The sequence below is a fragment of the Chitinophaga sp. 05T412 genome (assembly GCF_056396465.1).
The window spans coordinates 115,344-173,014 of record NZ_JBFTLN010000006.1 but is presented as its reverse complement, the minus strand read 5'-3'; the positions used below and the strand labels follow the sequence as shown (position 1 = coordinate 173,014).

Sequence of the window (57,671 nt, the reverse complement as noted above, 5' to 3'; positions counted from 1 at the left end):
GGGTACATTCGCCAGTCTGGCACTTCCTCCTGGTCCCAGCTCATATTGGGCTTGTGCAGAACCAGCAGGGAACTCCTGGTTACCGGTAATACCATAGCCAACTCTTACCGCAAGATTATTAAAGAGTGTTTGGTCTTTCATGAAATCTTCCTGGGAGATATTCCATTTACCAGCAAAAGAAGGGAAATAGCCGTAGCGGTTGTTTTCACCGAATTTGCTGGAACCATCTGCTCTCATGGTAGCGGTCAACAGGTATTTATCTTTCAGGTTAAGAGATACCCTGCCAAAGAATGATTGTAATGAGGAAGATGGATTACGGAATGAGCTAATGTTAGTATTGATCTGAGACGGCGCCTGCAGAATATCTGTATAAGGAATGGCAAAGGTGGGGAATCCGGAAGCGCCCACATTTACACCGGAATATTTGAACTCCTGTACTTCATAACCTATTAATGCGTTCAGGTTGAAGTTGGGATTCAGTTGTTTGTTGAAGTTCAGGGTAGAATTGAATAACTGGGTATTTAATTCCGCTGTATTGTAAAGCGCAAGTCCCTGACCATCACGAACTTCTTTTACGTTGATATAACTCAGTATTTGTGCGCGACGTTGTCCAACCTGGTGATTTACGCTGTAAGTAGTTCTCAGTTCCCAGTTATCGTTGAATTTAAAGAACGGAGAAATGCTTCCCAGAATATAACTGATAGTGGCTTTGTCATCGAAAGCAGAAGACATGGCCAAAGGATTTACCGCCTTTCCTACTGGTAATATATTGAAAGAGCCATCGCTGTTGTAGATGGGCTGTGTGGGATTCCATTGGAGTGCTTGTCCGATCAGGCTACCTGTGAAGCCGGCATCGTTGGTAATGGGGGCCAGTTGTTCAATGGTTTGCGCTGCCATGATGTTGTAGTCAACACCCAGTTGTTTGCTTTCCAGGAATTTCTGCTGACCACTGAGGGTGGCGGTATACTTTTTCATACCGGTTTTTTTCACAATGCCTTCCTGGTTTTGCAAACCGAAGGAAGCCCGGTAACGGCTGGTTTCAGATCCACCGCTCATGGCTAAACCGACGTTCTGGGTGATACCGGTTCTCAGGATGGAACCTAATCCATCGGAACTACCGCCATAGTCGCCKGTGGTGAGGTTATATTGTTTGAGCGCTGATCTGTATTGGTCGGCATTGAGTACATCCAGTTTCTTCATGATGTTGCTCATACCTACGGAGTAATTCACATCCAGTTGGCTGGGGCCGGGAGTACCTTTTTTAGTAGAGATAATGATAACACCGTTGGCACCACGTGAACCATAGATCGCGGTAGCGGAGGCGTCTTTCAACACATCCATAGAAGCGATGTCGTTAGAGTTGATGAAGTTCAATGGGTTGGCATCAGGTGTTTGGCCCAAACCTGTCAGGTTGATTAGTGGGCGCGCCACACGACCATCTAACGGGATACCATCTACGACATACAATGGCTGATTACCAGCACGAACAGAAGATACACCTCTTATTCTCACGGTGGCTGCCGCACCTGGGGCTCCACTATTGTTGAGGATCATCAGGCCGGATACTTTACCCTGGATCAGCTGGTCCGGAGCAGTGGTAATTCCTTTATTGAAATCGGCTGCCTTTACCTGAGCAATGGAGCCGGTTACGTCTTTTTTACGGGTGGTACCATATCCTACTACCACTACATCAGTAAGGGTAGTGTTTTCCGCGGTTAGTTGTACGTTGACAGTCGTTTTGTTGGCAATACTTATTTCCTGTGGCGCATAGCCGATGAAACTTACGATTAAGGCGCTGGCTCCGGGAGCTACAGACAGCTTAAAGGCCCCATCTACGTCTGTGGTGGTACCACTATGAGTGCCTTTTATTTGAACAGAGGCGCCGGGAATGGCTACACCGCTTTTGTCAGTGATCTTCCCGGTAATCGTCTTATTCTGGGCGATAGCCATACCGGGTAGGGCAAATAATAGCATGCACAGAAAAAGATTTTTGATGAATCTTGTTTTAAGCATAAAGTGGATTTTTTAAGCAGTCAACGGTACTGCTACGTGGATTAAATGTTTTTCATTATTTAAGTGAACGGAAATAAGGCGTTGCTTGCAGAGAATGCCTCGGCAGTTATCAACGTGGATTCATTTGTTTTTTTGAAACGACCGGTGCCGTTTGTCTTCTTTGAATGGTTTTTAGTACTAGTTAGATTTTTGGTTTTCTTTTACTGATGAATCAAAATAAAAACACTAATAGCAGGTCAACAACTATTACAATTAAAATATAGAAAATAAACCCGAAAATGCCAAATGTAAATGCTGATGTATGTTGTATATCAATTTGTTATATACATATATAAAATATTTACATATTGATGGAATGAAGGCATTTTATAATGCTTTAATGCTCATAATATGGTTTTCAAACTCCTCATTGGGGACTAAAGAGCGCTTTTTGATTTTGGTTTTATAAGCATAAATGGTGTTAACAGAATACTCCAGGATGCTGGCAATTTTTTCATTATCGCTGATACCTATCCGGATAAGGGCGAAGATCCGGATATCTGTGTTCAATAACTCATTCTCTTTCAATACTACCTGGTTGTCTTTATCAAAAAGGGCATTAAACTCTGTGACAAAATGGGGGAATATTTTGAGGAATACCCGGTCGAAGTTGGTGAATAACTCTTCCCTTTCCTGCCGGATGTTAATATTGTTGACCACAAACCTCAGTTCATTGGGTTTGTTATCCGCCAGTTTTTGTTCCAGGCTTTGCTTCAGCTTTTCAATTTTTCCGATATAGGTAGCGTTGATATTAAAGCAATAGCCAACATACTCTTCTTTTATTTTATTGGCTTCCAGTAGTTGGTTATTAATTTCCTGTTGTTTCAAGTGGGCGGCTGTAATGATGCGTTGGGCGGCCTTGAGCTTTTGTACCTGCCGGAATACCGTGATGGCCAACACGACAAGTGCAATCAGCAACAGGGTAACAATTGACGCATAAATCAGCAATGATTTGGTTCTTTCTTCTGCCGTATTTATTCTTTCATGCTCAATAATGGGTAAAATACTACTTACCATCACCTTTCGCTGGCGGGCGCCGTAAAATACGGCTTCCCCGATGGCACGCTCAATACAGTGCGAGGCATTTTTGATATCCCCTCTTTCAAATAATAGGGTAGCCAAACTGTAACTAGCCATGGTTTCTTTGGTAGACGACCGGATATCTGCAATAGCGGAGCGGGTCATCAGGGCAATGGCGGTATCGGTATTATGCAGGGCTTCATAAATGGCACCCAGTGTACAGGCAGATACAGCGAGCTTACGATCGCTGATGCCCGGCGTATCCAGGTTGGGATAAATGGCCAGAGCGCCGGCCACATCTCCCATTTTAAATAATTGCAGCCCTCTATTATACCGGTAGTCAAAAGAATTAACGGGTATCAACTTCAGGGCGGAGTCAATATAAGCGCTGGCTTGTTTAATGTAGGTGGGCGTGTAATATCTATCCTGGTTATAATCTGCCAGGTCGAAATACAGCCGGCTTTTCATCAGGTAAAATTCGGTCCGGATGCTGTCTGGTGCGCCGGTGGCATCAATTGTATTTACATAAGCCGCTGTTTCGGTAAACATCCCGGACGACAGCAATACATAACCAATCTTAATTTTGGAAGCGGTGATATATACCGGATCATGTAGTTGTATCGCCAGCTGCTCCAGCTGCCGGGCATATACAAAGGCGGAATCGAAGTTGAATACTTTATAAGCGTTATAGAGTTGCTCGTAGATGTGAAACCGCCCGGCGGGATCATTGATGACGGCCGGCAAGCCGCGCTTAATGCTGTCAATACCTTTTAATTTAATGGAATCATAGACGGCTGATTTTTCCATGGCCTTATTCAGCTCCCGGAGTAAACTGTCGGTAGACGTTTGACTATAGGTATGGGTAGCAGTTATCAGTAGTAAAATCAGATAGCCCAAAAATCGATTCATAGCATGATTGAGTGATAAAAGGTCACAAGGTCAACGCTAAATTTAAGCGACTTTTTTGATAAAATGTAAAGCGCCGGTTTATTTTAAACCGGCGCTTACTTATCATTCAATTTTGTTGTAAAAAAGCTATAAAACCTTTTTTAGGGTATAATTATGATTACTTTCTATGACCCGCTGCTCTATATCGAGCATTTTCAACTCATCACTATTCACCTGTTGAAAATAGCGTTGAAGGTTTTTGTCTTTGTCGGGGTTGAGTTGTATCACAGTGGCGCCAGGATCTGCAGGCGTGCCATGCAGCACTACATAGTTGCCTTCGCTGGGAAATGTCTGATTTTTGCCCAGGTAGGTTTCTTTCAAGGTAAAGTTAGTTTCCGGTTGCCGCTGCAGGGTGAGCTCTGTTACAATGCCTTCACAGTCGGCGCAGGGAAGTGTACCTGTATAAGTTACCTGGGTAGCAGTATCTGCATCTGTCGATTTGGTTGTTGTAGTATCTGTTCCTCCGGTATGTTTGCCCGCCTGTTGACAGGCGGCAAAGATGACACATGCTAACAATAGTGGCAAGCGTTTCATAAAGCAGGTTTTCAGATGATAACAACGCCGGAGCGCTATTGTTTTTAATGGATGATCCTTCTTCCATATATTACGTGGCAAGGCCGGCCCTAAAGAGCCAGCCTGTTCTCCATCTGACCAACTGATAGCGTACTAAGCTTTTATAAATAATTTGGCAATATTCAGTACATCTGCCATGGCTAATGGTTCATCAAAAGACTCGGATGCTCTGTCTGCACCGATGTTTCCTAATGCCGAAATGTTTATTCCTGCCTGCGTTGTTAATTCTTCTCCGGCATAAGTGGCATCTACATGAGTATCAGCAATGCCACTCTGATTGAGAGTGATCCAGGGTTTAAGTGCGGTTGTGGCGCCTAATTGGCCAATAGCGCGGCGCATGGATCTGATATGCGAAGCATGACGGGCCTCTACAGAATGAATACTTAATGCAGCCGTTAGTACGGTAGCATTGCTTTGGATATTCCCGGCCTGTCCTTTATAAGCCCGAACACCGGTATCTTCAAAAGCCTGTGCTATCGCGAGAAATACGTTGTAATCACTGAAAACCGTCGGGAATACACCACCTGCGGTGAAGTCAAACGTAGGACTGTCCAGCGAAGTACCCATGCTGCTCAATACACCTTTTAAGAAAATGACGTGTGCATTTTCATGCTTTTGTATGGTTTGTATGGCGGCTTGTGCAGCGGGCGCCATGATAAGGCCAGGGGTGTTTACACCTTTGGTATAATAGGCAGCCTCGAGGTATTCCAGTGTCAGCGCATACTTCAGTACATCTATCACGGACGTACCGGGTGTTTGTGCATATGCTTTGTTAAACATGCTACCCAGCGCAAAAGGAATGGCGGCCAACGCAATTTTACCACTGAGGTTGGTGAATTGCTTCATGGCGTTGCGGCGGGAATCCAGCCTGTCGTATACTTCGGGATCGATTTTCTCGATTTCTTTGAAAATATTAAGAAGGTCCATATGATCAGTATTTTAACAGGTGAAGCTTATTTAGGCAAAGTGTTGGTGTCGATCTTTGTTTTAACATAAGTGCCGGCAATGGCGAACACTTCGGCGGGAGTTCTTACTTTATCCAGACCATTAGCGTCTATCACATCTGTATCTGCGAAAGATCCGGGGGAAATGAGGTCGCGGATATAGGCCGCATGTCGTGCCTCTACAGACACAATTTTTCCTGCCAGCCCCAGATATACTAATCCGGTAGCTGTTTTAGAAATGTATTGAGCGGCGCCATTATAGGCGGAAACGCCGAGGTCTTCAAAAGCTTTTGCAGTACCCAGTACACTGTCCCGTTTAGAAAAATCTATGCTGCTGAAGTTTACTTCAAGTCCTGCGATGGCGCTGGTACTTAATGCTGCTTTAAAGAATTCGCGGTGACCAATTTCATGATCCCGGATGTTCTGAAAGAAATCCAGTTCGGTAGAGGTCATGCCTGCATAAGGAGAGTTAACTACCTGCGTATAAAAGGCTGCTTCCAATTGTTCCAACGCATAGGCATAATTGAGTACAGCTACATCGCCTGTACCTAAACTTACGCCATTACCACCCGGGGTATTGTTATTATCATCTTTATGGCAACTGGCTGCTACAGTAGCGGCGGTAACAATGGTAGCTCCCATACCCAGGTATTTCAAGAAGTTACGACGCTGCATATTGGGCATAACTTCTTTACCCTCATCCCGAAGGGAGGTTTTCATAATGTGCATAATGTGAAGTTTTACGTGATGAGATAATACAAGATCACATGCTCTGTTATACAACAGTAGCGGGTTTCATTGATGCCGGCAGGTACGCTCGCGCAGACACCTGATCGTCATATACGGGGACTTGGAAAAATCGGTTTTAAAAAAAGGAAAATATTTGAAAGAATATAAGAAGAGGTAGTAAGGGAGGAGATTTATTGGCCACAGTATGATGTAGCCAATAAATCAGGGTAGTTATTTTTCCAGAAATTGTTGTGCTGCCGTAATCCAATTTTGTGTGTGGGATAGTTTTATAGCGGGTTGTACGCCTATATTGTCAATCCCTTGTCCCATCTTAATTCTTCTGCTTTTGGTGGTAGCGTAATACAGGGTGTATGGTAGGCAGGGAAGCGCTGGTGCTTCTCTTACATTTGCATAATCCAGTACGCCTGCTGTGGCTTCTCCCAATAGGGTTACTTTCTTACTTTGTACTGCTTCCATCAGAAATTCTTCTGTGGTACTGGCACAGCCTCCGTTGATCAGAATGGCTACTTTTTTAGGATAGGTACTGATGCTGTCGTATGTGGCTGTCTCGTCTTTAGCTGCACTGACGAAAGATCCTTTGTGCTGTTCCATATTCTCAATGATTTCAGCAATTTGTTTTTTCAGTTTTGCGGGAAGATCATCCATGGCTAATAATGGTTTCCATCCGTTGATATTTTGTTCTGTAGCCAGTACGTCCACCCCGATTTTCCTAACGGGATTGGTATACAGGTACGGAGTGATATGGGCATAGGTGAAGTCGGCGCCGCCGCCATTATCCCGGACATCTATGATCAGGTTCGGGGTTTTATCCAGCAATGCTTTGTACGCATTCAGGAGCGAATCAATATTGGTAGCGTTCTCCTGGTCGAAAGAACGGATTTTGAGATAAAGCGTTTTTTCAGATAGTAATTTACCATCAACCAGTTCTCCGGAGTAGTCTTCTTTAGCAGGAGGTATCGTGCCTTCCCGCTGCCAGCTACCTATTGTATTAGGAGAGGTAACAAGAAACGTTTCGATGTAAGGGGTATGATCTCCATAATAGGAAATTCCAAGGAGTTCACTTTTCTTATCCGATTTTTTTAGCTCCAGTTTAACCTGTCCCGGTTTCCAGGTAGCTCTTTTGGAGTCGAGAATTACACCTGCATATTCCCTGGTTGGGCTTGTGCTTTTGATGATGGCGATACGGTAAGTTGAGTCCGGGTTCCTATAAATGCCTTCTATACTTTTGGATTGTTTTAGTGTCTTTAGTTGTTGTTGGGAAAGATGTATATTTTCTGTTGCTGACACTATTTCTTGTAAGGCGTTGGCTGGCAAATCATTTCCCTTAAAATGTATATGCCTGTCTTTAAAGAAATTTAACCAGTCGTGAATCAATAATGCACAATGTTGTGTGGAGGTCACTCCTTTTGTTGCGGTAAGAATTCGCTGGGTGTGTGCTATATATTCCTTATTGGTGGCGCTGGTTACTTTATCGGTGAATCCTGCATAATTGTGGGTAATCTGGTCTTTAACGTGGAGGAATTCATCTGTGCAGTTGCAGTGTTGTGCCATCACAGGAATCCCGGCAAACAGGAAGAAAAAAGGGATCAATAAATACTTCAGGTGCATCGACATGGGTTATTTAGGAACCCAAGATAATTGAATTTCTGGGGAATGTCGGGTGTCAATAGGCTTTTTTGCTGTTGGTCTGAAACAGGGTGGTATAGGATGAAAATCATCCTATACCGCTCTGCCTCTGATAATATTGATGAGGATCGCAATAATAGCCAGCACAAGCAAGGCATGTATTAATGATCCTGCGGAATAAACAAAGAATCCGAGTACCCATCCTATAATTAGAATTACGGCGATTAAATAAAGAAGGCTATTCATTGTTTCAAGGATTTGGTTCAGGAATATCTCTAAAAATTTATGCCAATCCGGTAATTGCTTTGTTTACAGTCATCTCAACATCGTTGACCCTGCTGTGTTGTGGAAGCTTCTCCACCATCCGGGACAAAAAAGGACGGGTACCGCAGGTATATTTCTCTGGAAGTACTTGTTGATAAAGGCTTTGGTAAAATGGAAACATTTTTGAAAATGAAAAGGTACCTATCTTTTTAACCTAAAATTTTTATTATGCTTCAGGAAGACAAATTGGCAACCCTTTTAAGTGATCTCATCAAAATCAATAACGACCGGATTGAAGGGTACAAGATAGCCAGGAACGCCAGTAATGATGCAGATGTGAAAGCATTGTTTCAACATATGATCAACGATAGTGTAAAATATGTGGAGGTGTTAAATCAGCAATTGGCGGCGCAGGGCGCAGATACTACTACAGAAGGCACTATCAGCGGAAAAATATATCGCACCTGGATGTCTGTAAAAACCATCTTTACGGGAACTGACCGGTATTCACTTTTTTCGTCCTGTGAATATGGGGAAGATGCCGTACAACGTGCCTATGCGGATGCACTGAGTAGTGCTGTATCCATGCCTTATAGTGTACGGGAGCTGATTTCCAGCCAGCGGGCCCGGCTGAAGGAAGCGCATGATACAATAAAAAGCTACCGGGATGTAGTCAGTCAATGAGCATTTTGTGCATTTAAATCGGATCTGTTCTTTTTGTTCATATCACTGCTTACTGTTGTTGTTCAGAATGACCATATTACTTTTGATATTATTAGATTCCAATCATACTTATCTTAATAAGTAATATGGCAACTACGGGATTTTCGGTACAGGGCTGCTTCAGCAATTGAAGCAGCCCTTTTTATGCCCTTTCGCACTCCTGATCAGGGCCTGTTCATTCTTAAAAAGCGAGGTGAAAAAGAGGGCGCTGTTCATTTGAATCCGGTCTGTTCATTTTGTTCAGTTTGATTTGTCCCTTTTTAAATTCTATTAGCAGTGCTACCTTTAGTATGATTGAGAGAAGTAATTTGAAGCTTGTAATACATTTTAACCTCCCCATGAAAAACAACAATAATAACGAGGTGGTCTAACCAACCACCTTTTTTTTATCCCGAAAAGGAAGTATCCCAATCTTTCCAAACCGGCTCATACCCCTGCCCTTTCAGCATCTCCGCAATAACAACCGCACTCCGATCGTCCGAAATTTCAAATTGTTCCAGAGATTGCGCATCTACCACATATCCACCCGGATTAGTTTTGGAAGCCGCACTCATGGCGGTAATGCCCAAATGCACGATATGATCCCGGAACTTTTCCTCCTCCCGGGTAGAAATACTGAGCTCTACTTCCTGATTCAGCAACCGGTAAGCACAAATCAATTGTACCAGTTCCCGGTCGGTCATCACCACTTTAGGCGTAAGTCCTCCGGAAAATGGCCGCAGACGCGGAAAGGAAATACTGTACTTCGTTTGCCAGTACTTTTTCTCCAGGTAGCTCAGGTGCAGGGCAGTAAAGAAACTGTCTGTGCGCCAGTCTTCCAGCCCTATCAGTACACCCAGCCCCATTTTGTGGATACCCGCACGGCCCAACCGGTCCGGAGTTTCCAGCCGGTACTCAAAGTTCGACTTCCGCCCTTTGGGATGATGCTTTTTATAGTCATCCTGGTGATAGGTTTCCTGGTATACCAGCACTGCATGCAGCCCTTCTGCTGTTAGCTCCCGGTAGTCTTGCTCGTCCATCGGTTGCACTTCCATAGAAATATTGGAGAAATGAGGCCGAAGCAATTGCAGTACTTTTTTGAAGTACTCTGTCCCCACCTGCTGATGCGCTTCTCCGGTTACCAGCAACACGTGATCAAACCCCATCTCCTTGATAGCGGCTGTTTCCATCAATATTTCCGCCGGACTGAGGGTTTTTCTTTTGATTTTATTATCCAAACTAAACCCGCAGTAGGTACAAATATTCTGACACTCATTGGAGAGATACATCGGAATGTACAGCTGCATGGTGTTGCCAAACCGTTGTCGGGTAAGGGTATTGCTGACAGCCGCCATTTGCGCCAGGTAAGGCGCCGCCGCCGGAGAAATGAGTGCGGCAAAGTCGTCCAGCGAGCGACGTTGATGGTGCAATGCCTGCTCTACATCCCTGGATGTTTTAGCATAGATACCGGCTTTTACCTCGTTCCACTCATACTGATCAAATATGCTTTTAAACATGATGAAGGATTAAATAGATGATAAAATTGAATTAGGCTTCATCCAGGAAAGCAATTAACGGACTGGAAGCAATGGCTTGCTGACTGCTACCCGGCAAACCAGCTTCATAGGCCATGCGCCCCGCTTCTACTCCGGCTTTAAAGGCCAGGGCCATCTGTACCGGGTTACAGGCCACGGCAATGGCTGTATTCACTAATACCGCGCTAGCGCCCATTTCCATGGCCTGCGCCGCATGAGAGGGGGCGCCAATGCCGGCATCTACAATCACGGGAATATTGCTTTGCGCGATAATGATCTCCAGAAAGTCGATGGTTTTTAATCCCTTATTGCTACCTATAGGAGAGCCTAAAGGCATAACAGCAGCGGTGCCCACTTCTTCCAGCCGCTTGCACAGCACGGGATCAGCATGCACATAAGGCAATACCACGAATCCCAGCTTTACCAGCTCTGTAGCCGCCAGCAGGGTTTCCACCGGATCTGGCATCAGGTAGCGGGGATCAGGATGTATTTCCAGTTTGATCCAGTTGGTTTCTAAGGCTTCCCTGGCCAGTTGTGCCGCATACACGGCTTCTTTGGCAGTACGTACACCGGAGGTATTAGGCAGGAGGTTGAGCCGCGGATGTTGCAGATGCTGCAGCATATCATCTGCCTTGTTATCCATCTCCACCCGCTTCAGCGCCACCGTTACCAGCTCGCTGCCGGAAGCCAGCAGCGCACTTTCCATGATATCGGGAGAAGAAAACTTGCCGGTACCGGTAAACAACCGGGACGAAAACTGCTTGCCGGCTATGATTAAAGGCTCCATGTAGGGGTATGGTTTAGCTGTTGATGAATATGATGAACGATGCTTTGCTTGTCCATGGCCTGTGTAACCAGTCCACTTACGGCAATGCCATGTACGCCGGCTTCCATCAGGGCGGAGATATCATCCAGCAAAATGCCGCCGATGGCGATAACAGGGATGGTTATGTTCCTTTCTTTTAACGCCTGTAAAATTTGCTGATAGCCGCCGAGGCCCAGAATAGGACTCAGGTTTTGTTTGGTAGTGGTGAACCGGTAAGGGCCTACACCTACATAGTTGGCGCCGTCGGCCACATGCTGGAGAATGTCGTCCAGGGTATTGGCGGTACCACCTACTATCAGGTTGTTACCGGTAATGGCCCTGGCGGCGGCTACGGTCATATCCAGGCGGCCTACGTGTACACCTGCAGCGCCCACTGCCACGGCAATGTGTGGGTAGTCGTTGATGATCAGAGACGCCTTATACTGGTCGCAGATTTTTTTTACAGCTTCGGCTACCGGCAAAACAGTAGCCGGTGTTTCGTTTTTGATACGTAACTGAATCCACTTACAGCCGGCATCCAGTGCCGCTGTGATGTTACCGATATGGTCCGGTTGTGATATGTAGTGTAGTTTGCTGATCATATGTGATGATATCCTGTTAATGATGAATGACTGGCCAACAACTTTTCCGTATAGGCTTTGCCGTTAGCACACGCGTCGTGTAATGATTCGCCGTTGGCGAGGCCGGCGGTAATAGCGGCAGATAATACGCAGCCGGAGCCGTGTTTGGGATATACCCGCTTTAATACCGGTTCAAAACTATGTATCACATCACCGGTGTATAAAGTATCGTACCCCGGTTTGTTTTTATGGTGTCCGCCTTTCAGCAGTACTGCGCACCAGTCAGATAATTTTCTGGCGGCGGCTTCTCCATCTGTAAGCCCTGTTAGCGCTAAGGCCTCATCGTAATTAGGCGTGAGGAGATATAGCTCAGATAACAGTTCCTTCCAGGCCTGTTGTTGTATATGACCGTGGAAAGTAAAGCCTGCAGATGCTTTCAGGACGGGGTCCAGGATAATACGGATACCGGGCGACAATAACTTGACCTGCCTGACTAATTCCAGCAGAGATTGAATGTCTGCCATGATACCAATTTTACAATACTGAAGCAAAGGATTGCCGAGCAATGGTTTTGCCTGTGCCAGTATATGCGTTACCGGTAGCCACTCTACGGATACAAATTGTTCAGGTGTTTGCACCGTAATGGCGGTGCATACACCCAGTCCGGTTACCCGGTGCTGCTCAAAGGTTTTAATGTCTGCCAGCAAACCGGCTCCCCCGCAGGGGTCCAGACCGGCAAAGCTCATCACGTAAGGTCGCTCTTGTTCCATAATTCCTGAATGCGATAATAGTTTTCAACGGCCTTCGCCGGTGTTTGCCAGATAGCGCCTAATAAAGCGGCCCCATCAAACTGCCATTTTTTTAGTAAGATGATATTGGTATGGTCTACACCACCTAATGCAAGCACAGGCCGATGGTCTTTGTTGGTCAGCATGCCTGCTGCCCTGCCGGTATAGCCAGGTTTGGAAATGCTGTTGAATACCGGGCTTAACAGCAATATTGAATAGCGTGTATTCGTAACCGTTATTTCGTCTGCTGAGTGAATGCCGATACTGTTTTCTGTATATATGGTTGTTGCATGAAAGGCGCTGACGCCTTTACTCCAATGCACACCGGCAAGTCCGTATTCGGCTGCTAACAGCGGTTCATCGCGGATTAGCAGCTGGTTGTAATAGTCCGGTGGGATGTTGTCCAGCAGTGCCCGGTATTGTGCGGTTGTCCATCCTGGCTTTCTGAGTACTACCCGCGAAGCACCGGCAGATAATAGTGCTGCTATTATCTGCTTTTCTTCGTGTATACGTTCAGGTGATGTGATGACCCAGATCAAAATTATTTTTTAAATGTGGTTAAAAATAAATTTCTCCGCCCTGTGCCGCGAAGGCTTCCGCCTTTTCTTTCAAACCTGCATTTACGGCCTGTTCAGCTTCCATACCCTGTTCGGCCGCAAAAGCTCTGACTTCCTGCGTAATTTTCATGGAACAGAAATTAGGTCCGCACATAGAGCAGAAGTGTGCAATTTTAGCGCCTTCAGCAGGCAATGTTTCATCGTGGTACGAGCGGGCGGTTTCCGGATCAAGTGCTAAGTTGAACTGGTCTTCCCAGCGGAATTCAAACCGGGCCTTGCTGAGGGCATTATCACGGTGTTGCGCGCCAGGATGGCCTTTGGCGAGGTCGGCGGCATGTGCGGCAATTTTATAAGTGATCACGCCTTGCCGTACATCTTCTTTATTGGGTAAGCCCAGGTGTTCTTTAGGCGTCACGTAGCAAAGCATCGCACAGCCAAACCAGCCTATCATGGCGGCGCCGATGCCGGAAGTGATGTGATCGTATCCCGGGGCGATATCAGTGGTTAGTGGTCCTAATGTATAGAAAGGTGCTTCGTGGCAGTGTTCGAGTTGTTTGTCCATGTTGGCTTTGATAAGGTGCATGGGCACGTGTCCCGGACCCTCAATCATCACCTGTACCTGGTGTTTCCAGGCTATTTTAGTCAGTTCGCCGAGGGTTTCTAATTCTGCAAACTGCGCGGCATCATTTGCATCAGCGATGCTACCAGGGCGTAATCCATCTCCCAAAGAAAATGCTACATCATAGGCTTTCATGATTTCACAAATTTCCTCAAAGTGGGTGTACAGGAAGTTTTCTTTATGATGCGCCAGACACCATTTGGCCATAATAGAGCCACCACGGGAAACAATACCGGTGACACGTTTGGCGGTAAGCGGTATATATCTTAATAAAACACCGGCGTGAATGGTAAAGTAATCTACGCCCTGTTCTGCTTGTTCGATGAGGGTGTCGCGGAAAATTTCCCAGGTAAGATCAGCCGCTTTTCCATTCACTTTTTCGAGTGCCTGGTAAATAGGAACGGTACCAATGGGAACGGGGGAGTTCCGGATAATCCATTCCCTTGTTTCATGGATATTTTTGCCGGTGCTCAGATCCATGATGGTGTCCGCGCCCCAGCGGCAGGCCCATACTGATTTTTCCACTTCTTCTTCAATACTGGAACTTACGGCGGAGTTGCCGATGTTGGCGTTAATTTTCACCAGGAAGTTGCGGCCAATGATCATGGGTTCACTTTCCGGGTGATTGATATTGGAAGGAATAATCGCTCTGCCGGCTGCAATTTCCTGTCTTACAAATTCAGGCGTAATGTACTTTACAGGTGTGTTGGCGCCGAAGCTATGGCCTTTGTGTTGATCCCACAGTGCATTATTTTCTTCATATAATTTATCAGCGCATTGGTTTTCGCGGATGGCGATGTATTCCATTTCGGGTGTAATAATACCCTGTTGCGCGTAGTAGAGTTGAGTAACGTTTTGCCCGGATTTAGCGCGAAGTGGCTTATGGGTAAGGCTCATCAGGGGCATCTTTCCGCCTTCCTGCATGAGGCTTCTCACAAAGGGGCTGGTATATTGTGGCAGCTGTTCTACGTCTTTTCTGGCAGTAATCCATTCTTCGCGAATGCGGGGAATGCCGGTGCTAACGTCTATGGGTATATTAGGATCTGAGAATGCACCGCTGGTATCGTATACCACTACTGGTGCATTAGGCGTGGACGCGCCATTTCTGCCGTCGATGCGTGTATCCGTGAGCGTTATTTTGCGCATGGCTACTTTTATAGGATGGATATGGCCGTCTACATAGATTTTTTCTGATGCAGGAAAGGGTGTGCGACTGATGGCCGCAGGCTGTTGTTGCATGATGTCTGGATTTTTACAGATAGAAATGTCCGTTCCGTAATATCATACTACGGAAAAGGGTATACGAAATTTAAATCAAGGGGGACTAACCGCCTTGTGTGGCCCGGATAATAGTAATATTATCTGCAGCCGATAGCGATTGGTTTTCCCAATGGATTTTGGGTATAACCTGGTTATTGACGGCTACTGCGATGCCTTTTTGAGCAGAGAGTTGAATAAACTGTAAGAGTGCAGCAATGGTTGTTCCTGGCTGCACCGCATAAAGTTTATTGTTTACATGCACTTCCATGATGAATTGGAATTAAAGTGAAACAATAAACTTTAAGGATGTGGAAGATGAGAAAGGTTCAGTTACTTTTCCCTACGGCAGTACGAACTGCTTCAGGTACTGAGGGTATCATCTCAGTTTATCCGCCTGTGTGGTGGATAAACACCCCTAAAGTGTAGACGTAAAAGTAAGGCAATTTTTTAGAAATTACGAATTACAAATTACGAATTACGGATTTGTAGGAAGCCCATTCGCTATTATCTTCTTACAAATCCGTAATTCGTAATTTGTAATTCGTAATTTTAAATCATGGTAAGATTCAATTTAGTGTGTTTATTGATATTGGCCGTTGCGTGTAATGGAGGGAAACATAAGGAAGAGAATAAGGAGGAGTTGTATGATGATAGCAGCCTGGTTAGTATCGCAGACAGCAGTAATGCCGGCATTACTGACAGCATCGCTGCTGTTGCGGATACGCTGCATGTGGATGCAGCTAAGCTCATAGGGATGTGGATTCAGCCTGTAGCAGGCCTGGATAAGGAAATGCAGGGTTTTCAACTAAGAAAGAACGGAACTGCCAGATCCATTAACATGTATACGCTGGTATACGAGAAATGGAGGTTGACACACGACACCTTGTTACTATGGAATCATTCCGAAGGTGTAAAAGACACGTCCACTATTGTGGATACGACTATTATTAAGGAACTGTCAGATACTTCGCTGGTATTATTTCCTGTAAAGGCCGCTGAGGGCTATGTGGAAAAATACCATAAACGAAACTAAATCAGTTATACAGCTGCCATAATCCTACCAGGCAAGCTACTACTGCCATGAATATGCCGGCAGCGGCGAGTTGCATATCGTCGATATTTTTTCTTCCGATAAATAAAGAGATAAGGCCTAATACGATTGCTACAGAACCAGCAGTAACGGCATAGTTAGGCGTTTTGGTGGTGAAGGCAAAGGCGGCCGACAATACACCAATGATAAGCGCTGATATACAGGCCGTTTTAGTCAGAGTTGTTGAGTGTTGTTGCATATGTATTCGAGTTTTTAAAAAACAGGTGAAGGAATAAAAATTTGCTTATAGGTTGTTATGTTGACTACTCACTTTTTCTTCTACCACTCCGGTAGCTTCCCAGGGCACTTTTAGCAGGGGACCTATTTCCTGATAACGTGGGTCCTGGTATTCATCTAATCCATAGCGAATAGAGAGGGTATCCCGCACTTTCACGAAGGTGCCGAACATACGGTCCCACATAGAGAATATATTGGCATAATTGGCATCTGTTTGCGGTTGGTAATGGCTGTGGTGCACCTTGTGCATGTCAGGCGAAACAATGATCCAGCTGACGGTATCATCCAGCCATTGCGGCAGGTGGATATTGGCATGACTGAACTGTGAAAACACGACCGACAGGCTTTGATAAAGCATAACCATCCAGAAAGGAACGCCCAGAACAAGGATCGACGCAAAGAGCGCGATGATCCGGAACAGGCTTTCTACCGGGTGGTGCCGGAGCGCGGTGGTAGCATCTATCTCGGTATCTATATGATGTATTTTATGGAATTGCCACATCCACGCGGTTTTGTGTTGTACCCAGTGGATGAGCCATGCGGCAAGGAAATCCAGCAGCATTATTGCCAATAAGGTATGTAACCACAGAGGAAGATGGGCCAGGTACAGGATGCCAAACCTGTTGGCGCTGGTCCATTGGGTAGCTTTTACGATCAGAAACGCCAGCCCGGTGTTTACGATGACGGTCGTCAGGGTAAAGAACAGGTTGGTACCCGCGTGTTTATAGCGACTACCACCAAAGCGGAACCTTGGAAGCATACCTTCCAGGACCCATAATAACAGGAGTCCTCCCACTAAAATGGCTGTACGGTATACAGACGGAATATGTTCAAAAAAGCTTACCATAAAAGGTAATTATATATAGTTGTACTAATGCTGCGCTTAATTGGTTTTTCGTGACCAGGCCAACAAAATCTCTACGGAGGATACGGGGAAGTGATATAATTATATAATACACAGCAAACATATATGCGTTACTGTTATTATCTCTGCGTTACTGTCCTGAACCTGGTGGGTGACTTTTCCCCCTGATTCCGGTGAAAAATTACAACTATTTAGGGAATAATAAAAGGCTCTTTTGAGCCATGGGCAAAGAAAATAGCAAGCTCCTGGGGAGTATCGTATTATATATTACTTTAAAGCTAAAAGCATAAAGCCGAAAGCAAAAAGCTATTAAAGCGAATGACCTAAGCGTATGAGTAATGTAAAATACTCGCTTAGGTCATTCGCTTTAATAGCTTTTTGCTTTCGGCTTTATGCTTTTAGCTCAATATTTAGTTATTCAGCATCAGCGGCATTACCAGCATCAGCAGATCTTCGTTTTCTTCTTTTTCGGAAGGGCGGAGGATACCTGCTTTGGTGGCAGTGGCGAGGTCGATAGAAATTTCATCGCCTTCTGCTGCATTCAGCATTTCAATGAGGAATTTCGCATTAAAAGCAATTTGCATATCATCGCCGGTGTACTGGCAGTTCATGCGTTCGTTACCTTCAAAGGAGAAGTCCACATCCTGGGCAGAGAGTTGTAATTCGCTGCCGGTGATGCTGAGGGCTACCTGGTTGGTGCTCTTATTAGCGAACACGCCTACACGTTTTAAAGCGTTCTGGAAGTCGCTTTTTACTACGGTGAGGCGGTAAGGATTATCTTTTGGTATTACTACCTTATAGTCAGGGAAACGGGCATCAATGAGGCGGCAGATCATCTGGGCGCCTTCGTGCTGCACGAAGAAGTGGTTCTGGCTATAAGCGATTTTAATTGGTGTTTCGTTATCCGGGAGGGCAGATTTCAGCAGGTTCAGCGGCTTTTTAGGTACGATGAAGCTGTCGGCCTGCGGACAATTAACGTCTGTTCTCACATATTTCACCAGGCGATGTGCGTCGGTGGCTACGAAAGTAAGGCTGTCGGGAGCGATTTCGAAGAATACGCCAGTCATAGCAGGGCGCAGGTCATCATTGCTCACCGCAAACAGGGTTTTATTAATAGCGGTTACCAGGCCTGTGGCAGACATAGTAAAAGACGTGGTATCGTCAGCAGCAGGTTCTTTCGGGAAGTTCTCCGGATTTTCGCCCATTACCTTGTATTTACCATTGTCTGAAGTAATTTCTACCGCGTAGGAATTAAGGTCAATGTGGAAAGTAAGAGGCTGGTCAGGCAGATTTTTGAGAGAATCCATCAGGATTTTTGCCGGGATACAGATACGACCKCTTTCCTTGGCTTCCACCTCCAGCTTCACCCGCATAACAGTTTCCAGGTCAGTAGCAACTACAGTCAGTTCGTTTTTGTCAATCAGGAATAGGAAATCCTCCAGTATAGGCAATACTGTGTTGGAATTGATAACCCCGCTGATCTGTTGTAATTGTTTTAATAAAGTAGAGGAAGAAACAATAAATTTCATGAGTTATATAAGTTTGCTTATCGTTTTTTGTTCTTGGGTAACCATTAAGGCAAGTGGCCTGATTCACATGTTACCTTGCATAAAAGGTCAAATGTACTGTAAACAAAGATAGAAAGTTTTGTCATTCTCCCTAATTTCATCACATCTTATACACTAAGATAACGCGGTTTTACACAACGTTTTGTGAGGGTTCAAACATTTGTTTTTAATATAATACTAGACAGAAAGATAGAAAAAAGGGTTTTGTTTAGATGAGATGCAATATCTTGTCTTGATTATTGAAGAATGTGAAAAGAATTCCCCAATTCTTTTAAATTATCTTCAAATCGGTTACTTTTGCCGCGCTAAAAAAAATTATTCCAAACCAACAAAAAAAGCAGGTTATGAAACTGTCTCATTTAGCCGAAACACTGATTGGATCCGAAATCATTAAGTTAGCAGCTGAAATAAAGGAGAAACAGGCCAAGGGTGAGAAGATTTACAATTTCACCATAGGCGATTTTGACCCGAAGGTATTTCCCATCCCGGTTGAATTTGAACAGGAAATCATAACAGCCTATAAGGAGCACCTTACTAACTATCCTCCTGCTGATGGTATCGCGGAGTTAAGACAGGCAGTAGGTGATTTTATAGCTGAACGTGAAGGTCTCTCCTACGATCCAGCTAAGGAAATCGTGATTTCCTGTGGTGGTCGTCCTATCATTTATGCTACTTTCAGAACTATTCTGGACCGTGGTGAAAAAGTAGTATACGCTACTCCTTCCTGGAACAATAACCACTACACCCACTTCCTGGAAGCGGAACACGTAGTGCTGGAAACCAAAGCAGAAAACTTCTTCATGCCTACAGCGGCTGAACTGAAGCCACTGCTGAAAGGTGCTAGCCTCCTGGCGCTTTGCTCTCCGCAAAACCCTACTGGTACTGCCTTTGGTAAACAACAACTGGAAGAAATCTGCGACCTCGTTATCGCAGAAAATAAAAGCAGGGGTGCCGACGAAAAGCCACTTTACGTGCTGTTCGACCAGATGTACTGGGTACTCACCTTTGGTGAAACACACCACTACAACCCGGTTTCTCTCCGTCCTGAAATGAAAGACTACACCATTTTCATTGATGGTATGAGTAAAGCCTTCGCTGCTACCGGCGTAAGAGTTGGTTGGGCGTTAGGACCCGCACACGTAATCGGTAAAATGAAATCTATTCTCTCTCACGTAGGTGCCTGGAGCCCGATGGCAGAACAAAAAGCTGCTGCCCGCTACCTGGTACAGAAAGAGAATGTAAATACTTACCTGAAACACTTTAAAGGTGAAATCGAAGAAAGACTGGTAAAAATCTACCAGGGCTTCGATAAACTGAAGAACGCTGGCCACCAGGTAGAAGCTATCGCTCCGCAGGCGGCTATTTACCTGACCGTTAAGTTTGACCTGGTAGGTAAGAAAACTGCTGAAGGCACTGTTCTCGCTGATCAGGCTGCTGTTACTTCTTACATCCTGAATGAAGCGAAACTGGCGCTGGTGCCGTTCTACGCATTCGGATCTACTAAAAACTCTCCATGGTACCGCCTCAGCGTTGGTACTTGTGTGAAAGAAGAGATCCCGGCAATGTTCGAAAAACTGCAGGCTGCACTGGAAAAGTTGAGCTAGATATAAAGAGCTGAAAGCATAAAGCAAAAAGCTATTAAAGCGATTGATAAGAGCGGATAAGTAATTAGAATACTCGCTCTTATCAATCGCTTTAATAGCTTTTTGCTTTACGCTTTATGCTTTCAACTCCTTTTTCTTCCTTTTGACTTTTTTCGTCGAAAAGTTAAAAACCTGTTAAATGGTCAACTTTTATTACTATTTCCAAAAAACTTCCTAATTTTGACCTTGAAACTAAAAAAGTCAAAAAGTTAATGCAGACAGAAGCTAAAGATGAAATGCGGGATAAAATCCTGGACGCGGCTCTGAAGCGTTTTACTCACTATGGCGCTTCAAAAACGACGATGAATGAAATAGCAGATGATCTTCACTGCTCCAAAGCATCGCTGTATTATTATTTCCCGGACAAAAAAGCCCTGCATACAGCCGTACTACAAAAAATTGCGGAAGCCTACTTCCAGACAATGGAAAAAGAAGCTGCAAATTTGAAGTCGGCTGCGCAGGCATTATATAATATCATCGATCTGCGAAAAGAATTTATCACGAAATTCTGTCGCCTCGAATTATTCCAAATCATACAAGACAACTCCTCCTTTTTTATAGCGGAGAAAAAGAAAGCCAAACAAAGAGAATTTAATATCCATACAGACATCATAAAAGCCGGCATTGCCTCCGGGGAATTTAGTGTAACAGATCCTGCGCTGACAGCCGAATTATTGGTACAAGCTACTATGGGCCTGCGCTTTTCTGTACCCGACCATATCCGCGAAGACATGGACCTGGACGATGAGATGATGGATAATATCATRGAGAAACAAAAACAACTGCTGGAGATCTTCATTAAAGGAATAAAAGCATAATAACGGAAATCATGGTGGTGAGAGAACGGATACTGGAAACGGCACTGAAAATGTTCAGAACCTATGGAGTGAAAGGTGTGACGATGTTCGACATTGCACGTGATTGTGGTATCTCGAAGAAAACAGTATATGAGCATTTTGTAGACAAACAGGCGTTGATAGATGAAGGGATGCAGCAGTTGTTAACTAATCATATTAATTATTTTACCGCATCACTGCAAACCACAGCTGATGCTATCGAAGAAATGGTGCGTAACATGAAATATGTTACCAGCATAGCCAAAACCCTTAACCCGGTGATGTTGTATGAAATCCAGAAGTACCATCCGGACACCTGGAAGAGTATTGAGAGTTTTAAGGGAGATACGATACTGTGTAATATCAAAGGCAATCTAAAACGAGGCACGACGGAAGGCCTATATCGTCAAAACCTCCATATTGATATTGTAGCACGTATGCGCCAGCTACAGCTGGAAGCCGCATTTGATCCGATACAATACCCCGCAGATCAATTTGACCTGCACGCGGTAATGGAACAGGTAACCGCCCATTTTATACTGGGCATTGCCACCATCAAAGGACATAAGCTGGCTAACCAGTACCTGCATATAAACGAAGACGAATAAACGACTACGCTAACTGATTTAATTTATGAAGCGATTAAAGTTAACGCTTGTCCTCCTGTTGGGGATAGGGGTGTATAATGGCTATGCCCAAACACAGCTGACCTTACAGGAAGCGCTGAAGTTTGCATTGAACAACAACAAACAATTGGCCCGGACTAAAATGGACGAGGAAATGGGTAAATTCAAAACCCAGGAAGTCCGCTCCCAGGCCTTGCCTCAGCTGAATGGTAACGCATCTTATACAGATAACCTGATGCTGCAGAAATCACTCATTCCCGGTAAGGTATTGGGTAAACCCCCAGATAGCTCTATCCTCGTGGCTTTTGGTGTAAAGTACAATGCCACCGTAGGCGCAGAGCTGAGTCAGCAAATCTTTAATCAGGCCGTATTTACCGGTTTGAAAGCAGCGAAAGCCGGAGAAGAGTATTATAAAATACAAACCGTACAATCCGAAGAAAACGTGATTTATGGCGTATCTCAGCTATATTATCAACTGATGGTAACACAGGAGAAAATTGTGACCATCAACAGTAATATTGAGAAATTGACTCAACTGGTAAGCGCTACCAAATCACAATTTGATAATGGGTTGGCTAAGAAGATAGACCTCGATCGTATCAAGGTTAATCTGACCAACTACCTGACGCAACGCACACAGCTGCTGAATCAGTATGCTATGCAAACCAATAACCTGAAAAAGGTAATGGGTATGCCATTGCAATCTTCCTTCCTGATGCCTGCGGCATCATTGAAAGAAATTGAAACCACAGCTGCCGGCGTATTGCAATACGATGATATGAATATCGCCAACAGAACGGAATATAAATTATTGAAGAAACAGGAAGAACTGCAACTGTTCCAGAAAAAAGCTTATCTGGCGGAGTATTACCCTTCTCTGTCATTATTTGGAAGATATTCTTACAACGGGATGAGCCAGCAATTCGCTTTCTCCAAAGATCCTTCTAACTCTACCAGCTGGTTTGGTGCTGCCGCCATCGGCTTGTCGCTCAAAATACCCATCTTCGATGGTTTTGGCCGCCGCTCTAAAGTAAACCAGCAAAACGTTACCCTGCGTCAATTGAGCAAGCAAATAGAAGATACTGAACAAACGCTCAGCACAGATTACGAAAATGCCAAGCTGATGGTGCGTAGCAACTTATCTACCATCACCACACAAAAGGAAAACGTGGACCTCGCCAACGAAGTATATTATTCTACCCAGAATAACTACAAACTCGGTTTGGCTGGTTTAACGGATCTGCTCAACGCAGAAACCTCCCTGGCTGATGCGCAAAACAGCTACAACGAAGCACTGCTGCAATATAAACTGGCAGAGCTGGACATTATAAAGAGCAAAGGATCTTTAAGAGATCTCCTAAACTAAACGTATAAACGAAAACAACGATAAACTATTTGCAGATGAAAAAGTTTATAATCTGGGGTGTAGTGACAATAGGTGCAGTGGTACTGATCATGTGGAAACTCAATGCTAACAAAAAAGCAAATGAGGCCAAAACAGAATTCGTAAAACAAAGCAATATCGGCGATATCCCGGTGCTGGTGCAGAAAGTGACCCGCAACGATTTTTCAAATGGCTTCTTAGCCAACGGGAACTTTGCACCGGTGCGTGAACTGGCGTACCTGGCAGAAACTGCCGGTCGTATTACCAAATTACTGGTAGACGAAGGTAGTGTGGTAAGACAGGGCCAGCCCATCGCTTATGTGGATGCACAAATTGTAAACACCGACCTCGAATCTGCAAAAGCTAACCTCAACCAGCTGAAAGTAGATAAAGAAAGATACGAAAGCGCCTTCCAAACCGGTGGCGTTACGCAAAAACAAATGGATGATGCACGCCTGCAATACGACGTGGCCAAAACCCGCTACGAGGCCGCCAGCCGTCGTGTTAGCGATACTTATGTGAAAGCACCTATCTCCGGTATCATCAATAAAAAATATATTGAACTGGGCGCTTACCTTTCTGTAGGTAATAAAATGTTTGATATCGTGGATGTATCCCGCCTGAAACTGGCGGTATCTGTGCCGGAAGGACAGGTAGTAACCCTGAAGAAAGGCCAGAAAGTAGAAGTTACCAGCAACGTTTTCCCGGAAACTAAATATGAAGGTACCATCACTTTCATTGCAGCCAAAGGCGATAACTCCCTGAACTACCCGGTAGAAATGGAAGTGAATAACGTAGCCGGAAAAGACCTGAAAGCAGGCATGTATGGCACCGCACACTTCGTAGATCCAAATGCAGATAAAACTATTTTCATTGCCCGCACGGCCTTCATTGGCGGTGTAAACAGCAACGAAATATATATCATGGAAGGCAATGTGGCAAAGAAACGTAAGGTAGTAGCCGGCCGCATTATCGGCGACCAGGTAGAAATACGGGAAGGCCTGAACGAAGGAGATACTGTAATCACCAGCGGTCAGATTAACCTGACAGAAGGCGCTACAGTGGCCGTACAAAACGCTGCGAAGTAAGTAAGGAAATGTATCTGGTGTTTGACCAAATTTTTGCAACATGAAGATTACTGAAGTATCGATTAAGCGACCTACCATTGTGGTGGTGGTATTTACCATCCTCACCCTGCTGGGCGTGATGAGTTATAAATCGCTGAACTACGAGCTGTTGCCAAAGTTCAGCTCCCCTATCGTTACCATTGCTACCATTTACCCGGGAGCTTCTCCTAATGAGGTGGAAAGCAGTGTAACCAAAAAGATTGAAGACGCGATCGCGTCCATGGAAAAGATTAAGAAAATCACTTCTAAATCTTCTGAAAGTCTTTCCGTTATTACCGTTGAGCTGAACAACGATGCCAATGTGGATATCGCGTTACAGGATGCACAACGTAAGGTGAATGCTATCCTGGCCGATTTGCCAGGTGATGCGAAGCCACCTTCCCTCAACAAGTTTTCATTGGATGACTTGCCCATCATGACGCTGTCTGCCACCGCTAAAATGGACGACAAACAGTTTTATGATCTGGTGGATAAAAAACTGCAACCTTTATTATCCCGTTTGCCGGGTGTGGCGCAGGTGTCGCTGATTGGTGGCCAGGAACGCGAAATACAGGTGAATGTGGACCCTAAGAAACTGCAGGCATTTAATTTATCTATTCTGCAGCTGCGTCAGCTGATCACCAATGCCAACCTGGACTTCCCTACCGGTAAAGTAAAAACCGCTAATGAACAGATCCTGATCCGCTTGGCTGGTAAATATAAAAATGTAGATCAGCTCCGCAACCTGGTGTTGAAAACAACTGAGAATGGCACCCAGGTGCGTCTTATAGATGTTGCAGATGTACAGGATGCCCAGAAAGACGCGGATCGTATTGCCCGTGTAGACGGAGTGAGTTCCATTGCGCTGCAGGTGCAGAAGCAAACGGATGCCAATGCGGTAACGGTGAGTGAGGAAATGAAGAAAACGATTACTCAAATAGAGAAGGACTATGCTGCTAATAATCTGAAGATACTTGTAGCAAATGATTCTTCTGACTTTACACTGGAATCTGCGGACTCCGTAATACATGACCTGATCTTGGCGGTAGCGCTGGTAGCAGTAGTAATGCTGTTATTTTTACACAGTGTACGTAGTGCTATCTTCGTAATGATCTCTATTCCAGCCTCCCTGATTGCTACTTTTATTGGCATGAAGCTGATGGGATTCTCGCTCAACTTGATGTCTCTGTTGGGTTTATCGTTGGTGGTAGGTATCCTGGTGGATGATGCCATTGTGGTACTCGAGAATATTTATCGTCATATGGAGATGGGTAAGAATCGTGTGCGTGCCGCGTTTGATGGTGTAAAAGAAATAGGGTTTACCGTTACTTCCATTACCCTGGTAATTGTGGTGGTGTTTCTCCCTATATCTTTAACCAATGAGCTGGTATCAAAAATCCTGCGTGAGTTCTGCGTGGTGGTAATGATATCTACGATGTTGAGTTTACTCTCCTCTTTCATGATTGTGCCGTTGTTATCTTCCCGTTTTGGTAAATTGGAACATATCACGGGTAAAAACTGGTTTGAGAAATTTATCCTCTGGTTTGAAGCACAGTTGTCAAAGTTCACCAACTGGATGACAGCTATCCTGCGTTGGGCACTGGCACATAAGGCTATTACCCTGATAGTGGCAATAGGCTTGTTATTCGCCTCGTTCATGTTGTTAGGTAAAGGATATATTGGTGGTGAGTTTATTCCGAAGGGTGACCGCGGACAGTTCATCGTGATGCTGGAAATGCCAAAGGATGCGTCTGTAGATCAAACCAACCTGGCTACCCGAACAGCTGAAAAATATCTTAATAAAAAACCGGAAATCACCCGCTTGATCACTACCGTTGGTCAAACCAGTGAAGATGGCTTTGGTAATTCACAGTCTACCGCTTACAAATCAGAGATCACCGTAATGCTGGTAGATCAGGAGAAGCGCGCGGATGCATCAGATATTTATGCGGCAAAGATTAAGAAAGAGTTGAAGAATATCTTACCTGGGGTTAAAGTAAAAACCACGGCAGTAAGTATTATGGGCACCGCAGAGCGCGCGCCGGTAGAGCTGATTGTAATGGGTACAGAACTCGATAGTGTAATGAACTATGCTAAAAGAGCGATGGATACCCTTAAAACTATCAGTGGTGCTACGGAAGTAAAACTGTCTGTAGAAGATGGTAATCCGGAAATCAACGTGCAGGTAGATCGTGATAAGATGGCCGCATTGGGGCTTACCCTGGATGCGGTAGGAGGAACTATGCAAACTGCATTCAGTGGTACTGCTGATGATTCCAAAGTGAAATTTCGTCAGGGGGATTATGAATATGATATCAACATTCGTTTCGATGATTTCAGCAGAAAAAATCTGGGCGATGTATCTAATATACAGTTCATCAATGATAAAGGCCAGCTGATTAAACTGTCGCAGTTTGCTGCAGTAACAGAGGGTTCTGGTCCGAGTCATCTGGAGAGAAGGGATAAAAATACGTCTGTATCTGTGCAGGCGCAGGTAATGGGACGTCCTTCCGGTACCGTAACACAGGAGTTTACAGAAAAGCTGGCTAAGATGGGTAAACCAACGGGTATCAGTTACCTGTTTGGCGGAGATGCAGAGAACCAGGGGGATTCCTTTGGTACGTTAGGGGCGGCGTTGCTGATCTCTATTGTACTGGTGTACCTGATCATGGTGGCGCTGTATGATAACTACATTTATCCATTTGTGGTATTGTTCTCCATCCCATTGGCAATTATTGGTGCACTGCTGGCATTGGCGCTGACTAACAATACGCTGAATATCTTTACCATATTGGGTATTATCATGTTGATTGGCCTGGTGGCGAAGAATGCGATCATCCTGGTGGACTTTACCAACCAGATGAAAGAAGAGGGCCAGAGCACCTATCAGGCGCTGATACATGCCAACAACGCCCGTTTGCGGCCTATCCTGATGACCACTATCGCCATGGTGATTGGGATGTTACCAATTGCATTAGCAACAGGCGGGGTGGGCGCCATCAAAAATGGTTTGGCCTGGGCCATCATCGGTGGTTTGATCAGCTCTATGTTCCTGACACTCATTGTGGTACCAGTGGTATACATGGTGGTAGATAAGGTGATGGCGAAGTTTGGAATTGGCAAGCTGTCGACCAAACGTTATATCAGACAGCGTATGGTGGCTTCTTACGAAGAGGTTCCTTTAAATGAAATTCATGTGAATTAAAGATATGTTACTAACAGTGTAACAGTTGTAGGTTTAGGTAATAGCCGGGGTATTCATACTCCGGCTTTCTTTTTTCTTTGATATTAACAAGTAATTCTTTCGTTTTCACATGGTGTAGTTTATTGGCGCAGACTATTTTTGTGACCATAAATCTTCCGTATGAAAAAGTATATCCCCTTTTTATCTTTATTGATTTCCCCCTTTATGGTACAGGCGCAGAAAACTATTGCAGGCCTGGCAAAGCCGGAAAGTGTAATCGCCTATAAAGGCGGCTATTTTGTTTCTGAAATTGGCTCAAAGCTGGAACCCCTGGGAAAAGACGGAGATGGTGCTATCTCCTATATTAATAGTGCAGGCAAACTGGAAACGAAGAAATATTTTGATGATGTTTTGAATGCTCCCAAAGGATTGGAGATCATTGGCGATGTAATATATGTAGCAGATATCGATCATTTGAAAGGTTACAATATTAATACCCGTAAGAAGGTATTTGATTTGAACCTGGAAGGGAAAGCATTGCTGCTGAATGATTTGACGAAAGTGGATGACAGCACCCTGGTGATCACCGACTCTTTTAAAAATAATGTGTTACTGGTAAATACGGTTACTGCTTCCTGGACGGTATTAAAGGGCGAAGTAGTAGTACCCAATGGGGTGGTATATAATGCTGCTACAGATGTTGTATATGTATGCAGCATGGGCGCCAATTTTGATGGCACCGGCAAATTATATGCAAAGAAGTTACACGACGAAAATGCCGTTTTTGAGGAATTGAAAAATTCGCCTGTAGGCCTTTTTGATGGTATTGTTCAGGTAGATGACCACCGTTTGCTGGTATCTGATTGGATTACTATTAAAGACCCGACGAAAGGTAATTTATACGTGTATGACGTAAAGAATAATCAGTATACAAAACAGGAAGTTAAGCGTTCTCCTGCTGATATTGCATTGGATACAAAGAAGAAAGAATTGCTGATTCCGCAATTACTGGACGATAGACTGGAAATAGTTTCATTGAAGAATTTAGGGTTGTAAGCTAAGAATAAGCGGAAGTCGGCTCCAGTGGAGCCGCTTCAACTTATTTGACAGTTATTTTTTGTTGATGTAGGAGTTTACCTGCGTTATTAAACAGGTAAACCAAATATTCTTTTTTAGGCAACAATAGGTGCATATAAGTATTACCGGGATAATAACTATATACCGGAACCAGTTTGTTAATATTACCCGCCTTTTTGTATTCCGTTACATCATAGATCAGTAATAGTGAGCTGTCAGGCGGCGTAATGTTGTAATTTTTCAGATTCACGGATTGTGAATTAGCCACAGTAAGTACTTCGGGATAATGCACCTGTAAATTGTATAGCAAAGGATGAGCGTTTACAGGTGTATTATTTTTTAGCAGGATATAAGGTTGTGTGTTGTCAATGTCGGTATACGTCACCAGATTGGCAGCATCTACATCAATGCAGTAAGGATCTATACCGGACATGCGATTGAAATAAATGGCCATTGGAATAAAGTCCGGTTTCGTGGAGTGCTTAATGATGTGACTATGGCCGGCGAGGACGACTAGTTTGCCGGTATCGTTAATAGTTTTTAATTGTTGCAGGAGATTGGCTGCCTGTGTAGAGTCCCGTTGGTTCCAGGTAGATGAGAAAGCAGTAGTATCCTCATATGTAATCAGTTTAAACTGGTTATCCAGTGCAGTTCTCAGCAGGTTGCCATAGTTAGGCTCGCAGGTGTAAAAGCCGCAAGTGGTAGTAGGATAAGTGATCTGATTGACTTCCAGTGCTTCCATGGCTAATTGTGTATATCCCAGTTTTTTAAGCGCAGGTAATAAACTGGCCAGGAAAGCTCTGGTGCGTACATCTACATGTGATTCATTAAAGAATATTGTTTTTTGTTGGGCCGCTTGCTGTAGAATATAGTCGTAGGCGTTAGTAGTGCTATATTGGCTGCTGTCTTTTAGTAAAACAGTTTTTACCACCTGACGCATGGCTGTGTACTCCATTGCTTTCCGCTGATTGCCAACAAAGGTGTAATAAGTGGCCTGCGCTTGCAACAGCATATCTTTTTGATTTACTGTTAATTTTTTCGAAAGATAATTTTCCAGTGAGTTAATCTGTTTTACCGCAGCTACGTATAAATTGGCAGTATCCATTGGCACCAGTGAGAAGAAATTGAAGTCTGGCGGCAGCTGTTGATCATCCGTGGTAAGGACGGTATTTTTCGGATCTGTAGGGGCCACCTGGGCATATAGCCTAAATGGGTACAAACAAATCAGCAGCATAGCTGTCGATATATAAACACTACGTTGCAGAATAAGGGATATCATAATGATGTTTTTTTTTCAACATTATTTTCTCGCCAGCAGCAGCATATGTGATACAGGAAAAGGAATGGGCAAGGGTACATCATTTTTGCACGGGCGCATCAGTTGTACCTTTCCTTCCAACCTGTTTTTCACAATCCATTCATTTCTCCAGGTGTTAGAAAGATGATCTAGTCTAAGTCCGGCTTCTTCCAGCGCGGCTTTCCAGTCGCTATAATTCCAGAAGCAAAATGTTTCGTGCATTTCACTCAACCAGTTATCGTGGTAATCTTTTTTGAAAAGGAATTCGCAGGCATTTTGCATGGATAGCTGTGCATAGGTTTTGCCGGCAATGGTTACCCATTCGTACGGCAGCTGGAATCCTTCATGGTGACGGAAGTCTTTGGCGAATTGCTTGAATATCGCCATGGTAGATAGTTTGCCCAGCCAGGCTGCTAATTCATGTGTGTTGGCGTTTTCAGGCACGGGGAGATTATTTTCTCCGTCAGCGTCGTTGAGCCACAGTAAAATGATTTCGTCTTTATTTTCTGGCCCTACTACATCTCTGTTAATCCACACACCACCTGGTATTAATTCATTATAACGGTTACGTATAAACGCTAATAAATCTTCTCTGCTGCCATACGATTCAATTTCATGCGTGAGTGATGACGTATGAATGGTATTCATGCTACCGGCTTCAAATACCAGGCTGGTAACGGCATTTTTCTGTGAGAAGAAAACGGATGGGTTGGCAAATTCTCCGTTATGTTTTCTTTGCAGGCAGATGTCGTATAGATGCCGGGATACTTCGATGCCGAAGAAGTCGCACTCATGGAGGCGATCGTCTTCACTGGCTATCTTGATCCAGGAGCCGGCGGCGCAGCCGATATCACCAATTTTTCCAGGTTGGATGTAGGGAGCGGTTTCGCGGTATTTCTGCGCGGCGATGTCGTCCATTTGTTTTACGTATACGGCGTAGTCGCGGGTGGCTGTGAGGTCGCCATCGGCACCGATGATGGGATCTTTCAGGATTTGCTGCACCTTCTCTCCCACTCCATATAGCGACCAGATTTTAAATGAAGCCGGGTGCATTTGATCCAGGATGGTTTTATCCTTTCGCCAGTCGTTGGATTGTGCCACCAGTTTTACGATGTCCCAGGGCATGGGCTGCGTGAGCTGTTGACTGGCAGGGTCCCACTCTGCCGGCAATACCGTGTATCCTTTGCGGAGATACATTTCTTTCACGGCAGTAGAGCAGATTACAAGGGTGTTTTCCGGCTTGAGCGAGTGTACACCTTCGCTGGAATGTCGTATGGTTTTGATGGTATAATCGGTGAAATCGTTGATCACGCCTACGTCGTCGATGCCGTACACAAAGGCCGGTACATCCAGGGAGTTAGAAAATTCCTGGATGGCCATGGCGCGGAGATAGAATGGTACTGGGTTTCGTTTGGTACCCAGGTGATTAGCCGAGGTAACGGCGAAAATAATTCCGTCTATTTCCTGCGTGGGTAACGGATGACCATATACGTCATTTTCGCCTGTGAGTTTGCATTTGATGAGGCGATTGAGATATTTGAACTGAAAGTCCGTTAACAGATGATGGCGGCCGGGTATGAGTAAATACATGCTATAAAGATAGTGAATCAGGTGAATTGTTGCAGCAGGGAGGCGTTAAAGAAAAGAGAAATAAAACAGCCGTTTCTGTGATGAAACGGCTGCTATTGAGGTAAACGTGTTGGAGGAAATAAGGATATTTTTATAAAGCGGCGGTGCGGCGTACTTCATCGAAAGTATACTGCCTGATTACTTCGCCGTTTTCGAATACGGTTTGTAACAGATCGTCTCCTGCTGTTGCTTCTGAAGCAGCAATAGTTTTAAAGGAGTTATTATCGCGGACCAGGCTGAGTTTGCCGGCTTTTGATTTTTTGAAAGAAGTACGGAGTTGCCCGGTGGCGTCCAATTCTACGGGCATTTTCTGCACGTTTACCGGTTCGCCATTTACTACGGCATAAGCGCATTTAAGGGCAAATTCCTGTGTGTCGCGGTTAACGCGTTGGAGTAAGGCGCCGCCCATACCCAGTACCAGGTTCTCAGCGCTGATGCCGGCCTGTTTGAGGGCTTCGAAGATGCCTGGGATAGAGGAATAGCTGATGCCATCGCCTTGTATCACCCTTACCTGTGGTGGTAATACTTTGAAGCCTTTTTCATTGGTGGTGAAGCCAAACTTATTCATCAGAATATCGAATATTTTCAGCAGGGTTTGTACAGGATCGCCGCTGTCGGGACGGATAACGAGGGTGCCATCTCTCTTTAATATCTGTTCTTTTAACGCAGTACCCCAGTATTCTTCACAGGCCCGGAAAATGTTGTACGAGTCGGATACACAGGCGATGGTACCGGTGGGATACGTATCCAGTATGTGTTTGAATATTTCCAGTTCTCCGGCTTCGCCCAAGAGGGTTACCACGGAGTGTTCCGTAGCGGGGATAGACAGTCCTGGTGCGGTAGTAGCATTATAATATCTTTTAGCGAATACAGATCCGGGAATGGTGTCGCTGCCTGCGAAGTTCACCAGGTGGGCGCTGCCGCCTATACCGGCGCTTTCTACGGAGCTGGCGCCGCGAAAACCGAAGTCGTTGAGCACAAAGTCGATGCCTGCGAAAGCTGCTGCGCTGGCGGTTTCTTCATAATATTTCTTTACTATTTTCTTAATTTCTCTGGATACAGAAGCTACTGTGCAAGGGTACCAAACCTGCATGAGCAGGGTTTCGAGGAAGTTGGTGAGCCAGAAGCATTCAGGGTCTGTATTTTCGATGGTCATCAGTACATTTCGTACAGGCACTACCGTACCTTCCGGTACAGCTTTAATGCGGACGGGGAGTTTACCGCCGTGTTTAGCGATGATGTATTCAAAGCGACTGCGGTCGAATACATCTGAGCGGCCAAAAACTTCTGTGAGCAGGGCTTCTGCTTCATCCAGTTTTGCTGTGGTGAATACTTCTCCGGCTAAATATTGTTTCAGGAAATATTGGAGGCCGTAGAAAACGGTTTCGTCAAATTTGCCGCCGCGGCTTTCGAGGTAGGAGTAAATGTATTGGGTGCCTGGGATATATAATTTGTGGTGAGAGTATTTGTAAGCATCGGCCAGGAGGAGAAGGTTCTCGGTTGTCATAACTCAATATTTTAGTCTTGGTAAGAATATTTTTGGATCAGTTTGGCGAGTAAAGGGAGATGTGTATCTACAATTTCTCCGTGGGCAATTAAATTCGGTATATCCTTTACCGTTACCCATTTTACTTCGGCCAGATCGTCGCCGGCAGCGGGCGTACCGGCTACCAGGTTAGTACTGAACAGGGTGGTAATAATTTTGTTCACTTCGGTGCGATATCGCCAGTCGTCCACCCGCATGGAGGCGACGTATTCCATAGCGCCTATTGACAGTGGGCCACATTCTTCCTGTAACTCTCTGGCAGCGGCCATCTCGAAATCATCGTCTGTTGGGTCGGAAAAACCGCCAGGCAATCTCCATGCGTTTTCGTTAGGCTTGCGACCTAACAGCAGTTCCTGTTTATTGTTGCGGAACAAGGCAATATCTACAGTAGCATATACGGATGGAAACAGGTTATAGGTGTTGTATATGATACCGGCCCGAAACTCTTCTGTGTCAAAAACCTTATCGGATAAGGCTTCCCGCATGGCGGTAGCGTTATAATCTTTTACCGGAGGCAGTGCTTCGGTGGTATACTTACCGGTGTAGGTATCCATGAAGCTATCGCGGCTGCCGTACAACAAAAAGCTTTCGTGTGGGAAGTTGTTGTGCAGCAATTCATCCAGTTTCCGGGACCATACCGCATCGCTTTTCTGATCGCTTAGCGGTAATACGATGATTTCGGGAAACTGTTGTTTGATCATGCGCTCGCGGGTGTAATAGTCGAGCGGATTTTTGCGGCTGCCTCGTACGGGGCTCACGCCTAGTATGATCAATACGCGGTTGTGCTTTTGTTTCACCTGCCGGATGAGGGACATATGGCCTTCATGAAGGGACGGTGTTTGGAAGCGGGCGATAATAACTCCTGTGGGCTTTGTATTTTGCATATCCGAGCTATTTTGTGTCATTGTTACACAAATGTATGGAGCGAAATTGAAACGACAAAATATTTATTGTAAAAAATACACAAAAGATAATTTGAAGCAAAAAATGAGAATATATTATTGATTTATGTGAAAATACAGCCAGAAATTTTTGTCGTTTAGGAAAATTCTTATCTTTGAGCTTGTTAACCTATAATTATTCACGATAAGTTTAAAACCATATCAAATGGCAAAACCAATCACACCAAGACCAATTGCACCAACACCAACATTAACGGGAAAAGATGCCAAAAGATTTCTTGCAGCGCTGGAAGCCAATAAGCATAAGAAAATTAGCCAGGAGGAGTTAGACGCTATAGAAGAAAATGCCCAAAAGCTTTGGGCGATCCTTAAAAAGTGAATAATATTTAACCCCAATGGATTTTACTGGATTAACCCTAACTAAAATAGACGCTCAGTCTATTATTAAGCCTTTTGACTGCGGTGATATCGATTTAAATGAATTTCTGGTATCCAAAGCAGTTCACTACAAAAAGGAATTATTAGCAGTAACCTATTTACTGGAGAACGAGAACAGAACCATTGCTTTCTTTAGCGTTTTCAATGATCGCGTGCGGATAAGTGAGGATGATTTTGCATCTAAAAATGCCTTCAAAAAATTTTTAAAAGGATTTGTCAGTCATCCGAAAAGGCATTTGAGAGATTATCCTGCTTTGAAAATTGGACGCTTAGGAGTATGCAATCAAATTCAAAAAGGAGGTATTGGCAAAGCAATTATTGACTTTATTATAAACCTGGCTGTTAAGCAGAATAATTATTGTGCTTGTAAACTGCTCATAGTAGACGCTTATGTGCAGTCGCTGGGTTTTTATGAAAGAAAAGGTTTTCAGTATCTGGCCGATAAGAACAACAGTATGAATACAAGGGAAATGTATCTTGATCTTACGCCTTATTATTTAGACAAGGCATCAATTCCTGTAATTCTACACGCGAATTGATATTGAATTAATAGGTAATTGAATGAGTGAAGCAAGATCGCTATCTGTTGATGATAATCTTGTTAAGGCTGCTTTTTGTGCAATTTGTTCTAACCTTTTTAGAGCAATAGCGGCCTTTTCAGAGGGAATGATAATGCCTTCAAGTCTGAAAGAAGCTATCATAGAAGCCACTATTTTTTCTCTTAATGATTTATCATTTTGAACAATTCGCTTGTTTTTTGATATTCCTTTTCTTGTGTTTCGCATAGCAGGAGGTTAGATGTGATAATGAGACTGACTAAAGAATGTTTTTACGTTATTTTTTAGTCAGCCTCATTCATTAAAGCAAATCTTTCAACTCCGCCTGGACTTCCCAGGCCAGGTCCTTTATTTTCTCCATTTCAGCTGTGCTGAATATGCGGGTAAGCTTGCCCGTAGTGCTATCTATTTTTTGTATCTCCCGCATTTTGCGATAGAAGGTAGATTCACTCCAGCCGCATTCTTCGCATACTTTCTCACGAAATTTTATACCACTGCTATTGAAGCCTTCAAAGAGACTGCGCAGAGAGTTAGTTTGTTTTTCTCGGATTGCTTGCATGATGTAGGATTAAGGTTTAACAAAGAAGGTTGGCTACAAAGGTATGAAATTATTTTCAAACAACATCTTTTTGGAGGTTGAATTTATTATTATTTTGATTGAATTTCATTCAATGGGAAGAAAACGGGATGAAAAAGATTTAAAGAAATTAGGAGCAAAAATCCGAGAACTGAAAGAAGCCAAAGGGCTTACTGATATTGCTTTTGCCGAGCTTGCGGAAATCAGTAATGCTCAGGTTTGGAGATTACTGGATGGGCAACGTGATCCAGCCTATTCCACATTAAAGGCAATTGCTAAAGCATTGGATGTACACCCGGGCGTTTTCTTTGATGTATAACCTGAAATTTACTTCGGCATCGCGTAATCACTAAGGTAGGCAGATAGCGCAGTCGCAAACGGCCTGGTAGGCTCTCGCATTAAATCCGATCCACAAATTTCGCGGATCACATAATAAGGATATCCGAAAGAAATATAGAGTGCTATATCATGATCAACCACCCCGGGATTGGGTTGAGTGGTCCGAAGAAAAGTGCTGTCGTTCATTAAATCCAGCTTCCATTTATCGAGTTTAACGTCTTCAAATGTTTGCATTTTTTTGCTGGGTAAGTCATAGCTGAAGGCTTTATTATGGCCATTCAGTTCTCCGACGAACATTAAATTAGCTCCTGCAAATCCTCTTACGCCAATAACCATCAATTTTTTGTACTTCTTAAGCAAAATTTTTGATATGCTATCCGCATCTGAAAGGTACTTTTCAATACTATAATGGGCACGATTACATTTGCATTCAATAGTTTGTTGAGCCGTTACCAGTGTTATCTGGCAAAGACATAAAACCAGGAGAGCGAAAAATTTAATCATGATTGGTATAGGTAAATGGATTAATTATATCTCAAACGTCATCCCCTCTTTCTTCAACTTAAAATACCTCGCCTCATCAAAGCTGAACAAATTCGCGGGTCTCCCCTGTGATACCTGTTTCTGTTTTTCATTATGCGCAATCAATATCCCGAGGTGATTAATTTTCTTCTGAAAATTCCTTCGGTCGATAGGCCGGTCCAGTAAGGTTTCGTAGAGCTTTTCCAGATCTGCGATGGGGAATTTCTGGGCGAGTAGTTCAAAGCCGATAGGTTCGTAGCGGATTTTGTTCCGCAGGCGTTGTACGGCTACATCAATAATGGCGGCGTGATCAAAGGCCAGTGTGGGGAGGTCTTTGATGTTGAACCATTTGGCGTCTTCGGCATCGGAGCTGGCGGCCAGCTGGAAGTTGGTGGGATTTACCAGACCGAAATAGGCAACAGAAACGATTCTGCCGCGGGGATCGCGACCGGGTAAGCCGAATGTATACAGCTGTTCCAGGTAGTTGATGTTAACGCCGGCTTCGGTGAGTAGTTCCCTGGTAACGGCTTCTTCGAGGGATTCTTCATCCAGCACAAAACCGCCGGGGAGTGCCCAGCTGTGCAGGAAGGGTTGTATGGTACGCTTGATGAGCAGCACCACGATGCCTTCTTTGGGAATATATCCAAATACCACCGCGTCTACGGTGAGTTTGATGTTTTGTTTGATCGGCAAGATTATCTGGTTATTTTACTTAATGTAATGATCTAACTGCGTAGAGTCCTTGTGTAAATTTACGAACAAAGGATTTTTCTGCGGATCAAAAACGATAATAGTGCTTTGTTCCCATATATCCTGCGGGGTAGGCAGTTCTATGATCACTTCCTGGCCATTGGCGCGGTGGAATAGGAGACTGTCTTTCCCGGCCATATGTCTTTTAAAGTCGTGGCGATCCAGGTAATCGGTGAGTTGTTTTCTCAGTTGCAGTACTGAATCATTTAGCGGGCTGGACGCGGGTTTGAATTCGCGATACACATAGGATTTCTCGCTGATCACATCGTAGGCGGATTTGTCGGTGGTTTGCCCGTCATTACGGGTAGGGTTACACGCAAATAATCCGATGGCGATGGTGAGGAGTGATAATATTTTATTCATGCGTTCAAAACTTTAATGTTCATAGCAATCATAGTTGCGTTGGCGGTAAATTTTGCCATCGCGGAATTCTATGATGGTGCAAATAAATGCTTTCATAATCTGACCCCGGCGAAATTGTCCGGCGTCTACGCCTATTTCTCCGGTCCATTTGGCTTCTACCACGAGGGTATTGCCGGATTCCACTACTTTCAGCACGCTGAAGTGTTGTTTTTTTAGAATTATTTTATTGGTGGCCATGCTTTCCAGCATGATCTCAAAATTGCGTTGTTTGATTTCATTCGAGAGCTGATTTGGATATTCAGTCTGAATAATATTCGGATGAAAAACCCTGGCAAACTCAACGGGATCTGTGGAGAAGCTCTCCAGCAGCTGGAAATACCGGTATATAAGCGCCAGTTTCTCTTCCATTTAAAGGGATAAATTGAATTTTTTTGAATGACGTAATTATGCGAAAATATACATTTCGCACCTATATGTAACTTTCAAATTTTGAGTGGATCAGAATCAGAGGATACTGCTGAATGCGAGTTTATCTTTATCGTTTGTTTTATCGATGATATTGTACACCAGTTTCAGCACGTTCAGGGTGCCTTCATAATTGATTTTGCTATCGCTGGTGGCGGTGCTGGTAGAGAAATACAGCACAGGTATATTTTTCTGATAGAAAGATGCATGATCTGAGTTGTTGATGCCGGTGGAATCATATACCAGTGGCAGATCTTTGCTGGCGGCTTGTTGCAGGATAGCTGCCCATCCGGGAGAGGTACTGGCTCCGCCTATTTGTAAGGGAGTGCCGGGATTGAGCTGGCCAATACCGTCCATATTAATCATGTAGTTTACCTGAGAAAGATTGACGGTGCTATGGGATGCAAAATATTTAGAACCAAATAATCCCTGTTCTTTACCGGAAAAGGCGATGATTACATAATTGTTGTTATGAAGACGGGAGCCATTCAGTATCCGGGCTATTTCCAGCAGGGCTGCGGTGCCGCTGGCGTTATCTTCCACTTTGGTCGTGGTTTCCCATCCTGGGTAGTCATAATGTGCACCGATCACGATGGTTCTGGGAGCCTTGTTGTTAATATAGCCGATCACGTTGGTGCCGCTACGCTTGATGGCTTTAAACGTCACTTGCAGGTTTACCTGGAAGCTACCGGCATCTTCCGCACTGAGTTTTTTGCTGATATCGCTGCTCACCCAAACGGCTGGGATGCCGGTGGCGGCGGGGTGCTGCTCCAACCATTTGGTCACTTCTGCAACAGATTCTTTCCCATTATAAAATATAACACCGGTGGCGCCAGACTTCTCCGCAATCTTTGTTTGCTCAAGATACTGTTGCAGCATGGTTTTATGGCTGTCGGTATCTATTTCCGTTACGTTAATAAACCAGATATTGTCCGGTTCATTCACGCCGGGCATGGCTTCTCCTTTGGCGGTTTTCTCGGCGCTAAAGGGCAGTGGGAGAAATTGTTTCCCAGCAGGGAGTTTATCTTCATTGAGCGTCATATGGCAGGTGGCTGCCGGTTCGCGGGTTTCTTTTACGGTAAAAGTTTGCAGGAAGCCATCATCTCCCATKGGGGTTAATCCAATTTGCTGGAGTTGCGATGCAATATAGGTGGCTGCCAGTTGTTCGCCGGGAGCCCCGGTGCTGCGGCCGTCCAGCTTGTCGCTGCTCAGGTAGTTAATGTGCAATTGTAGGTTACCTATGGTTTTTCGGTCCTCTCTTTTCTGTGCGTGCACGTATATGGTTACAACCACCAGTGGTAACAGCCAGGTTATCTTTTTCACAGCAATCTGTTTGGGTGTTGCGGCAAAATTACGAATTACAGCCGGGCTATAACGCAATCGACAGCAATTCTTTTGACGATTGTATTGTATTTCAACTAATTATAATATAATCGTTTCGTCTTAAAATAGTCATTCGCCGGAAACCGTTGACCGTTGGTAAATTCCAAATCGCTATTTTTGCCCCGTTTTAAAAACAAAGTAATGAAAAACACGCCGTTTACTGAGAAACACATTGCGCTGGGCGCCAAGATGGCTGCCTTTGCGGGTTACAACATGCCTATTTCCTACACTGGTATTAACGATGAGCACCAGGCGGTGCGTACAAACGCCGGCGTATTCGATGTAAGCCACATGGGTGAATTTATTTTGAAAGGTGAACATGCGCTGGACCTGATCCAACGCGTAACCAGCAACGACGCTTCCAAACTCACTGCCGGAAAGGCGCAGTACAGCTGCCTGCCTAACAACGAAGGCGGTATCGTAGATGACCTGCTGGTATATTGCATTGAAGAAAATAAAGTATATATGCTGGTAGTTAATGCCAGCAACATTGAAAAAGACTGGAACTGGATCAGTCAATTCAATACCAACAACGTGGAAATGCACGACATTTCCGACAAAACCTGTCTGCTGGCCATCCAGGGACCTAATGCCACCAGCATTCTGCAACCACTCACGGAAGTAGACCTGGTGAACATGAAGTACTACACCTTTGCCAAAGGCGAATTTGCAGGTGTGCCTAACGTGGTAATCAGCGCTACCGGCTATACCGGCGCAGGTGGTATCGAAATCTATTTTGAAGATGTTGACGGTGCGGCTAACAAAATCTGGGATGCTATCTTCGCAGCTGGTGGTCCTAAAGGCCTGAAGCCTATTGGCTTAGGCGCACGTGATACCCTCCGCCTGGAAATGGGTTTCTGCCTGTATGGTAACGATATCGATGATACTACTTCCCCAATGGAAGCAGGTTTAGGCTGGATCACCAAATTCACTAAACCATTTACTTCCAGCGAAATATTCGCAAAACAGAAAGCAGAAGGTGTTACCAAGAAGCTGGTAGGTTTTGAAATGGTGGATAAAGGTATTCCTCGTCACGACTACGAAATTAAAGATGCTGCAGGTAATGTAATTGGCCGTGTAACTTCTGGAACTCAGTCTCCTTCTATGCAGAAGGCTATCGGTCTCGGCTATGTGAATACTGCCTTTGCAGCACAGGATACAGAAATATTTATTGCCGTTAGGGACAAGGCCCTGAAAGCAAAAGTGGTAAAAGTGCCTTTCCTGAGCTAGGAATAGTATGAATAGCCGGTTAAAGTTGTTAATTTCGGTGCCTGGAAAGTTTTCAGTGCACCGGAATTTTTATATTTTATTACCATATCTATGCCTACTATTCATTTGACTACCGTCATTCACGCCCCGCTGGACAGGGTCTTTGACCTGAGCCGGAGCATTACGCTGCACAAGCGAAGTATGTCGCACCGACAGGAAGAAGCGATAAAAGGCCGTACCAACGGACTGATATCTTATAATGAAACAGTTACCTGGAAGGCAAAGCATCTGGGGAAAGTGAGGGAACTGACTACTAAGATCACCGCCATGCGTCAGAATGAGTTTTTTTGTGATGAGATGACGGCCGGTGATTTTACCCATATGAACCATGAACATCATTTTAAAGAAATCGGCAATGGTACCGTCATGATCGACATCATGGAGTTCGGAACGCCTTATGGCTGGTTCGGACGGGTATTTGAACGGTTTTATTTGTGTAAGTATATGGCCAAGCTCCTACAGGAGCGCAATAGTGCTATTAAGGATTATGCGGAGAGTGAAAAGTGGAGAGTAATCCTTGATTAAAGTTAAAAGTAACTGAATGACAGAAAGCAACAAACCCAGCCTGGAAGTATGTTTATCCCCGGCTTTATTACATTTGTTTGATGTAAAAAACAGTATTGTCGTAATTATCGATGTACTGCGCGCGACTTCTACCATCTGCACCGCCCTTTATAACGGCGCATCCCGGGTAATACCGGTAGCCAGCGTGGAAGAATGTGTGAACATTGGCCGCGCTATTGGCGGCATTACCGCCGGCGAACGCGATGGTAAAATTGCGGAAGGCCTGGTACATGGTAACTCTCCCTTCGAGTATCCCCGTGAGTTCGTGGAAAATCAAACCTTGGTATTAACCACTACCAACGGCACGAAACTGTTGCATATGGCCAAAGACGCTATTCAGATCGTTACCGGTTCTTTCCCGAATATTAGTGCAGTTTGTGAGTACCTTATCTCACAAAATAAAAATGTAATCCTTGGTTGTGCTGCCTGGAAAGACCGTGTAAACATGGAAGATACCCTGTTTGCCGGCGCCGTGGTAAGCCGCATTAAGGCACATTTTGATGTGAACTGCGATTCTGCTATTGCCGCTGAAGCTCTGTATGAAAGCGCCAAAGGCGATATCCACACCTTCATGAAACAAGCCTCTCACTACCAACGTTTAGCGAAGTATGGGCTGGAAAAAGATATACACTATTGTCTCACCCCGGATGGCGCCAATGTGCTGCCATTGTTCAGGGCTGGAGAACTGATAGCCGGATAATTTGTCTTGATCAGGATTAAACTGATTAGACTGATTTTTTAGATAATATTTTTGATTTTAGAAGATTAGCGAAGACTGATGTGGATATCCCCATCGATCTTCGCTATTTTTTTTAATAGATAATCAGTCTAATCAGTTTAATCCTGATCAAGACAAAAATTCGCGCTAAGCTGCTATTTATGCTTGTTGTGCCTGCTCCCGGAATTGTTGCGGAGCGAGGCCTGTATTTTTTTTGAAGAAGCGGTTAAAGTAGGCAGGATCTTCAAATCCAAGCTGATAGCCTATTTCTTTGACACTCAGGGTCTCCATAAATAATAGGCGTTTGGCTTCCAGGAGTATCCTTTCTTTAATCAGAGCGCCAGCGGTTTTACCAGCCAGTTTTTGTACCAGTGTATTTAATTGCTGCGGCGTGATATGTAATAAAGCGGCATAGTCCTGTACCGCATGTTTTTCCTGAAAATGCTGATGCAATAATTTTTTGAAAGTCAGCATTTGCGTTTGCGCTATGCCTGGCTGCAAGTGGCTTTCCTGCAGGTGTTGCTTGCGGATACGCAGTATTTCCATGAGTATTACCCGGATATAGGAATACAGGATATCTGCGGCGCCGTTGGCGCCCAGGTTATATTCCTGCAGGGCCAGTGTTATTAAGGTTTGCAGGCGGGTATATTCTTCCGGTTGCAGCTTAATCACTGGATAAGCCTGGAGGTTATCGAACAGGAAGTGGGCGTATAGCTGATGATCGGGGTCGTTGCCACTGCTGAAAAAAGGTGCATTAAATTTCAGCGAAAATCCGCGGCTGCCGGTTGTGCGCGCCAGTTCATGCACCTGCTCGGGCGACAACATAAATACTGTCGGGCCTTTGAAGGGATAGGCGGTGAAGTCGATATGATGAATACCCTCACTTTCGTTCAGTAGCATAATTTCGTAATAATCATGCCGGTGAGGATATTGGCGCGTCATGATTTTTCCGTCCTCGTTAATACCCGATACCAGCACATCGCTCAGGTGTGACGGAATGTTAGCGGTAACGCCATCATGAATACGATGAGAAGGAATCTGTTTTTGTTGCATGTTCAAATGTACAAGTAATTGTATGGTATGTCCATTGAGACGCCTTGGTGGCTAACCTACTTTTGTGGTGTAAAATTAATGAATATGTCAGACGATACCTCCAGAAGGAAATGGATTAAGCAAAGCACCCTCGCCATGATGGGCTTGCCTGTGCTGTTTAAAAATGCTTATATTCTCCCCGAAAATAATAAAGGAACGACTATGAAACATTATCTCTGCACTACTTGCGGGGTGCAATATGAAGCCAGTGAGCAAACACCAGAACATTGTCCGATTTGTGAAGATGACCGTCAATACGTAAATCCCGGTGGTCAAAGCTGGACCACGCTGGAGCAGGTACAAAAAACGCATAAGAATATAATAGAGCTGGTGGCGCCCGATTTGTACGCCATTTACAGCACGCCGGATTTTGCTATTGCACAGCGGGCGCATTTGCTCATTACGCCGGGGGGAAATATCCTGTGGGATTGCATTGCTAACCTCGACGCCTCTACGATAAAGATCATACAGCAGCTGGGAGGTATCAAAGCCATTGCTCTCTCCCACCCGCATTATTTCTCTACCATCGTGGAATGGAGCCATGCTTTTGGCAATATTCCGGTGTATGTGCACMAGCTGGATGCGGAATGGCTACAACGCCGCGATGACGTGATTAAGCTATGGTCAGGAAATGAATTACCATTATGGGACGGCGTTAAGCTGGTATTATGTGGCGGGCATTTCCCCGGCGCCAATGTGCTTTATTCCCCTGCCGGCAAGGGGAAGCTACTGGTGGGAGATGTGATTCAGGTATCATCCGACCGGAAAACGGTGTCTGTGATGTACAGCTATCCCAATAATATTCCTTTATCTGCCCGGGAAATTAACACGTTACATACGGCCGTAAAACCGTTGGCATACGATGCCATGTATGGTGCTTTTGGGAAATATATTAAAACAGGTGCGCAGGCAGCCGTAGATTTTTCCTTAGAGAGATATCTGCAGCGAATTAAATGATTGATAAACAGGCATCTATATTTGTAAAAAAAGATGTTGAAAAAATCCTGCTTCCCGCCATGGCAAACGGGGAGCGGTTAATGCGTTCTTAATGTGTGGACTGCGGGTTATTAGAAAATTTCTGCTTACTTTTGTGGATTGCCTTTTTATCAGCTGTTAAGTTTTTTTGATATATCTATTAACCCTTGTGCTGATAATAAAAGCGGGCAACAACGTATAGTATGTCGCTACCCCATTTGCTAAAATATGTTTACAACAACGGCACTGATGAAGTGATCCGCAGGGGGAAGCGTATTTTTTCGGCCGGGGGCGTTGAACTCATCGAGGCAGACCCGGTACTGAAATCAGCTACCTTCCGCGTAAAGAGCGACACACACGCCAATTACTACCGTGTTTCCATCAGCAAGTATGGAGAAACAACCGGTATGTCCATCCGGTGTCAATGCCCTTACAACCTGGGCGACATCTGCCGGCACGAAGCAGCCGCGCTTTTCCAGCTCCAGGAAATGCTGGATAAAAATCATTTCGAGAGCTTCGACACACAATTTGATCAGCAACATACGCTGATTAAGATGAAGTCTATCGACATAAAATCCATCAAACTGCTGACCTCTGGCACCATCCTGGCCGAAGCAGAAGAAATCGCCAAAAAACATCCCGCTAAAATCATTGCAGCGAAAGATGAAAAGGTAGAAGCCCTGCTGAAGCTCAATGGAGCCGAATTCCCCCTGATCATTCAACGGAATGAGGAACGCTTCTTTGATACGCATTGCACCTGTGATGAAACGGATCATGCCCTCTGTGTGCATAAAACCGCCCTGTTCCTGCAATTGCTGCAGAAAAACGGACCGTTTTATTTCGATACCCTCCGTAACTGGGATAAAGAGAAAAATAAACTCCTCTCCCTCTACGGTTACTCCCTGTCAGATGACCTGAACGGAAAATTTGCCTTCTCCTACATGGATGGTAAACCATTCCTCCGCGTATTGGACCCGTCCATTAAACGCGTAGATGGCGCCGCCGCCGGCAGACAGCCCGTTACAGCACCACCACCAACAGAGGAAACCATTACCATTACACAACGATTAGCAGCCGTATTTAACGCCAACGAATCGTTGTATCCTTATTTCAAAATAGACCTGGTTAGCGGCGAAATAAACGAAGAACAAAACGGCTTCGTATCCCTTGCCAGCAAACTGGATCTCACCAAATACGTAGACTTCTACCAGTTCAAGGAAAAAGACAGGGAACTCATAGCGCCTATACGAAAATTACAAGGCAGCGAAGTGAGTAAATTCCTTAGCAAAAACTCTCCTTTTGCCGGCATATGGGAAAATATTACGCACGAAAATGCGGAAGAACTACCCACCGAAACAAAAGAGCTGATGCTGGAATACCTGCATCCCAAACTCGCCAAACTGTTCCCACAGCTGGCCGAGCACGGACTGGTATTTGCCTTACCCAACAGGCAAGCCTTCAAAACAAAGAACTTACAGCTGCTGCAAATAGGTGCCGAACGCCTCAAGCTCGTCATCAAAACCACCACCGGCGATACGCACGTGGAAGTAAACTGTTTCGTAAACATTGAAGGAGAATTGGTCAACGTAGCAGGCAACGAATGGGATAGCCCCCTGATGTTCCTTTACAAACAAGTGATTTATTTGTTTGAAAGCCCACAGGACGCTCTGCACGTAGAACTCTTCAGACAAAGTGGTAAGCTGCGCATCGTCAACAAGGAATGGCCGGCCTACCTGAAAGATTATCTGCTGCCGTTGAGTCGCCAGTACGATATCCAGTTCGACAAAGATTTGCTGGCTGAGGTAGATGATATCACGCCGGAACCCCGCGTATTCCTGAAAGAACTGGGCGAAACCTTCATCATACAGCCAGGCTTCGCTTACCGCGGACAGGAAGTAGAATGGAACGATGAAAGCAAAATCACCGTTCAGGAAGGCAACAAAGTACTCATCATTCACCGTAATAAAGATGCGGAAGAAACATTTGTAGCTAAACTTCGCACCTTACATACCAACTTCGCACAGCACGATAACCACAACTACTTCTACCTGCGCGCAAAAGAAGCGCTGAAGAACAACTGGTTCTTCCTCTTCTTCGACGCCCTGAAAGAAATGAATGTGCGCGTATTTGGCTTCGACAACCTGCGTAACTTCAAATTCAGCTCGCATAAGCCGGTTACCAACCTGCAAATCAGCTCGGGCATCGATTGGTTTGATGCACAGATCGAAGTATTATACGGTGATCAGAAAGTAAGTATCAAGGATATTAAAAATGCGCTGGCCAACAAACAGAACTACGTTCAGCTGGCAGATGGCTCCCTGGGCCTCCTGCCGGAAGAATGGCTGCGCAAATACTCCCTGCTCTTTAAAGTAGGGGAAGAAAGAGATAAAGGACTTAAACTCAGCAAATACAACTTCAGCGTCATCGATGAACTCTACGAGTTTATTGACGATGAAGCCGTAGTACTAGAGCTGGAACAAAAGCGCCGCAAGCTGTTGCAGTTCGATGAGATCCGCAATATTGCCCTGCCGGAGAACCTGCAGGCTACGCTGCGTCCTTACCAGGAAAGCGGTTTCCAATGGCTCAACTACCTCGATGACATCAAATGGGGTGGTATCCTGGCAGATGACATGGGGTTGGGTAAAACCATTCAGGCCCTCACCTTCCTGCAGTATTACAAAAACAAGAACGGTGGTAAAACCATGGCGTTGATAGTTTGTCCTACCACGCTGATTTACAACTGGGAAAATGAAATAAAGAAATTCACGCCAGATATCAAACATCATATCCACCACGGTCCAGCGCGACTGAAAGCTTCTGAAGAGCTGGTGAAATTTGATGCCATTATTACTACCTACGGCACCTTGCGCAGCGATATTCAGCTGCTCATGAAAGTGGAATTTGACTACGTGATTCTTGATGAATCACAAGCCATCAAAAATCCACAATCCAAGGTAACCAAGGCGGCGCAACTGCTGCAAACCAAGAACAGACTGGCACTCAGCGGTACGCCGATGCAGAATAATACCTTTGATATCTATGCGCAGATGAACTTCCTGAATCCGGGTATGCTTGGTAGCGTCGACTTCTTCCGCAATGAATTTGCTACGCCTATCGATAAATTCCAGGATGAAGAAAGAAAAGAACACCTGCGTAAACTGATCTATCCGTTTATTCTTCGTCGTACCAAAGAACAGGTGGCGAAAGATCTGCCGGAAAAAATAGAAACCGTGATCTTCTGCGAAATGGATGCGGAACAACGGCATATTTATGATGCCTATCGCAATACCTATCGCTCTAAGATCCTCGGTGTTATTGAGGATCAGGGTATGGAACGTTCTCAGCTCACCATCCTGCAAGGCTTGATGAAGCTGCGCCAGATCTGCGACTCCCCTGCTATCCTCAACGATACAGAGCAGTATCCAAATCACTCTGTAAAGTTGCATGAACTCACCCGTGAAATATCTGAGAACATCGGTAACCACAAAGTGCTGATCTTCTCTCAATTCCTGGGCATGCTGGGCCTGATCCGCGATCGGATGCAACACCTCAAAATTCCTTACGAATACTTTGATGGTAGTACCTCCACCGTTGACAGGGAAAAAGCCATTCAGAACTTCCAGCACAACGATGAATGCCGGGTATTCCTGATATCCCTCAAAGCCGGTGGCGTGGGCTTGAACCTCACTGCAGCCGACTACGTATACATCGTAGATCCATGGTGGAACCCGGCCGTAGAGCAACAAGCCATTGACCGTACTCACCGTATCGGGCAAACGAAAAATATTTTTGCTTACCGCATGATCTGTAAAGACACGGTGGAAGAGAAAATATTGCAGTTGCAGGAACGTAAGAAATCACTGGTGAAAGAGATCATTTCCGACGATAGTGGTTTTGTGAAGAAGTTGACGAAGGAAGATGTGTTGTATTTGTTTAGTTAGAATGTCTTTTGAAAACCTGTTTTGTCGTAAATTTATTAGGTGGAAAAAATTGGCTACATAGAAGTCAGAATAAATGGCTCCAAAGGTAATCTTGATTTAACTCCGGATAATTATGATATCCGAGAGATCAGGGATATGTTGGAACAAGTGGAAGGGCTTTTGATGCCAAGTGATAAGAAGGATAGACCAATAATCAGTTATCAATTGGAAGCTGGCTCTGTCAGACATATCTTTAAAACATCTATTCAATATATTATAGGATTTAATGCTATTCTTGGGCAAATTGCTGTTGGTAAGTCAATAGACTTTTTAGACTTGCCAACAGCAAAAGCTTTTGAGAGCTTTCAGGAAATCGCAATAAGAAAACAATATTCGTTTGAGATAAATACATCTATTGAGCACTCTAATAAGCTCCACATTGATAGAACGACTAAATTCTCCAGAACCGTTTCTATTTGGGCCAATGCTGAATTCTATTTCTATGGTAAAGTTATTAGCATGGGAGGGAAAGATAAATCCAATATTCATTTAGCAACAGGAGATCAGGGTATTGTTATTATTCAAACCAATAAAGATTACCTGGAGCAGCTAGAGAATAATCTTCTCTATAAAACATATGGCATAAGGGTTGTCGGAAAACAGCATACTGAAACCGGAGAGATTGATAAATCAACGTTAAAGTTTGTAGAGTTGCTGGATTATCAACCGCGGTATGACGAAAACTATTTGAAAGAATTAAGGAATAGAGCGCGCAATAATTGGTCAGATGGGTTCGATGCAGATGATTGGTTGAAAGAAATAAGAGGAGGATATGATGCATAAAGGAGTGTTGTTAGATACCAGCTTTTTTATTCGATTCCTGAATGAGTCAGATCCCCTATTCTCTAATGCTGATGGCTATTATCGCTATTTTATTGATCAGGATATCCCGATGTTTATCTCCACAATTTCTATAGCTGAATACTGCGTTCTTGGAGATATGAATGAATTGCCGTTGAGAAACCTCCAGATTATTCCGTTTAATTTATCTCATGCAAAGCGTACTGGTGAATTTGCCAGGCTTGTCTTTAAAAACAAAGGACGATTAAAGCTTACAGAACGTAATATAATCCCCAACGATACAAAGCTTTTTGCAACTGCTGATGTAGAATCCAACATTACATATTATTTATCTTCAGATGGCGAAAGTTATAAAATATACTCCCTCTTAAAAGAGCTGGATTCGCCTAAGTTTCAATTTATTGATTTGAAGAATAGACACAATTTAACCTTTGGTTTGTTAGACTTTTAGTATTCCCTTTACTTTTATCCTTTCTTTTTGGTGCCTTTAGGCCCCTGGGAAAATTGTCCATGCGATAGCGTCAATCCTGCATGGCCTGGCCGGTTGTTTTGGGCCAATTTTGTGCTATCAACAACAAATAAAATTTTCACCCAGAAAAAACTTTAAAATGGCACGATTAACTGCACTCAATCCCGACACTACCACCGGTAAATCAAAAGAACTGTTTAACGCCGTACAAGGCAAACTCGGCGTAGTTCCCAATATGATGCGTACAATGGGGAACTCCCCCGCCCTGCTGAATGGCTATCTTCAGCTGAGTGCTGCACTTGGCGGCGGAACGCTGGGCGCCAAAACAGGAGAATTGATAGCCCTGGCGGTAGGAGAAAGTAACAGCTGCGACTACTGCTTATCGGCGCATACCTTTATAGGGACCAACCTGGTAAAAATTGACGCCACAACTTTGGCTGACGCCAGAGAAGGTAAAGCCGCAGATGCTAAAACACAGGCTATCCTGCAATTTGCGAAGAAGCTGGTGAGCAAAAGTGGCCATGTAAGTAATGAAGACCTGGAAGAAGTGAAAGCCGCCGGTTTAACAGAAGGCGAAATTGGAGAAGTGATAGGACATGTAGGATTGAATATTCTGACTAATTATTTTAATCATACTGCGGAAACGGAAATAGATTTTCCACCGGTAGCAGCGCATGCTACAATAGCTTAAATTTACGGATATCAATAAGCAGGTGAAAGTGCACACACCTGCTTATTGCCAAACAAACCAGTATTTATGGATACCACTGCTGCCTATACGCTGATAGATCCGGCCACAGGAAACCTTGCCCTAAAGCTATTCTCCTTTGAGAACAATAATCATTTTGATCATGTGCAGCGCAATAATTATTATTCGGTCATCTGGTTACACCAGGGAAGCGGGAAATTGAAATCGGATTTTTCCTCTTATGATTTTGAAGATAATAACCTGTTGGCATTTGCGCCTTATCAGCCGTTTATGCTGTGTACCACTTCCCAGCTGACCGGTGTGGCATTGCAGTTTCATCCGGATTTTTTCTGTATTCATATGCATCATAAAGAGGTATCCTGTAATGGTGTGTTGTTTAATAATATTTACCAGGCTCCTTATGTGAAAGTAGATAGCAACGCTGCCGCTACTTTCAATATGATCATTGAACAAATGAAGCAGGAGATGAAACATAAGGAGTTGGCGCAGTATGAAGCGCTCATTTCTTACCTGAAAATATTTCTGGTAACGGCATCGAGGTTGAAAATTCAGCAGCAGGAGGAATTGAACGTACTCTCAGATAGCCAATACAAAGAACCCGTTATTCTTCAACAGCTCAAGGATGCTATTGAAGGCAATTTTAAAATGAAACACAGTGCTGGTGATTATGCTGCATTGCTTAATATTTCTACGAAAGCCCTGGGGCGTGTTACCAGAACGCATTTCAATAAAACCATTACGCACCTGATTGCGGAACGTATTATTGTAGAAGCCAAAAGAGAACTGTATCTGACCAATAAAGCGATAAAAGAAATCGCTTTCGAGCTGGGGTATGAGGATGAATTCTATTTTAGTCGCTTTTTTAAAGCGAATACGGATGTGTCGCCACAGATGTTTCGTAATACGGTAGGCTTTGGGCGTGCTGATACGTAAATAAAAAAGGAGCGATACAAATCGCTCCTTTTTTTATGCACATAAACTAACAATCAGCTTAGGCAGCCCAATCGCCACGCCTATTCCATAAGCCAGATCCAGCCAGAAGAAGGAGCCCAGGGCGCCGAGCATAATTAGCCCCGCTACCGGAACGGCCAGTATTTTTAGCCATATCGGTGTATCTTCGCCATGCCAGAGGGTTTGCCACATGCTTTGGGCATCGCCGAGGCTGGGAAAGGAATGCATGGCAATGCTAATGCCGAGGTATAATAAGATATAATCGAACAGTGTGCCTGACTCAAATTGTACTACCGGAATAGCGGCAGGAAATGCAATGATGAAGCCCAGCAGCGTATTTACGAAAAATGGCCCGATGCTGATCATCAGCTGCTGTACCGGGTTACGTGGTATTTCGTGAATTACGTATCCGGCAGGATTAGCCACCTGGAAATACTTTACTTCAAATATGGCTACGCCAAATAAACGGCAGAAAAGCTGGTGCGCAAATTCATGTACAATTACACCCGGAAAGGTAATGACGGTGATAACAATACCTGGAACAAAAAACATATTGCTGATTTTTTAAGTTTTGGGAAGATGATTACCGGTAACTGATTTTGCCGCTGAAGATGTCTGCCATTTCTGCAATGGTAGCAGAGTCGGTATCTGGCATCGTTTTAATTTTTGTAAATAACTGATCCCGTTCTTTGGGCTTGTTATTGAAGTGGTCTGCTATGGCCAGGGCATAGATGGTTCCTTCTGAATCCGGGTTGAGTTCATACGCTGCGGTGGCTTTTTGTAGCGCTTCCTTATCGCGTTTTTGCTTTAACATCGTTTTTGCCATGGTAGCTAATGCACGGTGCGATTCCGCGTTTTGCTCCAACATTCTTTCACAGAGTTTTATGGATGCGTCGTACTTCTTTTCTTCTCTATAGGTATTGGCTAACCACAAATAGGCCGCATGGAAATCCGGTTTGGTGCTGACCAGTTTATTAAAGAGGCTGTCTGCCCTGGTGTAGTTCTTATTGTTATAAGCACTTCTGGCTAACATGAAGGCGGCACAGGCATCTCCGGAATGGTTAGCACAATATTTTTCCAGTTGTTGCACATATTCCGGCTCATCTTCGGCCAGCTGGTTTATAGAAGTGGCAAAGGCGGTATCCGATAAATTATAATATTGGAAAGCTTCTGTTGCTTTGTTTACCTCGTTGACCAGCTCTTTGTTATTACTTTGCCGCTCGCTCATTAAGGTGAGCATGCTGTCGGCTTCTGCCAGATTATCGCTTTGTATGGCTGCTAACAGGTAGTGGGCGCCCGCTTCAAAGTTGTTGGGAAATTGCTGCAATACCTGTGCGAGTAGCTTCTGCTCCGTGATGTAATGATGCGTTTTCTCTGCTTTGAGTGCCCGCTCGTAGGTGATGCCCGCTTTGAGATATTTAGGCAAATTATATCCGGAAATTAAAAAGAGAAGGGCCACACCCAGGGCGCCCCATTTCACGCTGTTAAGAACCGGGTAACGACTAAACTGTTTTCTGCATTCTTTGCAGAGTGGCGTTACATAACCTGACTCCGTTTCGGGATTGCCACAATTACGACAAGGTAGTTGGGTTGGTATCGATGACAATGCATTCATTTCATCCATGAAATATAGGTTTAGGTATCGGGAATGGGTATATTACAATCGGGTGCCAAGGTAGGAAAACACTTTCATTTCTGCATACACCCTACCATTTCTGCATGGTTTCAGAAACCGCATCGCGAACCCCATCTCCGGAAATTATTATTTAAATAATTGATAATCAATTTTATAAGATAGAAATAAACCCTGTTTTGGCATACTGGCATTCCAATGGCATTCCCCCATTTGTATCAAAAACAAATTGATCCATGCTACCAGACTCGAAAATCTCTCAACTGATAGGTTCGCAGATACCAGGGGTAACATTCCCGGCAGAACAGCAGGTACCCGCAAAAGGTACTATCAGCAAAGTGATTCACACCTTCGCTGATTATACCGGCCGAATGATACGTAATGAACAATTACATGAAGTGAAGCGTTGCTTTCATGTAGCCGGTGTACTGTACCATAACGGAAGTAGTGCCTTACGGAACGCCATCGAAAGCGCCTTTATGTACACGCTGTCCCCCCTGATCTGTGGAAAGCATAAGGAATTGCTGCCGCTATCATTGAAGAATGTGAGACTTCAGCATTTACAAACAATCGCTATATAAAACACTTCTTTATGATCATGACTATTCTTTTGGTATTAGCAGGGCTGGCCTGCTTTGCTGTATTCTTCAAATCGGTCGACTATTTCGAAAAGATCTAACACTTCTATTATGACTGCATTATTTGTTTTATCACTTTTCGTTTTCGGCTACATGATATATGTACTGTTGAAGCCTGAGAAGTTCTGATGGGTATCATAAACCCAAACGCCTATACGCAACGATTTTTAACTAACTATAGCAATGACAACAGACATTTTAGGCGTAATTGCCACCTACGGCATCACGCTGTTACTCGCCTGGCCACTTTCCAGGTATATTGTAAAAGTATTCAGGGGCGATCGGACCTGGTCCGACTTTATGGCGCCACTGGAACGCCTCTTCTTCAAAATATCCGGTATCAATCCCAAGGAGGAAATGAACTGGAAGGACCACATGAAAGCCTTGCTGACCATCAACCTCGTGTGGTTTGTATATGCTTTCTTCGCATTAATGTTCCAGGATAAATTGCCACTGAACCCGGATGGAAACCCCGGACAGTCGGCAGATCTGGCGTTTAACACCGCCATCAGTTTTGTGGTAAACTGTAACCTCCAACACTATTCCGGCGAAACCGGCGTTACCTACTTCACGCAATTATTTGTACTGGCCTTCCTGCAATTTGTAAGTGCTGCTACAGGTATTGCCGCACTGGTGGTAGTGTTTAAGGCCATGAAGGAGAAAACCACTACCAAACTGGGTAACTTCTGGGATATTTTCCTGAAAACTATTACCCGTATCCTGTTACCGCTCAGTATTGTTATTGCACTCATCTTTATATTCAATGGTATGCCTGCCAGCTTCGCCGGCAAGGATACCGTAGTAACTATGCAAGGCGATACCGTGAATGTATCCCGTGGTCCGGTGGCTGGATTTGTGGCTATCAAACACCTGGGAACTAACGGTGGTGGCTTCTTTGGCGCTAACTCTGCCCACCCGCTGGAAAACCCTAACTACGTTACCTGGATGACAGAAATGGTGGCGCAGGTAGTGATACCCATCGCCATGGTATTTGCACTGGGCTTGTTTATACAGAAAAGGAAATTCGCCAACGTCATATTTGGGATCATGACAATCGGTATGATTTGTTTATTGATCCCTTCGATGCAACAGGAAATGGCCGGTAACCCGGCAATCGCCAAAATGGGTATCCACCAGGTAACGGGGGCCATGGAGGGCAAGGAAGTGCGATTCGGCGCCGCTGCCACCGGTTATTGGAGCACGGTGACGACCATTATTTCTACCGGCTCCGTATGCGGTTGGCACGATAGCACCATGCCGATGACCGGTTTGATGCAACTCCTGGGTATGATGCTGAACTGCCTGTATGGTGGTTGTGGCGTAGGTATCCTGAACTATTACATCTACATCATTATCGCAGTATTTATATCCGGGCTCATGGTAGGACGTACACCTGAATTCATGGGACATAAACTGGAAGCACGGGAAGTGAAGATTGCGGCGATTATTACGCTCTTATCGCCTTTCCTGATCCTGGCAGGTACCGCTTTATCTGCCTTCATCTTAACGCATCATCCGAATGCTGATTGGGCGGTGAAGCCATCGTCGTGGCTTAACAATCCCAGCTTCCACGGGTTCTCGGAAATGCTGTATGAGTATACTTCTGCTAATGCCAATAATGGTTCCGGATTTGAAGGTTTGGGAGATGGTAACGTATTCTGGAACGTTTCAACCGGCTTTGTGCTGATCCTCGGCAGGTTCCTGCCTATTATAGGACCAGTGGCAATTGCAGGGTTGATGGCCTCCAAGAAATACATCCCTGAATCTGCGGGTACGTTGAAAACAGATTCACTCACTTTCGGCGCTATGACATTTGCAGTGATCGTTATTTTGACTGCCTTGTCTTATTTCCCTGCGCTGGCTCTGGGTCCTATTGCAGAGTATTTTTCTATGTAATTTTTAATGACTGACTACTATGAAGCATGATAATAAATTGTTTCCGAAAGAACTGGTGATGGAGAGCCTGAAGCAGTCGTTCGTGAAACTGAATCCAAAACTGATGATTAAAAACCCGGTGATGTTCACCGTGGAAGTAGGTACCGCTGTAATGCTGATAGTAGCACTGTATGCCATCTTTACCGGCAACCGTGACCAGGGCAGCGCTGCTTACAACGTCGCAATATTTGTAGTGCTTTTCCTCACCGTGTTATTTGCCAACTTCGCAGAAGCGATTGCAGAAGCGCGTGGTAAAGCACAGGCAGAAAGCCTTCGTAAAACGAGAGAAGAAACACCCGCGAAGAAAGTAGAACTGATCGGTGAAATATTCACCAACGAAATTAAAATCGTTTCTTCTGCTACCTTGCGTAAAGGCGACATCTTTGTATGTGAAGCCGGAGACATTATTCCGGCAGATGGAGAAATTGTGGAAGGCCTCGCCAGCATCGATGAATCGGCCATTACCGGCGAAAGCGCCCCGGTGATTCGTGAAGCGGGTGGTGATAAATCCAGCGTGGTAGGTGGTACCAAAGTATTGTCCGATCACATCAAAGTAAGAGTAAGCACCGAAGCCGGCGAATCTTTCCTGGATAAAATGATTGCCCTCGTAGAAGGCGCCAGCAGACAAAAAACACCGAATGAAATTGCGCTGACGATCCTGTTAGCCAGCTTCACCCTGGTATTCATCATTGTGTGTGTAACGCTGAAACCTTTTGCCGACTACGCACAAACACCAATCACTATCGCCGCATTCATCTCTTTGTTTGTGTGCCTGATTCCGACTACCATCGGCGGTTTATTATCTGCCATCGGTATTGCCGGTATGGACCGGGCTTTGCGTGCCAATGTAATCACTAAATCCGGTAAGGCTGTAGAAACCGCCGGAGATATAGATGTGTTGCTGCTCGACAAAACCGGTACCATCACTATCGGTAACCGTAAGGCCACTAACTTCTACGCTACCAACGGTGTTTCCAACGAAGAGTTTATTCGTCTTTGTGCACTCAGCTCCTTATCCGATGAAACGCCGGAAGGTAAGTCCATCGTGGAACTGGCAGGTAAAGACGTGGTGAATAAATTATCGGTGAGTGGCGCCAGCCTGGTGAAATTCACTGCAGAAACCCGCAGTAGCGGTATTGACCTTCCCGATGGCAATCGTATCCGTAAAGGCGCCTACGATGCTATCAGACGTCTGGCAGAGAAAGAAGGATTTACTTTCCCTGCAGAAACCCTGGCGAAAGTAGAAGCCATTTCTAAAGATGGTGGTACACCGCTGGTAGTATCGCTCAATAGTAAAGTGCAAGGCGTGATTGAATTGCAGGATATCATCAAACCCGGTATCAGCGAACGTTTCGACCGTCTGCGTAAAATGGGTGTGAAAACCGTGATGGTAACCGGTGATAACCCGCTGACCGCTAAATTTATTGCCAACAAAGCCGGGGTGGACGACTTCATCGCAGAAGCCAAACCGGAAGATAAAATGAGCTATATCCGCAAGGAGCAAAATGAAGGCCGCCTTGTAGCCATGATGGGCGACGGTACCAACGACGCCCCTGCCCTCGCCCAGGCCGATGTAGGCGTAGCTATGAACAGCGGTACCCAGGCAGCAAAAGAAGCCGGTAACATGGTGGACCTGGACAATGATCCTACCAAGCTGATTGAAATAGTGGAAATCGGTAAACAGTTACTGATGACGCGCGGTACCCTTACCACCTTCTCCATTGCGAATGATGTGGCCAAGTATTTCGCGATTGTGCCTGCCTTGTTTGTGGCGTCTATACCTGCTTTGCAAGGTATTAACATCATGAAGCTGCATAGTCCTGAAACCGCCATTTTGAGCGCTGTTATTTTTAATGCCATCATTATCCCGATGCTGATTCCGCTGGCATTACGCGGGGTGGCTTACAAGCCTATCGGCGCCAGCGCCCTGCTCCGCAGAAATCTGCTGATCTATGGTGTAGGCGGTATTATCGCACCTTTCATTGGTATCAAGTTGATTGATATGGTGATGGCGCTGTTCATGTAATTGTAAATGATAAAAATTTTAAGAGATGAAAAAATATCTTTTGCCTTCTATCAAACTCACTTTAATACTGGTGGTATTGCTGGGTGGAATATATCCTTTGTTCCTGGCAGGCGTAGCCAAAATGGCTCCTGGTGGCGGTGATGGCATAAAGGTGATGAAGAATGGGAAAGTAGTGGGCTATGAAAATATTGCACAGAAATTTTCTGACGATAAATACTTCCAACCACGTCCATCTACTGTAGATTATAATGCTGCTGGTTCCGGTGGCTCCAATAAATCAGCAGGTAACCCTGACTATTTAAAAACAGTACAGGAAAGAATTGACACCTTTATGGTGCACAATCCGGATGTGAAAAAATCCGATATCCCGGCAGAACTGGTGACTGCTTCTGCCAGCGGCCTTGACCCACACCTCACACCAGAAGCAGCTTACGTGCAAATACCACGTGTGGCCAAACACAGAGGTATCGCAGCGGATCGCCTCAAACAACTGGTGGATGCTA

At 44.7% G+C, this 57,671-nt stretch carries 56 protein-coding genes and 1 riboswitch (2 of these 57 cut by a window edge); of the genes, 25 read left to right on the top strand and 31 right to left on the bottom strand.

The window, feature by feature from the left end; all coding sequences use genetic code 11:
* The 7 genes from AC1DFM_RS15205 to AC1DFM_RS15175 form a co-directional block, all read right to left on the bottom strand.
* On the bottom strand, positions 1–2,013 hold the 5' portion of the coding sequence (locus AC1DFM_RS15205; RefSeq protein ID WP_477077583.1) for a SusC/RagA family TonB-linked outer membrane protein. The gene continues 942 nt to the left of window position 1, outside the view; 2,013 of the gene's 2,955 nt are visible here — the first part of the coding sequence; it begins with the start codon at positions 2,011–2,013; its stop codon lies beyond the left edge, outside the window.
* A 366-nt stretch (positions 2,014–2,379) separates the two neighbouring features.
* Entirely contained in the window at positions 2,380–3,981 is a 1,602-nt protein-coding gene (locus AC1DFM_RS15200; RefSeq protein ID WP_477077582.1) for a DUF6377 domain-containing protein, read from the bottom strand.
* A gap of 126 nt (positions 3,982–4,107) precedes the next feature.
* Positions 4,108–4,554 carry a copper resistance protein NlpE gene (locus tag AC1DFM_RS15195; protein WP_477077581.1) on the bottom strand — a complete coding sequence of 149 codons (447 nt, stop codon included), beginning with the start codon at positions 4,552–4,554 and terminating at the stop codon, positions 4,108–4,110.
* Between the two features lie 132 nt (positions 4,555–4,686).
* A complete protein-coding gene (locus tag AC1DFM_RS15190) occupies positions 4,687–5,520 on the bottom strand; it encodes a ferritin-like domain-containing protein (protein WP_477077580.1) in 834 nt (277 codons plus the stop codon).
* Between the two features lie 26 nt (positions 5,521–5,546).
* The gene (locus AC1DFM_RS15185; RefSeq protein ID WP_477077579.1) at positions 5,547–6,266 is read right to left on the bottom strand and encodes a ferritin-like domain-containing protein; all 720 of its coding nucleotides are present in this window, start codon (positions 6,264–6,266) and stop codon (positions 5,547–5,549) included.
* 231 nt (positions 6,267–6,497) lie between these two features.
* Positions 6,498–7,895 (bottom strand): S41 family peptidase, encoded by a 1,398-nt coding sequence (locus tag AC1DFM_RS15180; RefSeq protein WP_477077578.1) that lies wholly within the window; start codon positions 7,893–7,895, stop codon positions 6,498–6,500.
* 111 nt (positions 7,896–8,006) lie between these two features.
* Positions 8,007–8,159 carry a lmo0937 family membrane protein gene (locus AC1DFM_RS15175; RefSeq protein WP_477077577.1) on the bottom strand — a complete coding sequence of 51 codons (153 nt, stop codon included), beginning with the start codon at positions 8,157–8,159 and terminating at the stop codon, positions 8,007–8,009.
* A gap of 246 nt (positions 8,160–8,405) precedes the next feature.
* Here AC1DFM_RS15175 and AC1DFM_RS15170 point away from each other — a divergent pair, with 246 nt between their 5' ends.
* Positions 8,406–8,861 carry a PA2169 family four-helix-bundle protein gene (locus AC1DFM_RS15170; RefSeq protein WP_477077576.1) on the top strand — a complete coding sequence of 152 codons (456 nt, stop codon included), beginning with the start codon at positions 8,406–8,408 and terminating at the stop codon, positions 8,859–8,861.
* A gap of 425 nt (positions 8,862–9,286) precedes the next feature.
* On the opposite strand, the gene thiH is transcribed toward AC1DFM_RS15170, so the two are convergent.
* From thiH to thiS, 7 genes are all read right to left on the bottom strand, one after another.
* Positions 9,287–10,396, bottom strand: a complete 1,110-nt coding sequence (gene thiH / locus AC1DFM_RS15165) for a 2-iminoacetate synthase ThiH (RefSeq protein ID WP_477077575.1) — start codon at positions 10,394–10,396, stop codon at positions 9,287–9,289.
* A gap of 31 nt (positions 10,397–10,427) precedes the next feature.
* Positions 10,428–11,201 carry a thiazole synthase gene (locus AC1DFM_RS15160; protein ID WP_477077574.1) on the bottom strand — a complete coding sequence of 258 codons (774 nt, stop codon included), beginning with the start codon at positions 11,199–11,201 and terminating at the stop codon, positions 10,428–10,430.
* Complete coding sequence (locus AC1DFM_RS15155; RefSeq protein WP_477077573.1) at positions 11,189–11,821, bottom strand: thiamine phosphate synthase; 633 nt, start codon at positions 11,819–11,821, stop codon at positions 11,189–11,191. Before AC1DFM_RS15155 ends, AC1DFM_RS15160 begins: the two co-directional genes overlap by 13 nt.
* Complete coding sequence (locus tag AC1DFM_RS15150; RefSeq protein ID WP_477077572.1) at positions 11,818–12,570, bottom strand: hydroxymethylpyrimidine/phosphomethylpyrimidine kinase; 753 nt, start codon at positions 12,568–12,570, stop codon at positions 11,818–11,820. The genes AC1DFM_RS15155 and AC1DFM_RS15150 overlap by 4 nt, the downstream gene beginning before the upstream one ends.
* On the bottom strand, positions 12,546–13,127 hold the full coding sequence (locus AC1DFM_RS15145) for a thiamine phosphate synthase (RefSeq protein WP_477077571.1): 582 nt from the start codon (positions 13,125–13,127) through the stop codon (positions 12,546–12,548). The genes AC1DFM_RS15150 and AC1DFM_RS15145 overlap by 25 nt, the downstream gene beginning before the upstream one ends.
* A gap of 19 nt (positions 13,128–13,146) precedes the next feature.
* Positions 13,147–15,003 carry a phosphomethylpyrimidine synthase ThiC gene (thiC, locus tag AC1DFM_RS15140; RefSeq protein WP_477077570.1) on the bottom strand — a complete coding sequence of 619 codons (1,857 nt, stop codon included), beginning with the start codon at positions 15,001–15,003 and terminating at the stop codon, positions 13,147–13,149.
* 85 nt (positions 15,004–15,088) lie between these two features.
* Positions 15,089–15,292: a sulfur carrier protein ThiS gene (gene thiS / locus AC1DFM_RS15135; protein ID WP_291919657.1), complete on the bottom strand. Its 204-nt coding sequence runs from the start codon at positions 15,290–15,292 to the stop codon at positions 15,089–15,091.
* A 52-nt stretch (positions 15,293–15,344) separates the two neighbouring features.
* Positions 15,345–15,451: riboswitch (TPP riboswitch) on the bottom strand.
* A gap of 129 nt (positions 15,452–15,580) precedes the next feature.
* On the opposite strand from thiS, the gene AC1DFM_RS15130 reads away from it, so the two are divergent.
* Positions 15,581–16,057 carry a lipocalin-like domain-containing protein gene (locus tag AC1DFM_RS15130; RefSeq protein WP_477077569.1) on the top strand — a complete coding sequence of 159 codons (477 nt, stop codon included), beginning with the start codon at positions 15,581–15,583 and terminating at the stop codon, positions 16,055–16,057.
* Position 16,058: 1 nt separating this feature from the next.
* Here the strand turns inward: AC1DFM_RS15130 and AC1DFM_RS15125 are convergent, their stop codons facing one another.
* The 3 genes from AC1DFM_RS15125 to dnaN form a co-directional block, all read right to left on the bottom strand.
* Positions 16,059–16,313, bottom strand: a complete 255-nt coding sequence (locus AC1DFM_RS15125; protein WP_477077568.1) for a hypothetical protein — start codon at positions 16,311–16,313, stop codon at positions 16,059–16,061.
* Between the two features lie 45 nt (positions 16,314–16,358).
* Positions 16,359–17,198: a sterol desaturase family protein gene (locus AC1DFM_RS15120; RefSeq protein WP_477077567.1), complete on the bottom strand. Its 840-nt coding sequence runs from the start codon at positions 17,196–17,198 to the stop codon at positions 16,359–16,361.
* 428 nt (positions 17,199–17,626) lie between these two features.
* Positions 17,627–18,745 (bottom strand): DNA polymerase III subunit beta, encoded by a 1,119-nt coding sequence (dnaN, locus tag AC1DFM_RS15115; RefSeq protein WP_477077566.1) that lies wholly within the window; start codon positions 18,743–18,745, stop codon positions 17,627–17,629.
* Positions 18,746–19,128: 383 nt separating this feature from the next.
* Between dnaN and AC1DFM_RS15110 the strand changes: the two genes are divergently transcribed.
* The 7 genes from AC1DFM_RS15110 (at position 19,129) to AC1DFM_RS15080 (ending at position 28,619) form a co-directional block, all read left to right on the top strand.
* Positions 19,129–20,388, top strand: a complete 1,260-nt coding sequence (locus AC1DFM_RS15110) for a pyridoxal phosphate-dependent aminotransferase (protein WP_477077565.1) — start codon at positions 19,129–19,131, stop codon at positions 20,386–20,388.
* Between the two features lie 251 nt (positions 20,389–20,639).
* Entirely contained in the window at positions 20,640–21,245 is a 606-nt protein-coding gene (locus AC1DFM_RS15105) for a TetR/AcrR family transcriptional regulator (protein WP_477077564.1), read from the top strand.
* 11 nt (positions 21,246–21,256) lie between these two features.
* Positions 21,257–21,871 (top strand): TetR/AcrR family transcriptional regulator, encoded by a 615-nt coding sequence (locus tag AC1DFM_RS15100; protein ID WP_477077563.1) that lies wholly within the window; start codon positions 21,257–21,259, stop codon positions 21,869–21,871.
* A 25-nt stretch (positions 21,872–21,896) separates the two neighbouring features.
* A complete protein-coding gene (locus AC1DFM_RS15095) occupies positions 21,897–23,255 on the top strand; it encodes a TolC family protein (RefSeq protein WP_477077562.1) in 1,359 nt (452 codons plus the stop codon).
* A gap of 35 nt (positions 23,256–23,290) precedes the next feature.
* Entirely contained in the window at positions 23,291–24,361 is a 1,071-nt protein-coding gene (locus tag AC1DFM_RS15090) for an efflux RND transporter periplasmic adaptor subunit (RefSeq protein WP_477077561.1), read from the top strand.
* A gap of 40 nt (positions 24,362–24,401) precedes the next feature.
* The gene (locus AC1DFM_RS15085) at positions 24,402–27,584 is read left to right on the top strand and encodes an efflux RND transporter permease subunit (RefSeq protein ID WP_477077560.1); all 3,183 of its coding nucleotides are present in this window, start codon (positions 24,402–24,404) and stop codon (positions 27,582–27,584) included.
* A gap of 159 nt (positions 27,585–27,743) precedes the next feature.
* Positions 27,744–28,619, top strand: a complete 876-nt coding sequence (locus AC1DFM_RS15080; RefSeq protein WP_477077559.1) for an SMP-30/gluconolactonase/LRE family protein — start codon at positions 27,744–27,746, stop codon at positions 28,617–28,619.
* Between the two features lie 43 nt (positions 28,620–28,662).
* Here the strand turns inward: AC1DFM_RS15080 and AC1DFM_RS15075 are convergent, their stop codons facing one another.
* From AC1DFM_RS15075 to AC1DFM_RS15060, 4 genes are all read right to left on the bottom strand, one after another.
* A complete protein-coding gene (locus AC1DFM_RS15075; RefSeq protein WP_477077558.1) occupies positions 28,663–29,919 on the bottom strand; it encodes a hypothetical protein in 1,257 nt (418 codons plus the stop codon).
* 21 nt (positions 29,920–29,940) lie between these two features.
* Positions 29,941–31,527 (bottom strand): class I SAM-dependent methyltransferase, encoded by a 1,587-nt coding sequence (locus AC1DFM_RS15070; RefSeq protein ID WP_477077557.1) that lies wholly within the window; start codon positions 31,525–31,527, stop codon positions 29,941–29,943.
* A gap of 130 nt (positions 31,528–31,657) precedes the next feature.
* The gene (locus AC1DFM_RS15065) at positions 31,658–33,073 is read right to left on the bottom strand and encodes a nicotinate phosphoribosyltransferase (RefSeq protein ID WP_477077556.1); all 1,416 of its coding nucleotides are present in this window, start codon (positions 33,071–33,073) and stop codon (positions 31,658–31,660) included.
* A gap of 11 nt (positions 33,074–33,084) precedes the next feature.
* The gene (locus AC1DFM_RS15060) at positions 33,085–33,996 is read right to left on the bottom strand and encodes an NUDIX domain-containing protein (protein WP_477077555.1); all 912 of its coding nucleotides are present in this window, start codon (positions 33,994–33,996) and stop codon (positions 33,085–33,087) included.
* A 223-nt stretch (positions 33,997–34,219) separates the two neighbouring features.
* Here AC1DFM_RS15060 and AC1DFM_RS15055 point away from each other — a divergent pair, with 223 nt between their 5' ends.
* Together AC1DFM_RS15055 and AC1DFM_RS15050 are read left to right on the top strand one after the other, a co-directional pair.
* Positions 34,220–34,393: a hypothetical protein gene (locus tag AC1DFM_RS15055; protein WP_477077554.1), complete on the top strand. Its 174-nt coding sequence runs from the start codon at positions 34,220–34,222 to the stop codon at positions 34,391–34,393.
* Positions 34,394–34,409: 16 nt separating this feature from the next.
* Complete coding sequence (locus AC1DFM_RS15050) at positions 34,410–34,991, top strand: GNAT family N-acetyltransferase (protein WP_477077553.1); 582 nt, start codon at positions 34,410–34,412, stop codon at positions 34,989–34,991.
* Here the strand turns inward: AC1DFM_RS15050 and AC1DFM_RS15045 are convergent.
* Both AC1DFM_RS15045 and AC1DFM_RS15040 read right to left on the bottom strand, forming a co-directional pair.
* A complete protein-coding gene (locus AC1DFM_RS15045) occupies positions 34,977–35,237 on the bottom strand; it encodes a hypothetical protein (protein ID WP_477077552.1) in 261 nt (86 codons plus the stop codon). The two genes, AC1DFM_RS15050 and AC1DFM_RS15045, sit on opposite strands and share 15 nt — an antisense overlap.
* 73 nt (positions 35,238–35,310) lie before the next feature.
* On the bottom strand, positions 35,311–35,568 hold the full coding sequence (locus AC1DFM_RS15040) for a hypothetical protein (RefSeq protein ID WP_477077551.1): 258 nt from the start codon (positions 35,566–35,568) through the stop codon (positions 35,311–35,313).
* A 43-nt stretch (positions 35,569–35,611) separates the two neighbouring features.
* On the opposite strand from AC1DFM_RS15040, the gene AC1DFM_RS15035 reads away from it, so the two are divergent.
* Positions 35,612–35,905: a helix-turn-helix domain-containing protein gene (locus AC1DFM_RS15035; RefSeq protein WP_477077550.1), complete on the top strand. Its 294-nt coding sequence runs from the start codon at positions 35,612–35,614 to the stop codon at positions 35,903–35,905.
* Positions 35,906–35,913: 8 nt separating this feature from the next.
* On the opposite strand, the gene AC1DFM_RS15030 is transcribed toward AC1DFM_RS15035, so the two are convergent.
* From AC1DFM_RS15030 to AC1DFM_RS15010, 5 genes are all read right to left on the bottom strand, one after another.
* Positions 35,914–36,429, bottom strand: coding sequence for a hypothetical protein (locus tag AC1DFM_RS15030; RefSeq protein ID WP_477077549.1), 516 nt, complete (start codon positions 36,427–36,429; stop codon positions 35,914–35,916).
* Positions 36,430–36,453: 24 nt separating this feature from the next.
* On the bottom strand, positions 36,454–37,140 hold the full coding sequence (locus tag AC1DFM_RS15025; protein WP_477077548.1) for an NUDIX hydrolase: 687 nt from the start codon (positions 37,138–37,140) through the stop codon (positions 36,454–36,456).
* Between the two features lie 15 nt (positions 37,141–37,155).
* Positions 37,156–37,560 carry a hypothetical protein gene (locus AC1DFM_RS15020; protein WP_477077547.1) on the bottom strand — a complete coding sequence of 135 codons (405 nt, stop codon included), beginning with the start codon at positions 37,558–37,560 and terminating at the stop codon, positions 37,156–37,158.
* Between the two features lie 12 nt (positions 37,561–37,572).
* On the bottom strand, positions 37,573–37,968 hold the full coding sequence (locus AC1DFM_RS15015) for a nuclear transport factor 2 family protein (RefSeq protein WP_477077546.1): 396 nt from the start codon (positions 37,966–37,968) through the stop codon (positions 37,573–37,575).
* A gap of 96 nt (positions 37,969–38,064) precedes the next feature.
* Positions 38,065–39,348, bottom strand: coding sequence for a M28 family peptidase (locus AC1DFM_RS15010; RefSeq protein WP_477077545.1), 1,284 nt, complete (start codon positions 39,346–39,348; stop codon positions 38,065–38,067).
* A gap of 201 nt (positions 39,349–39,549) precedes the next feature.
* Here AC1DFM_RS15010 and gcvT point away from each other — a divergent pair, with 201 nt between their 5' ends.
* From gcvT to AC1DFM_RS14995, 3 genes are all read left to right on the top strand, one after another.
* A complete protein-coding gene (gcvT, locus tag AC1DFM_RS15005) occupies positions 39,550–40,638 on the top strand; it encodes a glycine cleavage system aminomethyltransferase GcvT (RefSeq protein ID WP_477077544.1) in 1,089 nt (362 codons plus the stop codon).
* Positions 40,639–40,728: 90 nt separating this feature from the next.
* Complete coding sequence (locus tag AC1DFM_RS15000; protein WP_477077543.1) at positions 40,729–41,202, top strand: SRPBCC family protein; 474 nt, start codon at positions 40,729–40,731, stop codon at positions 41,200–41,202.
* Between the two features lie 16 nt (positions 41,203–41,218).
* The gene (locus tag AC1DFM_RS14995; protein ID WP_477077542.1) at positions 41,219–41,941 is read left to right on the top strand and encodes a 2-phosphosulfolactate phosphatase; all 723 of its coding nucleotides are present in this window, start codon (positions 41,219–41,221) and stop codon (positions 41,939–41,941) included.
* A gap of 177 nt (positions 41,942–42,118) precedes the next feature.
* Here AC1DFM_RS14995 and AC1DFM_RS14990 read toward each other — a convergent pair whose 3' ends face one another.
* Positions 42,119–43,012 carry a helix-turn-helix domain-containing protein gene (locus AC1DFM_RS14990; protein WP_477077541.1) on the bottom strand — a complete coding sequence of 298 codons (894 nt, stop codon included), beginning with the start codon at positions 43,010–43,012 and terminating at the stop codon, positions 42,119–42,121.
* A gap of 84 nt (positions 43,013–43,096) precedes the next feature.
* Here AC1DFM_RS14990 and AC1DFM_RS14985 point away from each other — a divergent pair, with 84 nt between their 5' ends.
* The 6 genes from AC1DFM_RS14985 (at position 43,097) to AC1DFM_RS14960 (ending at position 50,918) form a co-directional block, all read left to right on the top strand.
* Positions 43,097–44,008: an MBL fold metallo-hydrolase gene (locus tag AC1DFM_RS14985; protein ID WP_477077540.1), complete on the top strand. Its 912-nt coding sequence runs from the start codon at positions 43,097–43,099 to the stop codon at positions 44,006–44,008.
* A 221-nt stretch (positions 44,009–44,229) separates the two neighbouring features.
* Entirely contained in the window at positions 44,230–47,967 is a 3,738-nt protein-coding gene (locus AC1DFM_RS14980) for a DEAD/DEAH box helicase (protein WP_477077539.1), read from the top strand.
* Positions 47,968–48,006: 39 nt separating this feature from the next.
* Positions 48,007–48,789: a hypothetical protein gene (locus AC1DFM_RS14975; RefSeq protein WP_477077538.1), complete on the top strand. Its 783-nt coding sequence runs from the start codon at positions 48,007–48,009 to the stop codon at positions 48,787–48,789.
* Complete coding sequence (locus tag AC1DFM_RS14970; protein WP_477077537.1) at positions 48,779–49,258, top strand: hypothetical protein; 480 nt, start codon at positions 48,779–48,781, stop codon at positions 49,256–49,258. Before AC1DFM_RS14975 ends, AC1DFM_RS14970 begins: the two co-directional genes overlap by 11 nt.
* 157 nt (positions 49,259–49,415) lie before the next feature.
* Entirely contained in the window at positions 49,416–49,967 is a 552-nt protein-coding gene (locus tag AC1DFM_RS14965; protein WP_477077536.1) for a carboxymuconolactone decarboxylase family protein, read from the top strand.
* A gap of 66 nt (positions 49,968–50,033) precedes the next feature.
* The gene (locus tag AC1DFM_RS14960; protein WP_477077535.1) at positions 50,034–50,918 is read left to right on the top strand and encodes a helix-turn-helix domain-containing protein; all 885 of its coding nucleotides are present in this window, start codon (positions 50,034–50,036) and stop codon (positions 50,916–50,918) included.
* A gap of 33 nt (positions 50,919–50,951) precedes the next feature.
* On the opposite strand, the gene AC1DFM_RS14955 is transcribed toward AC1DFM_RS14960, so the two are convergent.
* Together AC1DFM_RS14955 and AC1DFM_RS14950 are read right to left on the bottom strand one after the other, a co-directional pair.
* A complete protein-coding gene (locus AC1DFM_RS14955; protein ID WP_477077534.1) occupies positions 50,952–51,488 on the bottom strand; it encodes a DUF3267 domain-containing protein in 537 nt (178 codons plus the stop codon).
* Between the two features lie 31 nt (positions 51,489–51,519).
* Entirely contained in the window at positions 51,520–52,560 is a 1,041-nt protein-coding gene (locus tag AC1DFM_RS14950) for a tetratricopeptide repeat protein (RefSeq protein WP_477077533.1), read from the bottom strand.
* A gap of 245 nt (positions 52,561–52,805) precedes the next feature.
* On the opposite strand from AC1DFM_RS14950, the gene AC1DFM_RS14945 reads away from it, so the two are divergent.
* The 4 genes from AC1DFM_RS14945 to kdpC form a co-directional block, all read left to right on the top strand.
* Positions 52,806–53,150: a DUF7674 family protein gene (locus AC1DFM_RS14945; protein ID WP_477077532.1), complete on the top strand. Its 345-nt coding sequence runs from the start codon at positions 52,806–52,808 to the stop codon at positions 53,148–53,150.
* 240 nt (positions 53,151–53,390) lie between these two features.
* Complete coding sequence (kdpA, locus tag AC1DFM_RS14940; protein WP_477077531.1) at positions 53,391–55,103, top strand: potassium-transporting ATPase subunit KdpA; 1,713 nt, start codon at positions 53,391–53,393, stop codon at positions 55,101–55,103.
* A 19-nt stretch (positions 55,104–55,122) separates the two neighbouring features.
* Complete coding sequence (gene kdpB, locus AC1DFM_RS14935) at positions 55,123–57,168, top strand: potassium-transporting ATPase subunit KdpB (RefSeq protein ID WP_477077530.1); 2,046 nt, start codon at positions 55,123–55,125, stop codon at positions 57,166–57,168.
* 25 nt (positions 57,169–57,193) lie between these two features.
* A protein-coding gene (gene kdpC / locus AC1DFM_RS14930; protein WP_477077529.1) for a potassium-transporting ATPase subunit KdpC crosses the window boundary here: on the top strand, positions 57,194–57,671 show its 5' portion. It continues 86 nt past the right edge of the window; 478 of the gene's 564 nt are visible here — the first part of the coding sequence; its start codon is at positions 57,194–57,196; its stop codon lies off the right edge, out of view.

What these genes read in the sequence shown, in the direction of transcription:
- AC1DFM_RS15075 (WP_477077558.1), bottom strand. Translation starts at nt 29,919, where the DNA reads ATGATATCCCTTATTCTGCAACGTAGTGTTTATATATCGACAGCTATG.
- AC1DFM_RS15015 (WP_477077546.1), bottom strand. Translation starts at nt 37,968, where the DNA reads ATGGAAGAGAAACTGGCGCTTATATACCGGTATTTCCAGCTGCTGGAG.
- gcvT (WP_477077544.1), top strand. Translation starts at nt 39,550, where the DNA reads ATGAAAAACACGCCGTTTACTGAGAAACACATTGCGCTGGGCGCCAAG.
- AC1DFM_RS15110 (WP_477077565.1), top strand. Translation starts at nt 19,129, where the DNA reads ATGAAACTGTCTCATTTAGCCGAAACACTGATTGGATCCGAAATCATT.
- AC1DFM_RS15050 (WP_477077553.1), top strand. Translation starts at nt 34,410, where the DNA reads ATGGATTTTACTGGATTAACCCTAACTAAAATAGACGCTCAGTCTATT.
- AC1DFM_RS15170 (WP_477077576.1), top strand. Translation starts at nt 8,406, where the DNA reads ATGCTTCAGGAAGACAAATTGGCAACCCTTTTAAGTGATCTCATCAAA.
- AC1DFM_RS14970 (WP_477077537.1), top strand. Translation starts at nt 48,779, where the DNA reads ATGATGCATAAAGGAGTGTTGTTAGATACCAGCTTTTTTATTCGATTC.
- thiC (WP_477077570.1), bottom strand. Translation starts at nt 15,003, where the DNA reads ATGCAACAACAGCCTGCGGCCATCAGTCGCACACCCTTTCCTGCATCA.
- AC1DFM_RS15195 (WP_477077581.1), bottom strand. Translation starts at nt 4,554, where the DNA reads ATGAAACGCTTGCCACTATTGTTAGCATGTGTCATCTTTGCCGCCTGT.
- AC1DFM_RS15065 (WP_477077556.1), bottom strand. Translation starts at nt 33,073, where the DNA reads ATGACAACCGAGAACCTTCTCCTCCTGGCCGATGCTTACAAATACTCT.
- AC1DFM_RS14950 (WP_477077533.1), bottom strand. Translation starts at nt 52,560, where the DNA reads ATGGATGAAATGAATGCATTGTCATCGATACCAACCCAACTACCTTGT.
- AC1DFM_RS15030 (WP_477077549.1), bottom strand. Translation starts at nt 36,429, where the DNA reads ATGATTAAATTTTTCGCTCTCCTGGTTTTATGTCTTTGCCAGATAACA.
- AC1DFM_RS15180 (WP_477077578.1), bottom strand. Translation starts at nt 7,895, where the DNA reads ATGCACCTGAAGTATTTATTGATCCCTTTTTTCTTCCTGTTTGCCGGG.
- AC1DFM_RS15160 (WP_477077574.1), bottom strand. Translation starts at nt 11,201, where the DNA reads ATGGAGCCTTTAATCATAGCCGGCAAGCAGTTTTCGTCCCGGTTGTTT.
- kdpB (WP_477077530.1), top strand. Translation starts at nt 55,123, where the DNA reads ATGAAGCATGATAATAAATTGTTTCCGAAAGAACTGGTGATGGAGAGC.
- AC1DFM_RS15155 (WP_477077573.1), bottom strand. Translation starts at nt 11,821, where the DNA reads ATGATCAGCAAACTACACTACATATCACAACCGGACCATATCGGTAAC.
- AC1DFM_RS14945 (WP_477077532.1), top strand. Translation starts at nt 52,806, where the DNA reads ATGCTACCAGACTCGAAAATCTCTCAACTGATAGGTTCGCAGATACCA.
- AC1DFM_RS14980 (WP_477077539.1), top strand. Translation starts at nt 44,230, where the DNA reads ATGTCGCTACCCCATTTGCTAAAATATGTTTACAACAACGGCACTGAT.
- AC1DFM_RS15100 (WP_477077563.1), top strand. Translation starts at nt 21,257, where the DNA reads ATGGTGGTGAGAGAACGGATACTGGAAACGGCACTGAAAATGTTCAGA.
- AC1DFM_RS15035 (WP_477077550.1), top strand. Translation starts at nt 35,612, where the DNA reads ATGAAATTATTTTCAAACAACATCTTTTTGGAGGTTGAATTTATTATT.
- AC1DFM_RS15185 (WP_477077579.1), bottom strand. Translation starts at nt 6,266, where the DNA reads ATGCACATTATGAAAACCTCCCTTCGGGATGAGGGTAAAGAAGTTATG.
- AC1DFM_RS15080 (WP_477077559.1), top strand. Translation starts at nt 27,744, where the DNA reads ATGAAAAAGTATATCCCCTTTTTATCTTTATTGATTTCCCCCTTTATG.
- AC1DFM_RS15095 (WP_477077562.1), top strand. Translation starts at nt 21,897, where the DNA reads ATGAAGCGATTAAAGTTAACGCTTGTCCTCCTGTTGGGGATAGGGGTG.
- AC1DFM_RS15150 (WP_477077572.1), bottom strand. Translation starts at nt 12,570, where the DNA reads ATGGAACAAGAGCGACCTTACGTGATGAGCTTTGCCGGTCTGGACCCC.
- AC1DFM_RS15125 (WP_477077568.1), bottom strand. Translation starts at nt 16,313, where the DNA reads ATGCAACAACACTCAACAACTCTGACTAAAACGGCCTGTATATCAGCG.
- thiS (WP_291919657.1), bottom strand. Translation starts at nt 15,292, where the DNA reads ATGGAAGTGCATGTAAACAATAAACTTTATGCGGTGCAGCCAGGAACA.
- AC1DFM_RS15085 (WP_477077560.1), top strand. Translation starts at nt 24,402, where the DNA reads ATGAAGATTACTGAAGTATCGATTAAGCGACCTACCATTGTGGTGGTG.
- AC1DFM_RS14965 (WP_477077536.1), top strand. Translation starts at nt 49,416, where the DNA reads ATGGCACGATTAACTGCACTCAATCCCGACACTACCACCGGTAAATCA.
- AC1DFM_RS15070 (WP_477077557.1), bottom strand. Translation starts at nt 31,527, where the DNA reads ATGTATTTACTCATACCCGGCCGCCATCATCTGTTAACGGACTTTCAG.
- AC1DFM_RS15090 (WP_477077561.1), top strand. Translation starts at nt 23,291, where the DNA reads ATGAAAAAGTTTATAATCTGGGGTGTAGTGACAATAGGTGCAGTGGTA.
- AC1DFM_RS15130 (WP_477077569.1), top strand. Translation starts at nt 15,581, where the DNA reads ATGGTAAGATTCAATTTAGTGTGTTTATTGATATTGGCCGTTGCGTGT.
- AC1DFM_RS15190 (WP_477077580.1), bottom strand. Translation starts at nt 5,520, where the DNA reads ATGGACCTTCTTAATATTTTCAAAGAAATCGAGAAAATCGATCCCGAA.
- AC1DFM_RS15020 (WP_477077547.1), bottom strand. Translation starts at nt 37,560, where the DNA reads ATGAATAAAATATTATCACTCCTCACCATCGCCATCGGATTATTTGCG.
- AC1DFM_RS14995 (WP_477077542.1), top strand. Translation starts at nt 41,219, where the DNA reads ATGACAGAAAGCAACAAACCCAGCCTGGAAGTATGTTTATCCCCGGCT.
- AC1DFM_RS15120 (WP_477077567.1), bottom strand. Translation starts at nt 17,198, where the DNA reads ATGGTAAGCTTTTTTGAACATATTCCGTCTGTATACCGTACAGCCATT.
- AC1DFM_RS14990 (WP_477077541.1), bottom strand. Translation starts at nt 43,012, where the DNA reads ATGCAACAAAAACAGATTCCTTCTCATCGTATTCATGATGGCGTTACC.
- AC1DFM_RS15200 (WP_477077582.1), bottom strand. Translation starts at nt 3,981, where the DNA reads ATGAATCGATTTTTGGGCTATCTGATTTTACTACTGATAACTGCTACC.
- AC1DFM_RS14955 (WP_477077534.1), bottom strand. Translation starts at nt 51,488, where the DNA reads ATGTTTTTTGTTCCAGGTATTGTTATCACCGTCATTACCTTTCCGGGT.
- kdpA (WP_477077531.1), top strand. Translation starts at nt 53,391, where the DNA reads ATGACAACAGACATTTTAGGCGTAATTGCCACCTACGGCATCACGCTG.
- AC1DFM_RS15060 (WP_477077555.1), bottom strand. Translation starts at nt 33,996, where the DNA reads ATGCAAAATACAAAGCCCACAGGAGTTATTATCGCCCGCTTCCAAACA.
- AC1DFM_RS15175 (WP_477077577.1), bottom strand. Translation starts at nt 8,159, where the DNA reads ATGAATAGCCTTCTTTATTTAATCGCCGTAATTCTAATTATAGGATGG.
- AC1DFM_RS15055 (WP_477077554.1), top strand. Translation starts at nt 34,220, where the DNA reads ATGGCAAAACCAATCACACCAAGACCAATTGCACCAACACCAACATTA.
- thiH (WP_477077575.1), bottom strand. Translation starts at nt 10,396, where the DNA reads ATGTTTAAAAGCATATTTGATCAGTATGAGTGGAACGAGGTAAAAGCC.
- AC1DFM_RS15045 (WP_477077552.1), bottom strand. Translation starts at nt 35,237, where the DNA reads ATGCGAAACACAAGAAAAGGAATATCAAAAAACAAGCGAATTGTTCAA.
- AC1DFM_RS15000 (WP_477077543.1), top strand. Translation starts at nt 40,729, where the DNA reads ATGCCTACTATTCATTTGACTACCGTCATTCACGCCCCGCTGGACAGG.
- AC1DFM_RS15040 (WP_477077551.1), bottom strand. Translation starts at nt 35,568, where the DNA reads ATGCAAGCAATCCGAGAAAAACAAACTAACTCTCTGCGCAGTCTCTTT.
- AC1DFM_RS14960 (WP_477077535.1), top strand. Translation starts at nt 50,034, where the DNA reads ATGGATACCACTGCTGCCTATACGCTGATAGATCCGGCCACAGGAAAC.